The following is a 57671-nucleotide window of genomic DNA, read 5'->3' as shown; positions in this document are numbered from 1 at the left end:
GGCGTACCGGCACAGTTCGTCGGCGCGGCCGGCGACCGTGCCGAGCCGGTCCAGCCACTCGCGCTCCAACTGGGCCTGGGCGCGCTCCATCTCCTCGGCGGTGGGGCCCTCCTCGGCGAACCGGGCCAGCTCCTCGTCGATGGCGGTCTCGATGACCGGCACCTCCACGTCGCCGGAGGTCTTCACGTCCAGCCAGCCCAGGGAGGGTGCCCCGGCCAGCCGGAGCAGTCCGAAGCCGGCCGCGACGGCCGTACGGTCCCGGCGGACCAGCCGGTTGTACAGGCGGGAGGACTCGCCGCCGCCGAGGATGGTCAGCGCCAGGTCGGCCGCGTCGCACGCGCGCGTGCCGTCGTGCGGGAGCCGGTAGGCGGCCATCAGGGCGCGCGCGGGGACCTCCTCCTCGACGACCTCGCGCAGCTGCTCACCGATGATGTCGGGCAGCGTGCCGTCACGCGGGGCGGGCTTGCCGTCGTGGGAGGGGATGGAGCCGAAGTACTTCTCGATCCAGGCGAGGGTCTGCTCGGGGTCGATGTCGCCGACGACCGACAGGACCGCGTTGTTGGGCGCGTAGTAGGTGCGGAAGAACTCCCGCGCGTCCTCCAGGGTCGCCGCGTCCAGGTCGGCCATCGAGCCGATCGGCGTGTGGTGGTACGGGTGGCCCTCCGGGTACGCCAGGGCGGTCAGCTTCTCGAAGGCGGTGCCGTAGGGGACGTTGTCGTAGCGCTGGCGGCGCTCGTTCTTGACGACGTCCCGCTGGTTCTCCATGGACTCCTCGTCCAGGGCGGCCAGCAGGGAGCCCATACGGTCGGCCTCCAGCCAGAGGGCGAGCTCCAGCTGGTGGGCGGGCATGGTCTCGAAGTAGTTGGTGCGCTCGAAGCTGGTGGTGCCGTTCAGCGAGCCGCCGGCGCCCTGCACCAGCTCGAAGTGACCGTTGCCCTTCACCTGGGCGGAGCCCTGGAACATCAGGTGCTCGAAAAGGTGAGCCAGGCCGGTACGCCCCTTGACTTCGTGGCGGGAGCCGACGTCGTACCAGAGGCACACCGCCGCGACCGGGGTCAGGTGATCCTCGGAGAGCACCACGCGCAGGCCGTTGGCCAGGCGGTGCTCGGTCGCTTTCAGGCCGCCGGAGCCTGCCTCGGCTGTGGCCGTGTGACCCATGGGCATGTACGTCCCTTCGATCGCGGATGCGGTGGCTGAGACCGCTCTGTTCGTGCCGGTCCTGCCACTGTATGCAAGCGCGCGGACGGTCCGCGAAGTTCCCGGACGCCGTACGCCGAGAGCGAGAAACGGTCAGCCGGGGACAGAGCGTGACCTGCGGGCCGGGAGCCGGGCGGGTGAGGGCGGGCGCCGGGGGGCGGGCGGGACCCGGCGGAGGGCGGGATCCGGGCTCGGCGAGGGCGGGCCGAACCGAGGGGCGGGGCCCGCGCCCGGCAACGGCCGAATCGCAGAGCTGGGTCTACCGCGCGGCGAGGGCCGGAGCGAGGGCCGGGGCCTGTGTGCGGCGAGGGTCGAGCCGAGGGGCTTGAGTCTGCGCGCGGCGAGAGACGAGCCGAGGACCCTGAGTCTGCGCGCGGCGAGAGACGAGCCGAGGACCCTGAGTCTGCGCGCGGCGAGAGACGAGCCGAGAACCCTGAACCTGCGCGCGGCGAGAGACGAGCCGAGAACCCTGAACCTGCGCGCGGCGAGAGACGAGCCGAGAACCCTGAACCTGCGCGCGGCGAGAGACGGAACGAAGGACCGGGGCCTGCGCGCGGCAGGGACGGACCGGAGGGCGTAGCCTCCCCGGAGCGGGTGGCCGGACCGCGGGGCGTAACCTGCGCCCAGCGGGGGCCCGTCCGACGGCCGTGGCCTTCCGCGGCGCGAGGGGCCGGGCGGCCGACGGGCGTAGCCTGCCCGCAGCGGAGGGCCGGACGGCCGACGCCGGGTCCCGCTCCGCGTTGTCAGTGCCGCGGTCCACAATGGTCCGCGTCAGATCCCGTTCACCACGCTTCAGCAAGGAGCCAGGCAGCGATGGCCCGCCGCAGCACGAAGACCCCGCCGCCCGACGACTCGTACGAGGAGCGGATCCTCGACATCGACGTCGTCGACGAGATGCAGGGCTCCTTCCTCGAGTACGCGTACTCGGTCATCTACTCCCGAGCCCTGCCGGACGCGCGCGACGGCCTGAAGCCGGTGCACCGCCGCATCGTCTACCAGATGAACGAGATGGGCCTGCGCCCGGAGCGCGGCTATGTGAAGTGCGCCCGCGTGGTCGGCGAGGTCATGGGCAAGCTGCACCCGCACGGCGACGCGTCGATCTACGACGCCCTGGTCCGCATGGCGCAGCCGTTCTCGATGCGCGTGCCGCTGGTGGACGGCCACGGCAACTTCGGCTCGCTGGGCAACGACGACCCGCCGGCCGCCATGCGGTACACGGAGTGCCGGATGGCCGCGGCGACGGGTCTGATGACCGAGTCCATCGACGAGGACACGGTCGACTTCGCGCCGAACTACGACGGCCAGGAGCGCGAGCCGGTCGCGCTGCCCGCCGCGTTCCCGAACCTGCTGGTGAACGGCGCCTCCGGCATCGCGGTCGGCATGGCCACGAACATGCCGCCGCACAACCTGAGCGAGGTCATCGCGGCGGCCCGCCACCTGATCCGGCACCCGAACGCCGATCTCGACGCCCTGATGAAGCACGTCCCGGGCCCCGACCTGCCCACCGGCGGCCGGATCGTCGGCCTGTCCGGGATCCGCGACGCCTACGAGACGGGCCGCGGCACCTTCAAGATGCGCGCGACGGTCTCGGTGGAGAACGTCACGGCCCGCCGCAAGGGACTGGTCGTCACCGAGCTGCCCTTCACGGTCGGCCCCGAGAAGGTCATCGCCAAGATCAAGGACCTGGTCGGCGCGAAGAAGCTCCAGGGCATCGCCGACGTCAAGGACCTCACCGACCGCGAGCACGGGCTGCGCCTGGTCATCGAGATCAAGAACGGCTTCGTGCCGGAGGCGGTCCTGGAGCAGCTGTACAAGCTGACGCCGATGGAGGAGTCCTTCGGCATCAACAACGTCGCGCTGGTGGACGGCCAGCCGCTGACGCTGGGCCTGAAGGAGCTGCTGGAGGTCTACCTCGACCACCGCTTCGAGGTCGTGCGCCGCCGCTCGGAGTTCCGCCGCGGCAAGCGGCGCGACCGTCTGCACCTGGTCGAGGGCCTGCTGACGGCGCTGGTCGACATCGACGAGGTCATCCGGCTGATCCGCTCCAGCGAGAACTCGGCGCAGGCCAAGGAGCGCCTGATGGAGCGCTTCTCGCTGAGCGAGACGCAGACCCAGTACATCCTGGACACGCCGCTGCGCCGCCTCACCAAGTACGACCGGATCGAGCTGGAGGCGGAGAAGGAGCGGCTCAACGCGGAGATCGAGGAGCTGACCCGGATCCTGGAGTCGGACGCGGAGCTGCGCAAGCTGGTCTCCTCGGAACTCGCCGCGGTCGCCAAGAAGTTCGGCACCCCGCGCCGTACGGTCCTGCTGGAGTCCGCGGCGACCACGGCCGCCACCGTGCCGCTGCAGGTCGCGGACGACCCGTGCCGGGTGCTGCTGTCCTCGACCGGCCTGCTGGCCCGTACGGCGAACGCGGAGCCGTTCGCGCAGGACGCCGACGCCCGGCGCGCCAAGCACGACGTGATCGTCTCCGCGGTGCCGGCCACGGCACGCGGCGAGGTGGGCGCGGTGACGTCGTACGGCCGGCTGCTGCGGATCAACGTCGTCGACCTCCCCCAGCTGCCGGACACCGCGACGGCGCCGACGCTGTCGGGCGGCGCGCCGCTGGCGGAGTTCGTGTCGCTGGAGGACGACGAGACGGTGGTCTGCCTGACCACGCTCGACGAGTCCTCCCCCGGCCTGGCGCTCGGCACGGAACAGGGCGTCGTCAAGCGGGTCGTGCCGGACTACCCGGCCAACAAGGACGAGCTGGAGGTGATCACCCTCAAGGAGGGTGACCGGATCGTCGGCGCGGTGGAGCTGCGCACCGGTGAGGAGGACCTGGTCTTCATCACGGACGACGCCCAGCTGCTGCGCTACCAGGCGTCCCAGGTCCGCCCGCAGGGGCGGCCGGCGGGCGGCATGACCGGCATCAAGCTCGCCGAGGGCGCCAAGGTCATCTCGTTCACGGCGGTCGACCCGGCGTCGGACGCGCTCGTCTTCACGGTGGCCGGCTCGCGCGGCACGCTGGACGACTCGGTCCAGACGACCGCCAAGCTGACCCCGTTCGACCAGTTCCCGCGCAAGGGCCGCGCCACGGGCGGTGTGCGCTGCCAGCGGTTCCTGAAGGGCGAGGACTGCCTGTCCTTCGCCTGGGCCGGCCCGGCGCCCGCCCGTGCCGCGCAGAAGAACGGCACCCCGGCCGAACTCCCGGAGCTCGACCCGCGCCGCGACGGCTCGGGCGTGTCGCTGGCCAAGACGATCGCGGCGGTGGCGGGGCCGGTGTAGCGGCGGGGCTGCGTCGCGGCGGGCCGCCGGTCGCCTCGGGCTGCCGGCCCGCCCGGACCGCCGGTCCGGTGGCGACCGCCGCGGTCCGGTGGCGACCCCCGTCCGCCGGACCCCGGGGCCGGGGCCCAGCCGGGCAGGCTTGCGTCTGCCTAGGGCGCCTGGTCGTGGTCCGGGTCGAAGCCTGGGTGAGTCTCCGGGGCGAACCCAGGGTCGATCTCCGGAGCGAAGTCAGGGTCGATCTCCGGAGCGAAGTCAGGGCCGGTCTCCGGGTCGGAACCCGGCCCGGACTCCGGGTCGGGCCCCGGCTCCTCCGGGTCCTGGACGTAGCGCAGGACGCCCCACATGCCGTGCTCGTCGGCGGTGTGCGGGGCGTCGCTCCGGCACGCCTCCAGCTCCTTGCCGAGGAGTGGGGTGTCGATGCCGGAGCCGATCAGGACGAGCTGGGTCAGCCGCTCGGCGCCGGGTTCCCACGGCTCCGGGTAGAACCGCAGGAAGCGTCCGACGGCGTGGACGGAGTAGCGGTTGGCGGGGTCGTGGGCGCCGAAGTCGACGTAGCCCTTGATCCGGTACAGCCCCTCCGGCCGGCTGTCGAGGAACCGCATGAGCCGGCGCGGATCGACGGGGCGGTCGGAGACGAAGGACAGGCTGTCGTAGCCGCTGTGGAGGTGCCCGGCGTGGCCGTGGGCCTCGTCGTCAGGACCGGAGTGCTCTTCCTCGTGCAGGTCGTCGAAGGACAGCTGCCCGACGCGCTCCTCGCTCGGCCGGCAGTCGAACAGGAACTCGGGATCGATCCGTCCGTAGGTCGCGGGCACGACGGCCGCCCCGTCGGTGAGGCCGCGGACCAGGCCGAGGACGCGTTCGGCGTCGGGCGCGCGGTCGAGCTTGTTGACCACCACCAGGTCGGCGATGGCCAGGTGCCGGTCGATCTCCGGATGCCTGGCGCGGGTCGCGTCGAACTCCGCGGCGTCGACGACCTCGACGAGACCGCCGTAGACCACTCGCCGGTTCTCGCTCGCCAGCACCATGCGGACCAGTTCCTGCGGCTCGGCGAGTCCGCTGGCCTCGATCACGATGACGTCGATGCCGGTCTCCGGGCGGGCGAGCCGGTCGAGGTAGACGTCGAGTTCGCTCGCGTCGACCGCGCAGCACAGGCATCCGTTGCCGAGTGAGACCGTGGAGTCGCCGAGCGCGCCGGCCACGGCCATCGCGTCGATCTCGATGGCGCCGAAGTCGTTCACCACGGCGCCGATCCGGCTGCCTCCGCTGCGGTGCAGCAGGTGGTTGAGGAGTGTCGTCTTGCCGGAACCCAGGAATCCGGCGAGGACGACGACCGGGATCTGCGGCTGCGGCTTCGGGCTCTGCCCCAACGTGCGACCTCTCTGACACCGACGCGCGCCGCGGCTCCCGGCCGGCGCGCAGACGAGAACGGACTGCGGCCCTCAGAATACGAGCCCGCCCGCCCCACCGATCACCCGCGCGGTAGACCTTGCCGACAGGGACGAAACCACTCAGGAACGACTGACCGGCCGAAAATCACATGATCTCCGCATGTGCTGTCCAGGCAGCTCAGACCAGGCGTCGCACATCCTGATACACCAGGACAACACTGTGACGGGAGGCATGTGATGACCAAGTCAGGTTAGGCTCACCTCTGTGAGTACGTGCGCGACCGTCTCCCGGAGCCTCGACGAGCCGATTTCCGGTACCGCGGCCACCGCCAGGACCTGGCTGCTGGTGGAGCAGCCGGGCCCGTGGGGCGCCAGGGCGCTCACCTCGAGCCACCTGGACCCCGCGCTGGGCCGCGCCCTGGAAGCCGCCGCGAAACACACCGGCGTGCGCATCGCGCTCATCCGCCGCCCCGGCCGCCACGCGGACTCCCGTATGCCCGCCGTACGCCGGGTGTACGTGGCCCACACCGTGCCCGGCAACGCCTGGCTGCACACCGCCACGATCACCGACCCCCGCCGGCTCCTGGACCTGGACTTCGCCGCCCTCGGCCGGGGCGACCACCACTCCTTCGGCACCGTGCTCCAGGGGCGGCCCCACACCGGCGCCCCGCTCGCCCTCGTCTGCACCAACGGCAAGCGCGACCGCTGCTGCGCCCTGCTGGGCCGCCCCCTCGCCGCCGAGCTGGCCTCGTCCGGTGTGGAGGGCGTCTGGGAGGTCACCCATCTGGGCGGACACCGCTTCTCGCCGACGCTGCTCGTCCTGCCGTACGGCTACGCGTACGGCCGGGCCGAGGCCCACGGTGTCAAGGAGGTCCTGCACGCCGTCCAGGAGGGCCGGATCGTCGTCGACGGCTGCCGGGGCAGCTCCGCGTGGGAGCGGCCCGGCCAGGCGGCCGAGCTGGCCGTGCGCAGGGAGGCGGGCGAGTACGCGGTGGACGCCCTGAGCGTCGTACGCACCGAGAACGCCGTACGGACGCACGGCGCGGCCGCGCGCTGGGAGGTGACCGTCGCCCACGTGGACGGCCGCTGCTGGCGCGTCCTCGTCGCCCAGGGGGCGTCCGAGCCGCCCCGCCCCGAGAGCTGCGGCACCTCGGTCCTGGGCGCCCCCGCGCGGATGGACGTCCTGGCGGTGCGCGAACTGACCCCGGCGGCCCTGGCCGGCTGACGCCCCAGCGCGGTCGCGACGCCCACGGCCAGATCACACCCACGGCCAGGTACACGGTCACCATCACGGTCACGGCACCGTCACGGGCACCACCCGAGGCGCGACCACGGCCACGGCCACGGTCTCCGGGAGATCCCCGCCACTCCCCCTACGGCCAGGCCCAGCCGCCCACGTACCGTCGTGGGTATGAGCCCCACCTCCCCCGCCCGCCGCCTGCGTCTCGGTCTGCCGCGCCGGATGTTCTCGCAGGTGCTGCTGATGCAGGTGGCGATCGCCGCGGGAGTCGCGGTGCTCGCCACCGGGCTGTTCCTCGCGCCACTCAGCGATCAGCTGGACGACCAGGCGATGCGCCGCGCGCTGGCGATCGCGCAGACCACGGCGGCCCAGCCGCGGCTCGCCGAAAACGTCGTCGGCACCCCGCCGAGCCCGGACGGGCCCGTGCAGCGGGAGGCGGAGCGGATCCGGCAGGCCACCCGTGCAGAGTACGTCGTGATCATGGACACGCGCGGGGTGCGCTGGTCGCACACCGAGCCCGCGGAGATCGGCCGGCATGTCTCCACCGACCCCAGCCAGGCGCTGGCCGGCCGGGAGGTCATGGAGATCGACGAGGGCACCCTGGGCCGTTCCGCGCGGGGCAAGGTGCCGTTGCGCGACGGCGACGGGGACATCGTGGGGGCGGTGTCGGTCGGTATCGCCTACGACAGTGTCCGCGCGCGGCTCGTCCACGCGATCCCGGAGCTTCTCGCGTACGCGGGCGGCGCCCTCGCCGTGGGCGCGCTGGCCGCCTGGCTGATCTCCCGCCGGGTGCAGCGCCAGACGCGGGACCTCGCCTTCTCCGACATCGCGGCCCTGCTGGCGGAGCGGGAAGCCATGCTGCACGGCATCCGCGAGGGCGTCGTCGCCCTGGACCGCGCGGGGCGGCTCCGCCTGCTCAACGACGAGGCGCAGCGCCTGCTCGGCATCGGCGGTGAGGCCGTGGGACGCTTCCCCGACGAAGCGCTGGGCGAGGGCCGTACGGCCGATGTGCTGGCCGGCCGGGTGACCGGCACGGACCTGCTCACCGTGCGCGGGCAGCGGGTGCTGGTCGCCAACCGGATGCCCACCGACGACGGGGGCGCGGTCGCCACCCTGCGCGACCGCACCGAGCTGGAGCAGCTGGGGCGCGAACTGGACTCCACGCGCGGTCTGATCGACGCCCTGCGCGCCCAGGACCACGAGCACGCCAACCGGATGCACACCCTGCTCGGACTGCTCGAACTGGAGATGTACGACGACGCCGTCGAGTTCGTCGGCGAGGTGGTCGGCGATCACCGGGCCACGGCGGAGCAGATCACCGAGAAGATCGAGGATCCGCTGCTCGCCGCCCTGCTGGTCGGCAAGGCGACCGTCGCCGCCGAGCGCGGGGTCGCGCTGCGGCTCTCCGGCCGGACCCGGCTGCCGGACCGGCTGGTCGACGCCCGCGGGCTGGTCACGATCGTCGGGAACCTGGTAGACAACGCGCTCGACGCCGTGGCAGGCACCCCGCACGCGCGCGTGGAGGTCGAATTGCAGGCCGAGGGACGCACCGCCGTGCTCGCGGTACGGGACACGGGGCCCGGCATCCCCGAGGAGCGGCGGGAACTGGTCTTCACCGAGGGCTGGTCGACGAAGGAACCGCCCGCCCACCGCAAGCGCGGCATCGGGCTGTCCCTGGTGCGCCGGCTGGCCGAACGGCAGGGCGGCACCGTGACGGTGGGCGAGGCGCCGGGCGGGGGCGCGGAGTTCACCGTCGTCCTGCCGGAGGCACTGGCGGGGCCGGGGGCTGAGCCGAGGGCTGAGGCCGGGGCCGGGGCCGGGGCTGAGACCGGTGCCGGTGCCAGTGCCGGTGCCGGTGCTGGGGCCGAGGCTGGAGCCGGGGCCGAGACCGGGGGTGCCCTGGGCCGGCCGGACGCGCAGAGCGCACCCGGTTCCACCACCGCACCCGGTTCCACCACCGCACCGGGCGCCACCACCGCACCGAGCCCCACCGCCGTGCCGTCCGCCGCGCGGCCCGCCGAGGAGGAGACGCGATGATCGAGGTCCTGGTCGTGGACGACGACACCAGGGTCGCCCGGGTGAACGCCGCCTACGTCGAGAAGGTGCCGGGCTTCCACGTCGCCGGGCAGGCGCACCAGGCGGCGGAGGCGCTGCGGCTGCTGGAGACGCTGCCGCGCGTGGACCTCGTGCTGCTGGACCACTACCTGCCCGACGGCACGGGCCTCGCGGTGGTCCAGGAGATGCGCCGGCGCGGCCACCAGACCGACGTGATCATGGTGACTGCCGCGCGGGACGTGTCGACGGTGCAGGCGGCGATGCGGCACGGCGCGCTGCAGTACCTGGTCAAGCCGTTCGCCTTCGCGGGCCTGCGCGCCAAGCTGGAGGCGTACGCGCAGCTGCGCCGCACCCTCGACGGCGGCGGCGAGGCCGAACAGGCCGAGGTGGACCGGATCTTCGGCGCGCTGTCCGCGCCCTCGGAGCCGGATCTGCCGAAGGGGCACTCCCCCACCACGGCCGAGCTGGTACGGCAGTGCCTGATGAGCGCGGACGGGCCGCTGTCGGCCCAGGAGATCGCCGAGCGGACGGGGGTGAGCCGGCAGACCGCCCAGCGCTATCTGAAGCTCCTGGAGCGCACGGGACGGGCCACGCTGACCCTGAAGTACGGCGACGCGGGCCGCCCGGAACACCGTTACGTGTGGGCGACCCGCGCCTGAGGCACGACTCCCGGGGCGGGGGAAGAACCGTGCCCTGCCATGGGTACGGAAACGGTCCGCCGTCTTCTCGACGCCCGCCGGAGCTATGGCGCAGGCCTCTCGACGCCCGCCGGCGTGGCGCCGGCGGGCGTCCGAGGGGGCGCTACGCCGCTCCCGCCCCCGTCAGCGACCGCACCTCCGTCTCCGCGTGCCGGGCCCGGTCCGGCTCCTCGGCCGAGGTGACGGTGCCGAGCCAGCCCGCGAGGAAGCCCAGCGGGATGGAGACGAGGCCCGGGTTCTGCAACGGGAACACCTGGAAGTCGAGGTGCGGGAAGAGCGCGTCGGGGCCGCCCGACACGACGGGCGACAGCAGCACCAGCACCACGGCCGGGATCAGCCCGCCGTAGACGGCCCACACGGCGCCGCGGGTGGTGAAGTCCCGCCAGAACAGCGAGTAGAGCAGCACCGGAAGGTTCGCGGAGGCGGCGACGGCGAAGGCGAGGCCCACCAGGAAGGCGACGTTGAGGTCGCGGGCGAGCAGTCCGAGGGCGATCGCGACGGCGCCGACGCCGGCCGCAGCGACCCGCGCGACGGCCACCTCGCCACGCGGCGCGGACCGCTCGCGGCGCAGCGAGGCGTACAGGTCGTGGGCGACGGACGCCGAGGAGGCGAGCGTGATCCCGGCGACCACGGCGAGGATCGTGGCGAAGGCCACGGCGGCGACGATCGCGAAGAGAACCGTTCCGCCGGTGGAGTCGGCGCCGCCGCCCAGGTCGAGTGCCAGCAGCGGGACCGCCGTGTTCCCGGCCGCGTTCGAGCCGCGCACGGCGTCCGGGCCCACGAGGGCGGCGGCACCGAAGCCGAGCACGATCGTCATCAGGTAGAAACCGCCGATGAGCCCGATCGACCAGATCACCGAGCGGCGGGCCGCGCGGGCCGTGGGCACGGTGTAGAAGCGGGAGAGGATGTGCGGCAGTCCGGCCGTGCCCAGTACCAGCGCGAGTCCGAGGCTGATGAAGTCGAAGCGGGCGGTCCAGTCCCCGCCGTACTTCAGGCCGGGCGCCAGGAAGGCCGCGCCGTGGCCGCTGCGGTCGGCGGCGGTGCGCAGCAGCCGGTCGAAGTCGCCGTGGAACCGCGTCAGCACGAGCACGGTCAGGGCGAGCGCCCCGCCCATGAGCAGGACCGCCTTCACGATCTGGATCCAGGTGGTGGCGCGCATCCCTCCCCACGTCACATAGAGGACCATGAGCGCGCCGACCCCGATGACCGTCCACGCCCGCGCGGCCTCGCTCGTCCCGCCCAGCAGCAGCGCGACCAGGCTGCCGGCCCCCACCATCTGCGCCACCAGATACAGAACGGACACGGTGACCGAGGAAGTTCCCGCCGCGATCCGCACCGGCCGCTTCCGCATCCGCGCGGCGACGACGTCGGCGAGGGTGAACCGGCCGCAGTTGCGGACCAGTTCGGCGACGAGGAACAGCACCACCAGCCAGGCCACCAGGAAGCCGACGGAGTACAGCAGACCGTCGTAGCCGTAGAGCGCGATGAGGCCGGAGATGCCGAGGAAGGACGCGGCGGACATGTAGTCGCCGGCGATGGCAAAACCATTCTCCATCGGGGAGAACAGGCGCCCGCCGGCGTAGAACTCCTCGGCCGAGCCGTGCCGGCCGCGGCTCACCCAGGTGGTGATCGCGAGCGTCACGGCGACGAACCCGCTGAACAGCACCAGGGCCAGCGTCTGATGCTCACCGGTCACCGGCACCGCCCCCCGGGGACGCCGCGCGTCAGTTCCTGGGTGTCCCATCGCAGTTCGAGCGCCGCGCGGTCCCTGCGCAGCCGGGCGTGCCGGGCGTACGCCCAGGTGAGCAGGAAGGTGGAGAGGAACTGCCCGAGCCCGGCCAGCATCGCCACGTTGACCGCGCCGGCCACGGGCCGGGCCATGAACTCGGGTGCGGTGGTGGCGGCGACGACGTAGCCGACGTACCAGGCGAAGAAGGCGGCGCAGGCGGGGACGACGAAGCGGCGGTAGCGGCTGCGCACCTCCTGGAAGGCGGGGCTGCGCTGCACCTCGAGGTAGACGTCCGCGGCGCTCAGCGCGCCGTTCCGGGATTCCGTCGGCTCGGCCGGTCCGGACCACTCGGTGCCCGCGGCGGGCATGCGCGCGGGGACGTGGTCCGCTTCGCCCCAGCCGGAGGCGAGGGCGGCATACCAGGGATCGTCGCACCGCACGCTTCTGGCGTCACGGCGACGACCGTCACTTGAGTGCATGCCCAAGCATGGACAGAACGGAAGGGTCCCCGGTTCCTCTTCGCGAGAGCCTTCACCCCATCAGGTGACCGCGCGGGTAGTGCGCGCATCCGAGCAGAGGCGCGTGGCGTCGAGCCGCGTCGCACAACCGCGCCGGGCCCGAGCGGACAGCCGCCCGAGCCCGGCGCAGCGCTGCGCCTGCGCGTCCTGGCGTCCTACGCGTCGATGCGCGAGCGGTCCAGCGTCGCCGCCGAGCTGGAGATGAACTCCTTGCGGGGCGCCACGTCGTTGCCCATCAGCAGGTCGAAGACCTGCTCGGCGGCGTCCAGGTCGGAGAGGTTGATCCGGCGCAGGGTGCGGTGGCGCGGGTCCATGGTGGTCTCGGCCAGCTGGTCGGCGTCCATCTCGCCGAGGCCCTTGTAGCGCTGGATGGAGTCCTTGTAGCGGATGCCCTTGCTCTGGAACTCCATGAGCTTGTCGCGCAGTTCCCGGTCCGAGTACGTGTAGACGTACTTGTCCTGGCCCTTCTTGGGCTGGATCAGCTCGATGCGGTGCAGCGGCGGGACCGCGGCGAACACGCGGCCGGCCTCGACCATGGGCCGCATGTAGCGGTGGAACAGCGTGAGCAGCAACGTCCGGATGTGCGAGCCGTCGACGTCGGCGTCGGTCATCATGATGATCTTGCCGTAACGGGCCGCGTCGATGTCGAAGGTCCGGCCCGAGCCCGCTCCTATGACCTGGATGATCGCGCCGCACTCGGCGTTCTTGAGCATGTCGGTCACGGACGACTTCTGGACGTTGAGGATCTTGCCGCGGATCGGCAGCAGCGCCTGGAACTCGGAGTTCCGGGCGAGCTTGGCGGTGCCGAGCGCCGAGTCTCCCTCGACGATGAACAGCTCGCTGCGGTCCACGTCGTCGCTGCGGCAGTCGGCGAGCTTGGCGGGCAGCGAGGAGGACTCCAGGGCCGTCTTGCGGCGCTGCGCGTCCTTGTGCTGGCGGGCGGCGATGCGGGTCCGCGCGGCGGCGACGACCTTTTCCATGACCACGCGGGCCTGCTGCGCGGCGTCACGCTTCGTGGCCGTCAGGAACGCCTTCAGTTCCTTGGACACCACGTTGTTCACGATCCGGCGGGCCGCGGAGGTGCCGAGCACCTCCTTGGTCTGCCCCTCGAACTGCGGCTCGGCGAGCCGTACGGTGACGACCGCGGTCAGCCCTTCGAGGGCGTCGTCCTTGACGATGTCGTCCTCGGCGACGCGCAGCAGCTTCTTGGCGCGCAGCACCTCGTTCATCGTCTTGGCGACCGCCTGCTCGAAGCCGGCGACGTGGGTGCCGCCCTTGGGGGTGGCGATGATGTTGACGAACGACTTCACGGTCGTCTCGTAGCCGGTGCCCCAGCGCAGGGCGACGTCGACGCCGAGCTCGCGGGTGACCTCGGTGGGCGTCATCTGGCCGTGCTCGTCGAGGACCGGGACGGTTTCCTTGAAGGTGCCCTGGCCGGTGAAGCGGAGTACGTCGCAGATCGGCTTGTCGGACGCCAGGAACTCGCAGAACTCGCTGATGCCGCCGTCGAAGCGGAACGACTCCTCGCCCTTGCTGCCGCCCTCGCCGAGGCCGTACTCGTCGCGGACGACGATGGTCAGGCCGGGCACCAGGAAGGCGGTCTGACGGGCGCGCTGGTGCAGGTTCTCCAGGGAGAGCTTGGCGTCCTTGAGGAAGATCTGGCGGTCGGCCCAGTAGCGCACGCGGGTGCCGGTGCGGGTCTTGGGGATCCTCTTCGCCTTGCGCAGGCCGCTCTTGGCCTCGAACTTGGCGTCCGGCCCGTTTCCGGCGAAGGCGCCGGGGACGCCGCGCCGGAAGCTGATCGCGTGGGTGTGGCCCGCGCGGTCGACCTCGACGTCCAGCCGCGCGGACAGCGCGTTCACCACGGAGGCGCCGACGCCGTGCAGACCGCCGGAGGCCGCGTAGGAGCCGCCGCCGAACTTGCCGCCGGCGTGCAGCTTGGTCATCACGACCTCGACACCGGACAGACCGGTCTTGGGCTCGACGTCGACCGGGATGCCGCGGCCGTTGTCGCGCACCTCGACCGAGCCGTCGTCGTGGAGGATCACCTCGATGTGGTCGCAGTAGCCGCCCAGGGCCTCATCGACGGAGTTGTCGATGATCTCCCAGAGGCAGTGCATCAGGCCGCGGCTGTCGGTCGAGCCGATGTACATGCCCGGGCGCTTGCGGACGGCCTCCAGCCCCTCCAGGACGAGCAGGTGCCGCGCGGTGTAGTTGGAACCGTCCCGGTCTGCTCCTGCCAGCAGCGCTGTGGACGGCACGGACGTCTCGGCGGTCACGCGGTTCGCTCCTCGCTGAATTTCAGATGGGGCCCATCGGGGTAAGGCCACGGCTTCGGTTGCCGCTCAGAGGGTACCGAGGCCTGGTAGAGCCGTTGTAACGCCACCCTCGTCATGAACGCAGACTAGTCCACGATCGCATGGGTGTTCGATCCCTCGATGGGGTGAAGTACATATCACGTTCCCTTGGAGGCATGAACCATTTAGGCTCCGGGCACGTCCTCATGAACAACCGGCAACCCCGCCGGGAGGACAAGACCGATACGACAGCGCGAAACCGTACGACACACAGACACGCACTACGGCACATTCGCCGCCAACCGGCAGCAGCCAGCCGCCTCGAAAAAAATCTTTCGAGGAAAAGCCGCGAGCGGGAACGTTTTGGGGCTGGTTGGATGTTGACCCTGGTACGACAGCTCGTCGAGCTAGAGAAGAGGCGACGTGACTACTGTTCTGACCCCCGCGAGCCCGCTGACGGCCGCTGATCGCTGCGACCGCTGCGGCGCCCAGGCATACCTGCGCGTTGTGCTGCTCAGCGGCGGAGAACTGCTCTTCTGCGCCCACCACGGTCGCAAGTTCGAGCCGGAACTCAAGAAGATCGCCGCTGAGATACAGGACGAGACGGAGCGGCTGACGTCCGTTCCCAACAACGCCTCCGACGAAGATCGCTGACATCTCGCGTACACGACGAGCCAGCTCCGGCACAGGCCGGTGAACGGGCGGCCGATCCTGCACCCAGGATCGGCCGCCCGTCGTCCTGCTGCATGTCGTCCCGCCGGGCCGGGGCCTCAGAGTTCGTCGGTGGTTCTGCGCGCCCCCGTGACACGGCCCGCGCGGGAGGCCGTCACGCGGCGCCACCGCGCGGGCGCTCCCAGCCCAGCTTGCGGAGCATGTCGGAGATCCGGGTGTAGACGCCCGGATTGCTGGGCCGCGCGCAGCCGTTCCCCCAGGAGACCAGTCCGATGAGACGGCCCTGGGCCACCAGCGGCCCTCCACTGTCCCCCTGACAGGCGTCCCGGCCGCCCTGCCACTCCCCGGCGCACACCATGGCCGAGGCGATATAGGCGCCGTCACCGCCGCTCGGATACGCCCGCTCACACAGGGCGTCGGGCAGCACCTGTACCCGCGCGGCACGCAGCCCGTCCGCGTAGTCCCCGGCCCCCGAGACATCGCCCCAGCCGTAGACCAGGGCCCCCGTGCCCGCGGTGTACGCCGGGTCCCCGGTGCCGGCCATCGCGATGATCGCGTTCTGCGGCAGCGGCTCGGCGAGGGTGAGCACCGCGAAGTCCCCCGCGTTGGTCGCGTCGTCGTAGTGCGGGTTCACCCAGCTCTCGCGCACCGCGATCTCATGCCCCTGGTCGGTGCGCAGGTCCGTGCGGCCGGCGATGACCTTCAGGTCGCGCACCTGGTCCGGCGGCGCCCCGAGGACGTCCTTGTCGAGGCAGTGGGCGGCCGTGAGCACGGCGGTCGGGGCGATCGCCACTCCGCCGCAGAACTGCCCGGATCGCGTACGCCCGAACCGGTCACGGCTGGAGAGCGCCACCGTCCACGGGGCCTGGGAGACGTCGACCGGGAAGCCGCCCACGACTATGCCGTCCGCCGCGGCGGGCGCGGCGTAGGCGAGCGGTGCCAGCGGTATCGCGGCAGCGGCTGCCACCAAGGCCAACGGTCGGGCCAGCGCCAGGACAAGGAGGCGAGGCATGCGAACTCCTCACTCTGTGACGTTCGTGGAACACCCAGAGTGATCCAGAGCGGCGCGGCCCGCACCCGCTCGCATGAAGGCCCGGCCCCGCTGATGCGGTGACCGGGCCTTCGCTGTCGTACGACCGCGACCTAGTCGAGGTAGTCGCGCAGCACCTGCGAACGCGACGGGTGACGCAGCTTCGACATGGTCTTGGACTCGATCTGGCGGATACGCTCACGCGTCACGCCGTACACCTTGCCGATCTCGTCGAGGGTCTTCGGCTGACCGTCGGTGAGACCGAAACGCATGGAGACGACGCCCGCCTCGCGCTCGGAGAGGGTGTCGAGCACGGAGTGCAGCTGCTCCTGGAGGAGCGTGAAGCTGACGGCGTCGGCCGGGACGACGGCCTCGGAGTCCTCGATGAGGTCACCGAACTCGCTGTCGCCGTCCTCGCCGAGCGGGGTGTGCAGCGAGATGGGCTCGCGGCCGTACTTCTGGACCTCGATGACCTTCTCCGGGGTCATGTCGAGCTCCTTGGCCAGCTCCTCCGGGGTGGGCTCACGGCCCAGGTCCTGGAGCATCTGGCGCTGCACGCGCGCGAGCTTGTTGATGACCTCGACCATGTGCACCGGGATACGGATGGTGCGGGCCTGGTCGGCCATCGCGCGGGTGATCGCCTGACGGATCCACCAGGTGGCGTACGTGGAGAACTTGTAGCCCTTGGTGTAGTCGAACTTCTCGACCGCGCGGATCAGACCGAGGTTGCCCTCCTGGATGAGGTCCAGGAAGAGCATGCCGCGGCCGGTGTAGCGCTTGGCCAGGGAGACCACGAGGCGGAGGTTGGCCTCCAGCAGGTGGTTCTTGGCGCGGCGGCCGTCCTCGGCGATGATCTCCAGCTCACGCTTGAGCTTCGGGGCGAGCTTGTCGGCGTTGGCCAGCTTGTCCTCGGCGAACAGGCCCGCCTCGATGCGCTTGGCCAGCTCGACCTCCTGCTCGGCGTTGAGCAGGGGGACCTTGCCGATCTGCTTGAGGTAGTCCTTGACGGGGTCGGCGGTGGCGCCGGCCGCGGCGACCTGCTGCGCGGGGGCGTCGTCCTCGTCCTCGTCGGAGAGCACGAAACCGGCGCTCTCGGCGCCCTCGGGCTCGTCGGCGACCTTGGTGTCCTCGAGGACTTCCTCGTCGAGCAGCTCGACGTCGTCCTTCTTGGCGGTGGTCTTCTTGGCCACCGTCTTCTTGGCGGTGGTCTTCTTCGCGGCCGCCTTCTTGGCGGTCGTCTTCTTGGCAGCTGCCTTCTTGGCGGGCGCGGCTTCCTCGGCGGGATCGACGGCGGGGTCGGCGGGCGCGGCCGGTGCGGCGGTGGAGGCGGTGGCCTTCCGGGTGGTCACCGTCTTCGCCGCCACCGTCTTGGTGGCGGTGCGCTTGGCCGGGCTCTTCGCTGCGACGCTCTTTCGGGTGCGCTTGGGTTCTGCGGCACTGACCATCAGCGTCACACCCTCTTCCTCGAGGATCTGATTGAGGCTGCGCAGTACGTTCTTCCACTGAGTGGCCGGAATCTGGTCAGCTTCGAAGGCCCGACGCACGTCATCGCCGGCGATCTGCCCCTCAGCCTTTCCCCGCTCGATGAGCGCCATGACAGAGACGGACTCGGCGATCTCCGGCGGGAGCGTACGGGATGTGCTGGCCGACACGAACAACCTCTCGGAACGTTGGAAAACGACTTCCGGCCCCGTCCACTGCGGACAGGAGCCGACCGCCGGCTTGGGGATGGGCCGACGGCGCGGGCGGGGGCCGGGAAGATGCACAGCGCCTTGAACGGCGTCCGTATTCCCTCCGCGGCTGTCACCTCTTAGGTCATCGCGTTGTTTCCACGAGCGTTACGCCCAATCTGCGTGGCCCGAGTCACACCCCGTAAGCACTCAAAAGCGGTCAGAAGTGGGCAGACTAGGTCACTCGCGGTCCGATCGGCGCCCGTCGCGCCGTCGGACCCCGCAGATCCCCAAGGATCCTGCGGGGTCCGACGGCACGCGGCTCGCCCGGCCGGGCGACGCCGGAGAGAGGGAAGGGGAAAGCCCTCCGGCCGCGACGTCCGCGGTGTCGCTCAGTGCTCGCGCGGCGCGGGAACCACCCGCTCCACCTCCGGATGGACGGTGAGCAGTTGGCGCATGGCCGCCTCGGCCGCGGCGCCGTCCCCTGCGGCGAGGGCGGCGACGATCCGGCCGTGGTGGGCCAGGCTCGCCTCGTTCGGCCGGTCACAGCCCGTGACGGGGCCGCCGGACACCTGGAGGGCCGCCGAGACGATGCCGGACAGGTGCTCCAGCATGCGGTTGCCGGCGACCTGGATGAGCAGCGAGTGGAACTCGGTGTCCGCGCGGGAGAAGGTGAGCGCGTCGCCCTGCCCCATGGCGTGGCCCATGATCTCGACCATGTCGGACAGCCGCTGCTGGACGTCCTCGCGGCCGTGCCCGGCCGCCAGCCGCGCGGCGAGCGGCTCGATCGTCCAGCGCAGCTCGCTGAGCTCCCGGCGCTGGTCGTCCCGCTGCGGCCCGAAGGCCCGCCACTCGATGATGTCCGGGTCGAGGAGGTTCCAGTCGCTGACGGGCCGCACCCGCGTGCCGACGTTGGGGCGGGCGCTGACCAGGCCTTTGGCCTCCAGGACACGCAGTGACTCACGGACGACGGTGCGGGACACCTCGAACCGCTGGCCGATCTCCTCCGGCACCAGCGGGCGGTCGGCACCCAGGTCGCCGGAGACGATCATCTGGCCGAGCTGCTGGACGAGTTGGCCGTGCAGGCCGCGTCCGCGGCTGCCCGCGGCGCGCCGGCCCACCCGGCCCAGCTCGGGCTCCGTGCCCTCCCAGGCGGGGGCCCCGACGCGGTCCGCGGCGGCGGGCTCTGCGTAGGGGTAGCGGTCGAGGTCGCCCGGGCCGGCGAGGCCGGAGTCTGCGGAGCGGGCGGGGGTCATCATGGTGTGCGCAAGGGTACTCACGGATCCTTTGTCGGCGCCGTCCTCAACTCCCTTGAGGTCTTTGGTGAAAAGCACACGAAAGGGTGATCGCTCACCCCGCCGAAATTGACGCCTTATCGAAAAGAAACGGGCTTTCTGCGAGGGAGTTGTGCACGAGCGTGACCGGAAGCGCGCGGACAGTTGTCACCTGACCCTGCTCCGCAGGGTCGTCAGCAGGTACGCGCACACCAGGGCGGCCAGCGACAACGCCAGCGCACTGCCCACGGGTTGACCGATCACGCGGGCCAGTCCGGCCAGATACCGTTCGCCACCGAAAGGCCACTGCGCGAGCAGCAGCTCCCGCAACCGCAGCGGAAACCCCGCCGCACTCCGCACGGACGGCCCCGCCAGCACCTTCTCCACGGCCGGTACGACCACCACCGGCACCGCGAGCACCGCGGCGAGCCCGCCCGAGGTGGACCGGAACACCCCGGCCGCCAGCACCCCGGCCCACGCACAGCCGATCACCAGCCCCACCCAACTCACGCCGAGCGAAAGCCACTCCGCGGGAACCCTCGCGACCTCCCGTCCGTAGAACAGATACAGCACCTCCGCGTCACACCCCACGGTCAGCACCGCCAGCACCAGCCCGGTGACCGCCGAGACGAGCAGCTTCGCGGCCAGCAGCCCCAGCCGGCGGGGCACGGTCCCGCGATCCGCCGCCAGCGCGGGGTGGCGGAACTCGTCCCCGAACGCCAGCGCCCCCAGCAACCCCGCCCCCAGCGCCGCGGGCGGCAGCGGCAGCTCTCGCGGCCAGGCGGCGAGCAGCCGCGCCTGCGGGGTGTGCCCGACACGGGCCGCCACCACAGCGGTGAACGCCGAGATCACCAGCACGGCGGCCCCCGTGAGGAACCCGACACCGACCCCGGTGGCCCGCCGCAGCTCGTAGCGGAGCGGCCGCAGGGGGCTGGGGGCGGGGCGGACGGAGATGGGGGGTGGGAGGTCGGGAAGGGAGGTGGTGGAGGGGTGGGCGGGGCGGGGGGTGGGTGTGGAGGGTGGGGTGGGGAGGGGTGGGGGGAAGGGGGAGGGGGGAGGGGCGGGCATCTTCGTGAGGGGTTCGGTGTCTGCGGTGTGGTCGGCGGGTGTCGAAGGCTGTTCGGCGGGAGCGGTGCCGGCGGGCGCCGAGTCCGGGGGTGCCGTGTCGGCGGTCCTCGTCTCGGCTGTTGTCGAATGGTGGGGGGCGGGGTCCGGAGGCGTGGGTTCCGCCGTGTCACGGTTCCCTGAGGGCTCCGCATCGGCCGCTCTGTCCGCGTCCTCGGGGCCGGTCTGTGTGGGGAGGCGGCCTGAGGCCGCTTCGGGCGTGGACGGGACCGTATCGGGCGGGATCGTTTCGGGCTCGGGGACTGTCGGCTCGGGCACGTGCTTGAGCGGCTCCTGGGCAGCCGGGGCCGACGCGGGGGTGGGCGAGGCCGGCTCGGGGGCGGGCACGGGCGAGGCCGGCTCGGGGGTCAGCGGGGGCTCCACGGCGCCTGGCCCCATGTCGCCCACCTCGTCCGCGAGTTGGTGGACGAGGATGCCGTGCCGGAAGGCCGTGTCGCCCACGTCGGCGCATGTACTGCCGTAGACGAACAGCCGGTTGCCGCCCTCGCGTACGACTTCCACGGAGCGCCGTTCGGTGCGGGCCTCCTTGCTGAGGGCGGCGGCGAGGCGGGCGGCGTGCGGGGTGCGGACGGCGACGCGCGGGCGCAGCCGGGTGCGTGCGAAGTCGGCCGCGTCCTGGTCGGCGACGACTCTGCCGGCGTCGAGGGTGACGACCCGGTCGGCGACGCGGGCGGCCTCCTTGGGGTCGGCTGTGGTGATCAGGACGGTGCCGCCGTGCGCGGTGTGGGCGCGCAGCATGCCGTGGAGCCAGCGGCTCTCCCGTGCGGTGAGTCCGCCGGTGGGGTCGTCGAGGACGAGGGTGTGGGGGTCGGCGAGCAGGGCGCAGGCCAGTCCGAGGCGGCGGTCCATGCCTCGGGAGAGGGTGCCGAGACGTTCGTCGCGCAGGCCGACGAGACCGACCGCTTCGAGGACTTCGTCGGCCCGCATGACGGGAACTCCGGCGGCGGCGCACAGCATGCGCAGGTGTCCGCGGACGGTGCGCTTCGGGTGGCCGGGCACATCGCCCAGGAGTACGCCCACTTCGCGCGAGGGGTGGGCGATGCGGTGCAGTGGGCGCCCGCGGAAGTGCGTGAGGCCACGGCCCTGTTGGAGTTCGAGCATGAGCCTGAGCACCGTCGTCTTGCCCGTGCCGGCGGCGCCGAGCAGTGCGGTGACGTGTCCCGCGCGCGCGTCGAAGGAGACGTCGTCGACGACGGGCGGAAGGTCCTTGCGGGGGTTGCTGGTCAGTCCGAAGGCCTGGATCACCTGCAGCAATTTAGCGCGCCATATACGGTTTTCCGGACATCGAACGGCCCGTTCGCGGTCGAGAACCTCCGGACTCGGTTTCCGGTTCCGGTCCGTCCGCCGCCGGAGCTCGGCTCAGCAGTCGGTCGCGAGCCGCTCAGACTTCGGGGCGCAGCATCGGCGGGTTGAGGAGGGTGGCTCCGCCGGCGCGGAAGAGCTGGGCGGGGCGTCCGCCCTGGCGGGTGGTGGTGCCGCCGGTGGGGACGAGGAAGCCGGGTGTGCCCGTCACCTTGCGGTGGAAGTTGCGCGGGTCGAGCGCCACGCCCCACACCGCCTCGTAGACGCGGCGCAGTTCTCCGACGGTGAACTCGGGTGGGCAGAACGCGGTGGCCAGTGAGGAGTATTCGATCTTGGAGCGGGCGCGTTCGACCCCGTCGGCGAGGATCTGCGCGTGGTCGAAGGCGAGCGGTGCCAGGGGTTCGCCGTCGCGTCCGTACCCGCCCTGCTGGAGGAGTTCCTCGACCGGCGCCCAGCGGGCGTTGCTGGCGTCGCCGCCCGCGCGGGGTGCGGGCAGGTCGGGGGCGAGAGCGAGGTGGGCGACGCTGACCACCCGCATGCGCGGGTCGCGCTTGGGGTCGCCGTAGGTCGCCAGCTGTTCCAGGTGGGCGCCGTTGTCCTGGGCCGGGGCCGCGGGGTCGTGGACGCGCAGTCCGGTCTCCTCGGCCAGTTCGCGTGCCGCCGCCTGCGCCAGGTCCTCGTCGGCCCGTACGAAGCCGCCGGGCAGCGCCCAGCGCCCCTGGAACGGCGGCTCGCCCCGGCGGACCGCCAGCGCGCACAGGGCATGGCGGCGCACGGTCAGCACGACCAGGTCCACGGTGACGGCGAAGGGCGGAAAGGCTGACGGGTCGTAGGGCATGCCGCGATCATAGTCGTCTGCCTGACGATAAACACTCCCTTCGCCGGTCGCTTCGCCGGACCGTGGTGGCTCATGGCCGGGTCCTTACCTGCGCTCCGTCCGGCGCCGGCCCCTGCTCGGCGAGCGCGGCGGGACGTCGGTCGTCGTGTCACACCCCCAGTTGCAGTCCGTCGGCGGCCTCCTCGACCATGGCGAGGCCCAGGCGGCTCACCCGTACCGAGAAGGGCGCGTCGGCGACTCGTAGCCCGGTCAGGCAGAGCTCACCGAGGGGGGCGGTGCGTACGGGCCGCAGGGTGACCGTGCGGGCCGGGGCGTCGGGGCGGATGCCGGCGAGGGTGGTCAGCAGCAGAATCCCGGCGGCCGCTGCGGTGGCGGCGGGGCGGCAGGCGGCGGGGTGGGGCAGCGGCGCGCCGCCTTCGGTGCGCCGCTCCCCCGCGTACATCTCGGGCAGCCGGTGGCCGAAGGCGTCCGCGGCCGCCAGGACGCCGCGCAGCAGGGAGGTCGCCTCCTTCTCGTACCCGGCGGCGGCCAGTCCGGCGATCGCGACCGCCGTCTCGTGGACTCGTACGGCGCCGCTGCGGTGGCCGAACGGATTGTGGCCGGGTTCCTTGGTGCCGAGTGTGCGCAGTCCCCAGCCGGAGTCCATCGCGGGGCTGCCGAGCAGCCGGGCGAGTTGTTCGGTCTGGACGCGGTCGAGCAGGCCGGGGGCGTGCTCGCCGCCGCCGAGCAGTCCGGTGTCCAGGAGGTGTGCCGCGGTCGCCCCGAGGAACGGGACCGGGCGGCCCTCCGGTGTCCGGGCGGCCGCCGGTCGACCGCCGCCGGCGGCGTCGATCCAGAAGTCCTTCCGGAACGCCGATCGAAGGGCGCGTGCCCACTCCCGCAGTCCGGCGCCTCCGGGTCTGCCGCACGCGTCGAGCAGATCGGCGCCGAGCAGGGCGGCCCGGTGCGCGTGGGCCTGTGTCTCGCAGCGGTCAGGGCCGCCCGGCTGCGGGTCGCACAGGTACACGCCGTCGCCCACGGACGTCCGCAGCCAGGTCAGACAGCGCTCGGCGGCCGGCAGCAGCTCCTCCGTCTCATGGTCCGGCAGGCCCCAGCGGCGGGCTTCCGCGAGGAGCACGGGGAAGAGCAGGGTGGCCTCGGTGGCGGTGCAGCCCGGCGGCAGGTGGGTTCCGGCGTCCCGGCGCGGCCCGGGGATCAGGCCCGCCTGGGGGCCTGGGCCGCCGAGCTGGGTGCGGGCGAGGATGCGCAGCGTGCCGGCCGCGAGCCTGGTACCGAGGGGGAGCGCCATCCGGGCGGCGGCGAGCGCTTCGGCGGGCGCCGGGCCGCAGCGCCAGGGCGCACCGGCCGCGGCATGCGTGTCGGCGGGGTGCTCGGGGTCGCGCAGCAGCAGGGCCTGGAGGTCTTCGACGCTGCTTCGCAGGAGCGCCGTGACGCGGGGGTCGTCGCCCGTCGCGCCCGCGGGAGCGAGAGGGCTGGTGACCGCGCGGCCCACGGCCCGCAGCGGTGCCGCCCCGTCCAGGCGTACGCGCAGTACGAGGCTCGCGCTGCCTCCGGGGGGCAGCTCGAACTCCCAGCGCAGCAGCCCGGCGGAGGCCAGCGCGTCGGCGGTGGTGGCTCGGCGGAGACGGACGACGAGCCGGTGGGGCCGGCCCAGCGCAGACCGGAGTCGTGGACGCTGGCGGGCACTTCCGGGCCGGGGGTGCCGGAGGCGATCGCCCCGAGCGCGGCCAGGTCGGTGCCCAGCGCCACCTCCACGGGCAGGCGCAGGGGCCGGGGAGCGGCGCTGCGGAGAGTGATCCGCTCCGTGCCGTCCGCGTGCCGGACGCGCTCGACGACGACGTCCGGGTCCGGCCCGGCCTGCGGGGACACGCGCAGTGTGCCCACGAAGCGGGCCTGGTCCGCTCCGGTCATCCGGGCCTGCACGGCGAGCGGCTCCCGCCCGGCGACCCGGACCTGGCAGCGGGAGAGCAGACGCCGACCCGCGCGGTAGATCCCTTCCAGGCCTCGGCCGGTCAACTGGCCCGATTCCGTGGAGACGGCGAGGCCTGGCAGGGCGACGCAGATCAGGGCGGTGTGGGTGGGGGGAAGTTGTCCGGGGTGGCGTGAGGGCGGTGGCGGTGCGGAGGCGGCCGCCGGGGCGACGGTCGGGGCGGCGGCCGTGCCGGGGCGGGGCACCTGCCCGCCGGGGACGGCCCCCGCGTCCGCCCTGGCGCTGCCGCGCGCACCGGCCCTCGAGTCCCCTCTCTCCGTCTCGGAGCGCCCACGTGCTTGCAGGATTCCGTGCCGGGCCCGGCCCTCAGCCGTCGCCGGCACCAGCTGGTCTCTCCACCCACCAGGCGAAGTGATCCGTTCTGTGTCCCGGGTGGCCGCGCGGTCGCGGCGGGTGGCACCCCATGCCGAGGGCTCACGGAGAGCGTCGGGCCGGGGTGGAGTCGGCTGGTGCATCGCGAGCGACTTCCTCTGCGCGCTGTACGCCTCGGGTGAGGCCGGCGCCGGTTGAGGGTTTCCGGCAGGACAGGGGTGGTGCGGCGACACGGCCTGTACAGGCGTTCCGCCACTCAGGTGAACGGAACGGGACTCGTCGGGGTCACGGCCGGGATCAACCCGCGTCATCGAATGGTGGTGCGGGAGGCGGGCCGCTCCCCTGGTCGTCCGCGGATGGCGCGCCGACCGTCCCCGGACGGTGGTCGCCAGCCGGCGGCACCAGCGCCGCACCCGTGCGCTCACGTGTCCTCCTGCGTTCCGCCGCTGCCGGTCGCCCCCGTGCCGGGTCCGGGTCCGGTGCCGGGCTGCGGGCCTTCCGCACAGTTGACCCGCCGCCGTGCCGGGCCGTCCGCGGAGCGCGGCCGGGTGCCGCCGATCCGTCCCGCGCCCGGGTGCGTGCCGGCTGTCGTGCTGCGTGACCTCGACGCCCTCTTGGCCGCGTCGCGCGTCGTCCTCCTTCCCGACGGGAGCGCCCGCGTCAGTCCACGGCGGCGCACAGGTGTGGCCTGCGGCGGTGTGAGCGGGGACGCGCTGCCGTCCGGGGACTGGGAGTGGTCTCCGTGCCGGGCGTCGTCAGGCGCTTCCGTCACCGGCTGGTCCTCGCCCGTGCCGGTCACCCGGTCGTCCCGCTCCGCGCGCAGGCAGCGGCGGACCGACTCGGGGTCGAGTCCCTCGTTGATCGCTTGGTGGAGCAGGCGGGCGAAGAGGTAGTCGGAGTCCGCGCCCAGGGCCATGGCCAGGGCCTCGCGCGCTTCGAGTTCGTCGCCGGTCGACCAGGCGACCCAGCCGGCGAGGGTGAGAGGTGCGGCGGCGTGTTCGCCGTAGGGGCCGACGCAGCGGCGGGCCAGTGACCGCCAGAGCCGCAGGGCGGGTCCGGCCTCGTCGCCCTCCATCCACTCCGCCGCGCGGTCACGGGTGATGCGGTCCTGGAGGCCGAGGATCAGGGCGGCGGCTTCGTCGTGGCCGATCAGTTCGTCGTCGCGCAGGTCCTGCAGGAGGGCTCCGGTCACCGGAGGGGCCGCGGCCAGTCGTCCGATGAGCCGCTCCGCCAGCGCGATCGTCTCGTCCCTCACCTCGGCGCGGCCGGTGCCGTCGAGGATCCTGGGGACGAGCGCCATGCCCGCGGCGTCCAGCGCGACCTCCTGTGCCAGGGCGGCGGCGGTCTCCCAGGGCAGGAGCCGGGCACGCAGTTCGCGCAGGCTGCCGCGCACCTGGATCCCGGCGTAGGTGGCGGCTGCCGCCAGCACCGAGGTGCCGGGCAGGCCCATCGGCTCACCCTCGGCCGGGCAGCAGCCCTTGTCGCAGCAGTACGACCAGAAGCGTCCGCCCGAGATGCACAGGGCCTCGACGATCGGCGCGCCGGCCGAGCTGCACTGCTTCTCCAGTTCCGCGGCGAGCGGCCGGAGCCGTTCCATGACCTGCCGGCCGGTCTCGCCGGCGCCCGGCTCCTGGCAGAGGTAAGCCACCATCCGCTCCGGTCGGCCGCGGCGGCGGGCGCTGCCGGTCACCAGGCCGCGCGTCAGTTCCCTCGCGACCGCTTTCCAGTCGTCGGGGTTGGCCGGGATGCCCAGCCGGGCCCGGCCGCCGAACCTGCCGCGTCCGCCCCAGTCGTGCAGGGCGACGAGCACCACGCTGTCCTCGGGGCGGTATCCGAGCAGATACGGCAGCGCGTCCGCCAGTTCGGCCGGGGTGCGCAGGGTGACCTGGTGGGTGTCGAGCTGTCCGGTGAGGACGCCGGCGTCGGTGGACGCCGTGACCTGCGGGGCGGCGTCGGGGGTGTGGCCGGTGACGGGCATGCGGAGACTGTCCGGGGTCTGGCCGGTGACGGGGGTGTGGAGGCTGTCGGGGGTCTGGCCGGTGACGGGTGCGCGGAGGCTGTCGGGGGTCTGGCCGGTGACGGGTGCGCGGAGGCTGTCGGGGGTCTGGCCGGTGACGGGCGCGCGGAGGCTGTCAGGTGTGCGGCCGCACTCGGAGGTGCGGTCGGTGTCCGGGCCGAGCTGTCCCTCCCGTCCCGTGATGTCGTCGTTGTCGAAGGAACCGGTGTTTTCGCCGTGATGCGTCATGCGGAGACGATCTCGCGAATTGCGAGCTTCCGCTTCAGGCTGTGGATAACTCCGATCAGGGACACGTCACCCGGACCTTTACGACCGCTCCTCGCACTGGCCCCCGCACTGGCACCGAGGTCGCTTCCCCGCTCACCGGACCCCGTTTGTCAGTGCCGTCCTGTTGGATGGAGGACATGGAGCACACGAGCAACGCGGATCTGCGAGCCGAGGCCGACGCGGTCCTCGCCCGCCTCGTCGGGGACGCCACGGGCGCGGCACGGCTGCGCGAGGACCAGTGGCGGGCCATCGAGGCGCTGGTCGCCGAGCGACGCCGGGCCCTGGTCGTGCAGCGCACGGGATGGGGCAAGTCGGCCGTGTACTTCGTGGCGACCTCGCTGCTGCGCGCCCGCGGCAGCGGTCCCACCGTCATCGTCTCGCCGCTGCTCGCGCTCATGCGCAACCAGGTCGAGTCCGCGGCGCGGGCGGGCATCCACGCCCGCACGATCAACTCCTCGAACACGGAGGAGTGGGACGCCATCCAGGAGGAGATCGCAACCGGTGCGGTCGACGTCCTGCTGGTCAGCCCCGAGCGGCTGAACAACCCGGACTTCCGCGACCATGTGCTGCCCCGGCTGGCGGCGGCGACAGGGCTGCTCGTCGTGGACGAGGCGCACTGCATCTCCGACTGGGGTCACGACTTCCGCCCGGACTACCGCCGCCTGCGCACCATGCTCGCCGACCTTCCCGCGGGCGTGCCGGTCCTCGCCACCACCGCCACGGCCAACGCGCGAGTGACCGCGGATGTCGCCGACCAGCTCGGCACCGGCGGCTCCTCGGACGCACTGGTGCTGCGCGGCCCCCTCGACCGCGAGAGCCTGAGCCTGAACGTGCTGCGACTGCCGGACGCCGCACACCGGATGGCCTGGCTCGCCGACCACCTCGACGAACTGCCGGGCTCGGGGATCGTGTACACGCTGACTGTGGCCGCCGCCGAGGAAGTCACCGCCTTCCTCCGGCAGCGGGGGCACACGGTCGCCTCGTACACCGGCAAGACGGAGAACGCCGAGCGGCAGCAAGCGGAGGAGGACCTGCTCGCCAACAAGGTGAAGGCCCTGATCGCCACGTCCGCCCTGGGCATGGGCTTCGACAAGCCGGACCTCGGATTCGTGGTGCACCTCGGCTCTCCCTCCTCCCCCATCGCCTACTACCAGCAGGTCGGCCGCGCCGGACGCGGCGTCGCACACGCCGAGGTCCTGTTGCTTCCGGGCCAGGAGGACGAGGCGATCTGGGAGTACTTCGCCTCGCTCGCCTTCCCGTCGGAGGACCTGGTGCGCCGCACCCTCGATGTCCTCGCCCGCGCGGACGGCCCGGTGTCCCTGCCCGCCCTGGAGCCCTTGGTGGAGCTGCGCCGCTCCCGTCTGGAGACGATGCTCAAGGTCTTGGACGTGGACGGGGCGGTACGGCGGGTCAAGGGCGGCTGGCTCGCGACGGGGCGGCCCTGGACGTACGACACCGAGCGGTACGCCTGGGTGGCCCGGCAGCGGAAAGCCGAGCAGCAGGCGATGCGCGAGTACGCCTCGACCAGCGGCTGCCGCATGGAGTTCCTGCAGCGGCAGCTGGACGACGAGGGCGCCAAGCCCTGCGGCCGCTGCGACAACTGTGCGGGCCCTCGCTTCAGCGCGGACACGTCCGCGGCCGCCGTGGACGCCGCGCGCGTCGACCTCGGGCGGGCGGGTGTCGAGGTGGAGCCCCGCCGTATGTGGCCGACCGGCCTGCCGGCCATCGGCCTCGACCTCAAGGGCCGTATCCCGGCCGGTGAACAGGCCGCGCCCGGGCGGGCGTTGGGCCGGTTGTCGGACATCGGCTGGGGCAACCGGCTGCGGCCGATGTTCGCGCCGCAGGCGCCGGACGGTCCCGTGCCGGACGACGTGGCGAAGGCCGTCGTGGACGTGCTGGCGGACTGGGCGAAGGGCCCCGGCGGCTGGGCGCCGGGGGTACCGGATGCCCAGCCGCGCCCGGTCGGGGTCGTCACCGTCGCCTCCCGTACCCGGCCGCGGCTGATCGGCTCCCTGGGCGAGCACATCGCGCGGGTCGGCCGGCTGCCGCTGCTGGGCTCGGTGGAGTACACGGCGGACAGCGGCCCGGTCCCCCGGAGCAACAGCGCGCAGCGGCTGAAGGTCCTCGACGGAGCGCTGACCGTGCCGCCCCCGCTCGCCGTCGCGCTGACGGAGGCCCGCGGTCCCGTGCTGCTCGTGGACGACTTCACGGAGACGGGATGGACCCTCGCGGTCGTGGCCCGCATGCTCCGGCAGGCGGGTGCGCAAGGGGTGCTGCCGTTGGTCCTGGCAGTACAGGGCTGACGCCGGGCACGGCACCGTCGGCGCCTCGGACGCGGTGCCCACGGCCCGCCCCGGCGGCGCGCCAACCGTCCGTGTGACCTGGTCGGAGTGGCTGTGGGGACGCGGGTGAGCGTCGTATCGTCGGCCTGGGGCGTCGCCCGGCAGACCGATGGGTAGGGATATAAGCCACGGACCACCCGATAAGGGTTGGTGGCACCAATTGCTCGTTGCCGCTTCCAGGTTCGGCAGGAAGAATTGAAGTCCGCTCCCCGCACGGCTCGACCGTGATCAGGCAGGGCTCCGCTGCGGTGTGCGCTCCCCCGAATCCAACCCCCGCCCGCAGTGTGGGCGCGTAGCCGAAGGGAGGATCGTGACCTTCGGATTCGCTCCGTCCGCGGCATCCACGTCGACGTCCGCCGGCCTGTCCGCCGCATCCGCCACCCCTGTGGCCCGCATGCTCGAACCGGCGGAGTGGGCCGCCGCGGGCATCCCCCTTCTGCGCAACCCGCGTGAGGTGGTCAGCGGGCTGCACGCGCGGCACCGGCCGCAGCCGGCCACCGCGATCGTGGCCGTGCTCGACCCGGACGAACGGCTGCGCGCGAGCGCGTCGTTCGTCCGCCGCCCGGTCCCGGCCGATGGCTGGATGTTCCGCAACGCGCTCCTCGCCCAGCTGCGCCGGGTGATCCCGCACGACCTGCGCCGCCGCACCCCCGTGCGCACAGCCGTGTTGCTCTACTGCCGTGATGGCGACGCGCGTTGGACGGAGGAGGACGGAGCCTGGATGTGGGGGCTGCGCGACGCCTGCACGCTGCACGGACTGCGCTGCGGCGCATACATCACCCTGACCCGGGACGGCTGGCAGGTCCTCGGCGAGGGACGTGGCGGACGCCGCCCGAGCGCGCATTCCGCGCCCGAACCCTTCGCCATATCCGAGGCGCCACCCCCACCGCCGCGCACCGGTGGCGCCGCCTCGGAAGTGCTCCGCCGCGCGGCGGCACGCTGACAGCCGTCCCGATACCGGACCGCCGTCCGACCCGCCACGGTCCTCAGCGGGTTTCCACGCAACACTGGGGCGGCCCCAGACCAAACCGGCCACGTTGGCCCCGCCGGCCGTACGACCATCCGCACGCCCCGCCCGGAGTTCCCCGGTGGCCCGGACCCGTCATACGGCAGGCAACGGCGAGCACGCAGGCGTCAGCCCGCGCGACCGCCTCGGCGTCGTACCTCCCGGAGCCTCACCGCACCTCACGGAGCCTCACCACGACAGACGCGATTCACCGAGTCCTGAGTCCTCGTCGGCCGACACCGTCAACCCCGGCCGTCCGGGCACGCCGAAACCGCCGCGTCGCGCGGGTGCCGTCACGACGGCGCCCGTCACGAGGCCACGCGGCCTCGCCCGCCAGGGACCGGGGACTACTCGAGCCCGCTCAGACGCCGACGCCCAGCACCGCGTTGATCTGCTGCGGGTCACCGCAGACGATCAGCAGGGCACCGGCGCGGCTCAGGGCCAGCGGCAGGGCGGTGGCGACCACGGTGTCGGTGCCGCCGTTGACGGCGACGACGACCACCGGGCGGGAGGCGGCACGTCCGGCGACGGCGGCGTCGGCGTAGAAGACGTCGTCGCGCGCGTCGTGCTGGGCCCAGTAGGCGGCCTCACCGAACGACAGCTCGTGGGCGGCCCACGGGTGCGGCTCACCGGTGGTGATCACCAGCACGTCGCCGGGGGCGCGGCCGGATTCCAGCAGGAGGTCCACGGCCTCCTCGGCGGCGTCGAGGGCTCCCTCGACGGAAGCCGGGATCAGCTGGATCTGCGGCTTCGCCGGAGCCGGAGCCGAAGTCGGGGCGGAGGCGGCGGGAGCAGCCGGCCCAGGCTTGGGCGCGGCCACGTCACGCGGCGTCCGCTGCACCGGAGGGGTGGGCCGGAGAGGGCCGGGACGACCAGGACGCGGCGGGGCCGCGGGGCGGGGGCCGGGTACGGGGCGGGGGGTCGGCGCGGTACGGCCACTGGCCGGAGTGGCGCGGGGACCCTGGGCACTCTCGTGAATCTGAGGCTCCTCGGGGATGAGAGGCATGACCTGATGTTTATCAAACATTGGTGCGACACGCGTGGGTGGGTCGCACATACGTGCGCCGGAAGGCGTCAGAAATCGAAGCCGAGCTGACCCGCGATTTGCGGAACGCTTCCGTCCCCCCAGCTGCGGACCTTCTTGAAGTGCCGCCACTGGGGCAGCGCATCAAGATACGCCCACGACAAACGGTGGTGCGGAGTGGGGCCCCGCACCTCCAGTGCGGCCTTGTGCACGGGCGACGGATACCCGGCGTTGTCCGCGAAACCGAAGTCTGCATGTTCGACACCCAGTTCGGCCATCATTTTGTCGCGCTGAACCTTGGCGATCACCGACGCCGCCGCCACCGCCACGCACGACCGGTCGCCCTTGATGACGGTCCGGACCTTCCAGGGCGCACCGAGATAGTCGTGCTTGCCGTCGAGGATCACGGCGTCGGGACGGACCGGCAGGCCGTCCAGAGCGCGCACCGCGGCGAGCCGCAGCGCCGCCGTCATTCCGAGGTCGTCGATCTCCTCCGGGGACGCGTGCCCGAGGGCGTACGACGTCACCCACTTCTGGAGTTCCTCGGCGAGCGCGGTGCGCCGCTTGACGGTCAGCAGCTTGGAGTCGGTCAGACCCTCGGGAGGCCGGCGCAGTCCGGTGATCGCCGCGCAGACGGTGACGGGGCCGGCCCAGGCGCCGCGCCCCACCTCGTCGACACCGGCAATGATCTTCGCTCCGGTCGTGGCGCGGAGTGAGCGCTCGACGGTGTGAGTAGGTGGTTCGTACGGCATGGCGCCCTTAGCGTACGCCGCCACGAACCCGCCGCGACACCCCGGTTTGCCCCAGCCGCACCGGGGCGGCCGGGCGCCTCGCTCACATCCCCGCCGGCCGGAGCAGCGGCATCATCAGCTGGTCGACCATCTCCTCGATCTCCCGGTCGGTCCATTCGCAGCCGCACATCTTCGACCGGTACATCATCATCGCCGGGACAGCGTCGAGGACATACCCGTTGGCGGCGTCCGCGCGGACCTCACCACGGCGAATCCCACGGTCGATGACCTCACGCAGCAGCCTTATCGTCGGCTCCACGACCCCCTCGACGATCACGGAATGGAAGCGCTCCGCCTGCGTGGTGTCGCATTCGTGAATGACAGAACGCAGGGCGAAACCCGGCCGCGAGTACATCGCGTCCCGAGCCCGCCGGACCAGCGCCAGCAGATCCTCGCGCACGCTCCCGAGATCGGCCGCCGCGTCCAGCCGCGGCAGACCCGCCTTGAGCGCGTCGACGACCAGATCCTCCTTCGAGGGCCAGCGGCGGTAGACCGCGGCCTTGCCGGTCTGGGCGCCGGCGGCAACACCTTCCATGGTGAGGCCGCTCCAGCCGACCGTACTGAGCTGCTCCAGCGCGGCATCGAGAATCGCGCGTTCGAGCACGGCGCCGCGCCGACGGGGAGAGGCCGCCTGAGCGGGGGCGGCCGACCAGCGCGAAGTAACCATCCGAATGTCTCCAGCGAACAACAGAAAACGGGAATCGAGGACAGAGGGGGCGAAGGGGACGATCGCCCCGGCAGCAGCCGAGCACGCAACGAGCGACACGCGGCACGCGGCACGCGGCACGCGGCACGCGGCACGCGGCACGCGGCACACGACGCCAGGCGCACAGCGCGCGGCGACGAGTTAAGTGAACGCTTGCGTTCACTAGCGGGGACTCACTACCGTGGACGGGACAGTGAACGCGAGCGTTCACTAACGTTCTCGTGGGGGACCCATAGTGACGACCTCTCAGTTGACGAAAAATCAGAACCCCGGTGCGGCCCGTCGGCAGGGCCGCCCCGGCATCGCGCTCACCGTCATCGCGGCCTGCCAGCTCATGGTGGTCCTCGACGCGACGATTGTGAATATCGCGCTCCCGCATATTCAAGACGCCCTCGAGTTCAGCACCACCGACCTCACCTGGGTGGTCAGCGCCTACACCCTGACCTTCGGCGGTCTGCTGCTCCTCGGTGCCCGCGCCGGTGACATCCTCGGCCGCCGCCGGGTCTTCACGGCCGGCATCCTGCTCTTCACCTTCGCCTCGCTGCTGGGCGGTCTCGCCCAGGAGCCCTGCCAGCTGCTCGCGGCACGCGCCCTGCAGGGCGTGGGCGGCGCGATCGCGTCGCCGACCTCGCTGGCCCTCATCACCACCACCTTCGCCGAAGGACCGGAACGCAACCGCGCCTTCGGCGTCTTCGCCGCGGTCTCCGCGGGTGGTGGCGCGATCGGCCTGCTGGCGGGCGGCATGCTCACCGAGTGGCTGGACTGGCGCTGGGTGCTCTTCGTCAACGTCCCGATCGGTGTGCTGATCGCCGTCCTCACACCGCTCTACATCAACGAGTCCGAACGGCACCCCGGCCGCTTCGACATCGCGGGCGCGCTCACCTCGACCGTAGGCATGGCCTCCCTGGTCTACGGCTTCATCCGCGCGGCCGAGGAGGGCTGGCGGGACAGCGTGACGCTCACGTCCTTCGGTGTCGCCGTGGTCCTGCTGATCGCCTTCGTGCTCACCGAGATGCGGGCCAAGGAGCCGATCACCCCACTGAGGATGTTCACCGACCGCAACCGCGCGGGCACTTACGTGATCATGCTGAGTCTGGCCGCGGCGATGTTCGGCATGTTCTTCTACATCGTGCTGTTCGTGCAGAACGTGCTGGGCTACAGCCCGATCAAGGCGGGTCTGGCCTTCCTGCCCGTCACGGTCGCGATCGTGATCGGCGTGGGTCTGTCGCAGCGATTCCTGCCAGTGCTCGGTCCGAAGCCGTTCATGCTGGCCGGCTCCGCGCTCGTGGTCGTCGGACTCGTCTGGCAGACCTTCATCAGTCCCGACAGCTCCTACGCCGGCGGCGTGCTCGGCCCGATGCTGGTGTTCGGCTTCGGCATGGGCCTGAACTTCGTGACGGCGACGGTGACCGCGGTCGCCGGTGTCGCCTCGCACGAGGCGGGCGCGGCGTCGGGGCTTCTCAACGCCACTCAGCAGGTCGGCGGTTCGCTGGGGCTGTCCATCCTCACCACCGTGTTCGGCACGGCCAGCAAGGACGAGGCGGAGAAGCAGCTGCCGGGCTTCATGGCCGAGAGCTCGCCGGAGCAGAAGGCCGAGTTCGCGCAGACCCATCAGCTGCCCACGCCGTGGGGGCACGAGGTGCTCACCCAGGGCATCTCGACGGCGTTCGTCCCGGCCGCGGCGATGGCGGTGCTGGCGCTGGTCACGGCCTGGCTGGTGATACGCGTCCGCAAGAGCGATCTGGACGCTCTGTCCGGCGGCGCGGGGCCCATGGTCGGCTGACCCGAGAACATCGCGGACCGGAGGCGCCGGCCGGCCGAAGGGCGTCACGGGGGTACGCCCGCGGCCGGCCGTCCGGTCCGCGAACCGCTGCGGATGGCGGGACCGCGTCCGGGACACCGGCGACGAGGACACGGACCCGGCCATCCGCACTCCCCGGCCCGCTGCCGCCAACACCGCTGCGCCGCACAGGACCGCCATGGCGAGCAACGCCGCCGGCGCCCACGACACTCCCATGTCCCACCCCCTGCGCCACCCCGAAGCGATGTCATTCCACGGTCCCGCGAAGCAGGTCCCGCGCTCTGCGAACACCACGACAACGCATGGCCGGTCACGGAGAGTTCCCGGCATACACAGAGAGTTTCCAGCGCCTGATCTACCGCCTGGTCCCGTACGCCCCGCGAACAACGGGACCGCCACCGCACCCGAGTCGCCGAGCGAGCCTCAGCCCCTCAGGCAGCCGACGGAGTCCAGTCCGGCAGCGCCTCCGTCCGCGCCACCCACTCGGCGGGCGGCGCCCCCGCCGTACCGGAGGCGATCACCCCGCCCACGATGGCGCAGGTGGTGTCGACGTCACCGCCGGCCTGCGCGGTCGTCCAGAACGCCTGCTCGTAGTCGCCGAGCGAGCGCGCGGCGGACCAGAGGGCGAACGGCACGGTGTCATGGGCCGTCGTCCGCCGCCCGCAGCCCAGTACCGCCGCGACCGTGGCCGCGTCGCCGTAGTCGAGCATGTCGCGGGCGCGGCGCAGCCCCGCCCCGACCGCGCTCTTGGGGACGAGGGCGATGACGCCGTCGAGCAGCGCCTCCCCGGACGGTGGGCCGGCGGGGTCGGCGGCGAGCGAGGCAGCCGCGGCGACGGCCATGGCGCCGACGACGGCCTCGCGGTGCTGGTGCGTGGGGTAGGCGGAGATCTCCGCCTGGTGGCTCGCCTGCTCGGGGTCGTCCGCGTACCAGGCGCCCAGGGGCGCGATGCGCATCGCGGCGCCGTTGCCCCAGGACCCCTGTCCGTTGAAGAGCCCGGCGGCCAGCTCGCGCCAGTCGCCGCCGTCGCGGACGAGGCGGAGCAACCGGTTCACGGCGGGGCCGTAGCCGCGGTCGAAGTCGTGGTGGTGGGCGAAGGAGTGGGCCAGGGCGTCCTGGTCGATGCGTTGGTGGGCGGCGAGGACGGCGACGATGGAACATGCCATCTCGGTGTCGTCGGTCCACTGCCAGGGGCCGGGCGGCAGTTCCCGTCGTTTCAGCAGGGGGTAGTTCACCGGAACGAAGAACTGGGAGCCCAGCGCGTCCCCCACCGCCAGTCCGCGCAGGCTGGCCAGGGCGCGCTCCAGGCGCCCGTTAGAAGAGGAGTCAGCGGTCATCGCCCTGCCACTCTATCCGGTGATCCCGTAGGGCTCCGGATCTCGCCATCGTTCGAACGGCCGGTCCAGCGTGTACTTGCCGTTGTCCCCCAGAACGAGCATGCGCATATCGCCGTTCCCCGGATTCGCCAGCGATTCGAACTCGGCGACCGTCCAGTGGAACCAGCGCATGCAGAACAGGCGCATGGCCAGGCCATGGGTCACCAGCAGCACGTTCGGCGGGTGATCGGGGTCCTCGAAGCTGCGGAAGAGGCTCTCCAGGAAGTTGCCCACCCGGTCGTACACGTCGGCGCCGCTCTCCCCCTGGGCGAAGCGGTAGAAGAAGTGGCCGTAGGCGTCCCGGTAGGCCTTCTGGAGCCGTACGTCGTCGCGGTCCTGCCAGTTTCCCCAGTCCTGCTCGCGCAGCCGGGGCTCCTCGCGCACCCGTATCAGCTCGGGGTCGAGGTGGAAGGCGCGCAGGGTCTCGTGCGTACGGCGGTAAGGGGAGACGTAGACACTGACCCGTTCCCGCCCGAACAGTTCCCGCAGCCGTTTGCCGGTCTCCTCGGCCTGGCGCCAGCCCCGCTCCGTCAGGGCCAGGGCATGATCGGGTTCGCGTTCGTACACGGAGTCATCAACATTGCCCGTTGACTCGCCGTGCCGGACAAGGACGATGCGCCGTGGTCGTGCCATGCCAAAACCCTAGATCGGGTGACGGCCGATCGAGCACTCGTACCGGTCCTGTACGGCGTACGTCACACAGATCCGGAACGAGCCACCACACAGGAGCCCCGTCAGGGAGCCATGCGGCCACGCGGTCAGACCGTCCAGGCCGGCTCCAGGTCGACGATGTCGCCGGTGAGCGCGGCGACGTCCGCCTCGGTCTGGGCGCGCAGGGCCAGCCGCTCCACGCGCTCGGTGCGGTACTTTCCGTGCTCGGCGGCCGACCGCCACATGGACAGAATCATGAACTCGTTGCCGGGCGCCTCGGCGAACAGGCCGCGGATCATGCCCGGCGAACCGGCCATCGCCGGATTCCATACTTTCTCCTGCTGCAGGGTGAAGTTCTCGACGCGGTCCTCGTGGACCCGGCACAGGGCGACCCTGAGGAGATCGGCGTCCGTGAACCGCGGCTCGAAGCCGGTCTTCACGTCGAACCGATGATCGAACAGCCTGACCTGCGCGTCCTTGAAGGTGCCCGACTGGGACGCCGCCAGCCGGTCGTGGGAGCGTGCCATGAAGGAGTCGTAGAAGGCCCGGCTCTCCCAGAAGGCGAAGACATGGGCGACCGAGGGCCGGCTACGGCTCCAGCCCCCGCCCTGTCCCCGGAAACCCGGCTCACCCAGCAGCCCCGCCCACTTTCGCTGTCCCCGTTCGAACCCCCGGCGGTCCACCACGGTGCAGCGAATCCACTTGACCAGCACCGCGCCATGGTAAGGCCACGGGGTGTGGCGGAGGTCGCCCTCCGGCGGACCCAACCCGCGCGGGCGCCCCGGCGTGCGTGGCAGGATGGGCAACCTGCTGTCACCGCCCGGCAGTTCGCGCTGCGGGCAATCGGGGAAGGGGGACGTTCGTGAACGGCATCAGCAAAGGCATCCGCAAGGCCGAGATCGCGCTGAAGTGGGACCCGAGCCCAGCGGGGCAGCCGCCCACCGATCTCGACATCGTGGCGGCGACCTACCTGGCGAGCGAACCGTACGGCGATCCGGCGTACGTGGTGCACTTCGACAGCCGCTCCCCCGACGGCACCGTCTATCTCAACCGGGACAGCAAGGACGGCAAGGGCTTCGGCTGGGACGAGGTGCTGACCGTGGAGCTCTACCGGCTCGATCCCCGCTACGCGCGCGTGGTGGTCGGTGTCGTCGTCCAGCAGCGTCCCGCGCGGCGCACCTTCGTGAGCGTGGTCAACCCGGCGCTGCGTGTCCGCGAGGAGTACACCGATCTCGCGCAGGACGACTTCGGCGGCGTCCTCGGGGCCACGGCGGCGACGGTCGCGGAGTTCCGGCGGGACGAGACGGGCGTGTGGGACTTCCATCCCGGGGTGACCGGCTTCGAGGACGATCCCACGGACTTCGCGAGGATCATGGGCACGCTCCGCCGACCCTGATCTCCCTGGGGCGGATCTCCGCAGCCCATCCCGTAGCCGATCTCTGCAACTGATGTCCGTAGCTGCTTCGCGAACGTGAAGAGGGGCGCCGGCTGGTCGCCGGCGCCCCTCACTCACCTCTCAGCGGTCAGCTGCAGCCGCTGGTCGATCCGCAGCCCTCGCAGATGTAGCAGGATCCGGCCCGCTGCATCTTGGTGCCGCAGGAGAAGCACAGCGGGGCGTCGGCCTGGATGCCCAGCTGCATCTCCACCAGCTCGGCGCTGGTGTGGGCCTGCTTCGGGGCGGGCTTGGCCGCCTCGGCCTCCGCCTTCGGCGCGGCGACGGCCTTGAGCTCCTGGGCGCGCGGCGCCGACTGGGCCAGGCCCTCGACGTCGACGTCCTCGTCGTCCAGCGGCTCGTAGGAACCGGTCTCCAGGTGGCGCTGACGCTCCTCGGCGGAGTGGATGCCGAGCGCGGAGCGGGTCTCGAACGGCAGGAAGTCCAGCGCCAGGCGGCGGAAGATGTAGTCGACGATCGACTGGGCCATCCGCACGTCCGGGTCGTCGGTCATACCGGCCGGCTCGAAGCGCATGTTCGTGAACTTCGAGACGTACGTCTCCAGCGGCACGCCGTACTGGAGGCCGACGGAGACCGCGATGGAGAAGGCGTCCATCATGCCCGCGAGGGTCGAGCCCTGCTTGGACATCTTCAGGAAGACCTCGCCGAGACCGTCGTCCGGGTAGGAGTTGGCGGTCATGTAGCCCTCGGCGCCGCCGACGGTGAAGGACGTGGTGATGCCGGGACGTCCCTTCGGGAGGCGCTTGCGGACCGGGCGGTACTCGACGACCTTCTCGACCTTGGCGGGGGCCTCCTCGACCTTGGCCTCGGGCTTCTTGCCGTCGTCCTTCTTCTTGGCCGACAGCGGCTGGCCGACCTTGCAGTTGTCGCGGTAGATGGCGAGGGCCTTGATGCCCATCTTCCAGGCCTCGAAGTAGATCTCCTCGACCTCCTCGACGGTCGCCGTCTCCGGCATGTTGACCGTCTTGGACAGGGCGCCGGAGATCCACGGCTGGATCGCGGCCATCATGCGGACGTGGCCCATCGGGGAGATGGCGCGCTCGCCCATCGCGCAGTCGAACACCTCGTAGTGCTCCTGCTTGAGGCCGGGGGCGTCGATCACATTGCCGTGCTCGGCGATGTGGGCGACGATCGCCTCGATCTGCTCCTCCTGGTAGCCCAGGCGGCGCAGGGCCTGCGGGACGGTGCCGTTCACGATCTGCATCGACCCGCCGCCGACCAGCTTCTTGAACTTGACCAGCGCGAGGTCGGGCTCGAGGCCGGTGGTGTCGCAGGACATCGCCAGACCGATGGTGCCGGTCGGGGCGATGACGGACGCCTGCGAGTTACGGAAACCGTTCTTCTCGCCCAGGCGCAGCACGTCCTGCCAGGCCTCCGTGGCGGCGGCCCAGACCGGCGTGTCCAGGTCGTCCATGCGGACGGCCTTGTCGTTGGCGTCGGCGTGCTGCTTCATGACGCGCTTGTGGGCGTCGGCGTTGCGGGCGTAGCCGTCGTACGGGCCGACGACCGCGGCCAGCTCCGCGGAGCGGCGGTAGGCGGTACCGGTCATGAGGGAGGTGACGGCACCGGCGAGGGCGCGGCCGCCGTCGGAGTCGTACGCGTGACCGGTGGCCATCAGCAGGGCGCCGAGGTTGGCGTAGCCGATGCCGAGCTGGCGGAACGCACGGGTGTTCTCGCCGATCTTCTCGGTCGGGAAGTCCGCGAAGCAGATCGAGATGTCCATCGCGGTGATGACCAGCTCGACGACCTTCTGGAACCGCTCGGCCTCGAAGGACTGGTTGCCCTTGCCGTCGTCCTTCAGGAACTTCATCAGGTTCAGCGAGGCCAGGTTGCAGGACGTGTTGTCCAGGTGCATGTACTCGCTGCAGGGGTTCGAGCCGTTGATCCGGCCGGACTCCGGGCAGGTGTGCCAGTGGTTGATCGTGTCGTCGTACTGGATGCCCGGGTCGGCGCACGCCCAGGCGGCCTCGGCCATCTTGCGGAACAGGGCCTTGGCGTCGACCTCCTCGATGACCTCGCCGGTCAGGCGGGCCCGCAGGCCGAACTTCTCGCCGTTCTCGACGGCCTTCATGAACTCGTCGTTCACGCGGACCGAGTTGTTGGCGTTCTGGTACTGGACGGACGTGATGTCGTCGCCGCCCAGGTCCATGTCGAAGCCCGCGTCGCGCAGGGCGCGGATCTTCTCCTCTTCCTTGACCTTGGTCTCGATGAAGTCCTCGATGTCGGGGTGGTCGACGTCGAGGATGACCATCTTGGCCGCGCGGCGGGTGGCACCACCGGACTTGATCGTTCCGGCGGAGGCGTCGGCGCCGCGCATGAAGGAGACCGGGCCGGAGGCGTTGCCGCCCGAGGACAGCAGTTCCTTGGAGGAGCGGATGCGGGAGAGGTTCAGGCCGGCGCCGGAGCCGCCCTTGAAGATCATGCCCTCTTCCTTGTACCAGTCGAGGATCGACTCCATGGAGTCGTCGACGGACAGGATGAAGCAGGCGGAGACCTGCTGGGGCTGCGGGGTGCCGACGTTGAACCACACGGGGCTGTTGAAGCTGAAGATCTGGTGCAGGAGGGCGTACGCCAGCTCGTGCTCGAAGATCTCGGCGTCGGCGGGCGAGGCGAAGTACTTGTAGTCCTCACCGGCCTTCCGGTACGTCTTCACGATGCGGTCGATCAGCTGCTTGAGGCTGGTCTCGCGCTGCGGGGTGCCGACGGCACCGCGGAAGTACTTGCTGGTGACGATGTTGACCGCGTTCACCGACCAGAAGTCGGGGAACTCGACGCCACGCTGCTCGAAGTTGACCGAGCCGTCGCGCCAGTTGGTCATGACGACGTCACGGCGCTCCCAGGTCACCTCGTCGTACGGGTGCACGCCTGGGGTGGTGTGGATGCGCTCGATGCGCAGGCCCTTGCCGGTCTTGGCACCCTTTACCCGGGAACCTCGTGCCGGACCGCTCGCCGTCTCTGTCATGCCGCCTCCCTGTACGGGCGAAAACGCCCTGAAGTGCCCCATTGTTCCCGGAGCACGATGTTCTGTCTGATGTTGCGGGCACCTCTCACTGCCGCCCGCAACAGGTCTTCGATCGCCGCCGACCTGCCGGATCCGGAACGCGCGTCCGGACCCGGCCCCTCGGTCAGTCGGCGGCACCCGCGGGCTCGGGGACCTGTACGGCCTCTCCCGACCCGCAGTCGTCTTCCCGGCTCCCCGCGCCGGCATCCTCGTCGCCCGCCGCGCGGTGTCCCGTCTGCTCCCTGAGTTCGGCGATCGCCGCCTCGAAGTCCTCCAGCGATTCGAACGCCCGGTAGACGGACGCGAAGCGCAGATAGGCGACGAGGTCGAGCTCCTGCAGCGGGCCGAGTATGGCCAGACCCACGTCATGGGTGGTCAGCTCGGCACTTCCGGTGGCCCGCACCGCCTCCTCGACCCGCTGGCCGAGCTGGGCGAGCGCGTCCTCGGTGACAGGCCGCCCCTGGCATGCCTTGCGCACGCCGTTGATGACCTTGGTACGGCTGAATGGCTCGGTGACTCCGGACCGCTTCACCACCATGAGCGAGCACGTCTCCACCGTCGTGAAACGACGGGAGCAGTCAGGACACTGGCGGCGCCTGCGGATCGACGTGCCGTCGTCGGTCGTACGACTGTCGACGACGCGGCTGTCGGGGTGCCTGCAGAAGGGGCAGTGCATGGACTCCAACCCTCCTCACAGCAGACTCAATGGCCTCGCAGGCCTCACGGGCCCCTCGAAGCAGCCACCAGCATAGGCGATCGTGGCGGGCTCCATGACCCGGGGGACCACAACTTCTGGGCCACTGTCGCAATCCAACCACTAGATGTGGGGATTGGCACGGAGACGCAGGACAGGCCGCGTGTCGCCCGCGCGGAGCGCACGCGCGCGACCGGGCCGTGCGGACGCCTTGGGGAGATAGCGTGGCCGCCGCGCGGAGATGACGGAGGACTCGTGCGCGTACGGGGGCCGGTGCCCGGTTGACGGGACCCCGGATGGCAGACTGTGGGCTCACCCCACAAGGGCACTTCCCCGGCGGTGAAGAGTACAACAATGGGCGCATTTGTCCGCGCGGCACCGCGTTAGCCATACACCGAGAACCGTGATCACGACAGATGAAACGCGGTTTTTCACTCGAACGTGTGTTTGGCGCAACCTTTCGAAAGCAACTACCGTTGTGCAGCAGGGAGACCATCGAGAGGGGCCGACGTGACCACCACCGCAGACAGTGCCACCATCACTGCCCAGGACCGCTCCCAGGGCCGACTCGAGCCGGTGCATGCGATGAACGAAGCCACGAATCCCGAGGGGCACAAGCGCTCCCTGCCGGGCCGACCTCCAGGCATCCGGGCCGACAGCTCGGGACTCACGGACCGGCAACGCCGCGTGATCGAGGTCATCAGGGACTCCGTCCAGCGACGCGGCTACCCGCCGTCGATGCGGGAGATCGGCCAGGCGGTCGGCCTGTCCAGCACGTCCTCCGTGGCGCACCAGCTGATGGCACTGGAGCGCAAGGGCTTCCTGCGCCGTGACCCGCACCGCCCGCGCGCCTACGAGGTCCGCGGCTCCGACCAGGCCGCGTCCGTGACGCCCACCGACACCGCCGGCAAGCCCGCCGCGTCGTACGTGCCGCTGGTCGGCCGGATCGCCGCCGGTGGCCCGATCCTCGCCGAGGAGTCGGTCGAGGACGTCTTCCCGCTGCCCCGGCAGCTCGTCGGCGACGGAGAGCTGTTCGTCCTGAAGGTCGTCGGCGACTCCATGATCGAGGCCGCGATCTGTGACGGCGACTGGGTCACGGTCCGGCGCCAGCCGGTCGCCGAGAACGGCGACATCGTCGCCGCGATGCTCGACGGCGAGGCCACCGTCAAGCGCTTCAAGCGCGAGGACGGCCACGTCTGGCTCCTCCCGCACAACTCGGCGTACGAGCCCATTCCGGGTGACGACGCGACCATCCTGGGCAAGGTGGTGGCCGTACTGCGGCGCGTATGACGGCCGCGACGGGCGGGCTGCTCGCAGCCGCCCCTCAGACCGGGCCCCGGGACCCCTGCGCCGGTTCCGGGGCCCTGTGCTGTGCGGGGCCCCGGCGGTCCCTCCGCGGATGAGACATCGTGCCCTCGGCAGGTGAGCGCGTCGTACGCTCGGTGGGTGAGCACGTCGTGGGGCCTGTCCGCTGTCGGACAGGCCCCACGATCATTTCGCTTCCGTCTGCTTCGCGGCCGCGTCGATCGCCGCGAGCGACTTGCGGACCTGGTTACGGTCCGTGGTGTACCAGAAGTCGGGCAGTGACGCCTTGAGGAAGCTGCCGTAGCGGGCCGTCGCCAGCCGCTGGTCGAGTACGGCGACCACGCCGCGGTCGCCGGTCGCGCGGACCAGGCGGCCGGCGCCCTGGGCCATGAGCAACGCCGCGTGAGTGGCGGCGACGGCCATGAAGCCGTTGCCACCGGCCTCCTCCACCGCCTTCTGGCGCGCGCTCATCAGGGGGTCGTCGGGACGCGGGAAGGGGATCTTGTCCATGACGACCAGCTGACAGCTGGGGCCGGGCACGTCGACGCCCTGCCAGAGCGACAGCGTGCCGAACAGGCAGGTCTTGGGATCGGCTGCGAAGTTCTTGATCAGCTCGCCCAGGGTTTCCTCGCCCTGGAGCAGGATCGGGAACTCGGGGATGCGCGAGCGCAGCTCCTCGGCGGCCAGCTGGGCGGCCCGCATGGACGAGAACAGGCCGAGCGTGCGGCCGCCGGCCGCCTGGATCAGCTCGGTCAGCTCGTCCAGCATGTCCGCGCGGTCACCGTCCCGCGCGGGACGGGACAGGTGCTTGGCGACATAGAGGATGCCCTGCTTGCGGTAATCGAACGGGGAGCCGACGTCCACGCCCTTCCACTGCGGGAGGTCGTCGCCCTCCATGCCCTCAGGGGCGAGTCCCAGGGACGCGCCGACGCCATTGAAGTCGCCGCCGAGCTTCAGCGTCGCGGAGGTGAGGATCACGGAACGGTCCGCGAACAGCTTCTCCCGCAGCAGGCCCGAGACCGACATGGGGGCCACGCGCAGGGATGCGCCGAACCGGTCGTGGCGCTCGTACCAGACGACGTCCCACTCGGAGCCGTTCGTGATCCGCTCCGCCACGTCGTGGATCGTCTCCACGGAGGCCAGTGCCTGCTTGCGCACCGCGTCCTCGTCCTGGACGGACTTGTCACGGGTCGCACCGATCGCCGAGATCACCGTGCGGCAGGCGTCCCGCAGCGCCATCAGGGCGTAGTCGAGGTCTTCCGGAATCTCCTCGAGGCGGCCGGGCAACGCCAGCTCCATCAGCCGCTCGAAGCCCTCCGCGGCGGTCTGCAGCTGGTCGGCGGCCTTCTCGTTGACGAGTTTCGCGGCACGGCGCACCGCGCGGTTGACCTGGCCGGGGGTCAGCTCGCCGGTGGCCACGCCGGTGACCCGGGAGACCAGCTCATGGGCCTCGTCGACGATCAGCACCTCGTGCTGCGGCAGGACCGGAGCGCCCTCGATGGCGTCGATCGCGAGCAGGGCGTGGTTGGTGACGATGACCTCCGCGAGCTTGGCCCGCTCACGGGCCATCTCGGCGAAGCACTCCGCGCCGTAGGCGCACTTCGTGGCGCCCAGGCACTCCCGCGACGACACCGACACCTGAGCCCAGGCGCGGTCGGAGACACCGGGCGTGAGGTCGTCACGGTCGCCGGTCTCCGTCTCGTCCGCCCAGTCGCGCACGCGCAGCAGGTCCTGGCCAAGCTTGCTGGTGGGTGCGGCCGCCTCGAACTGGTCGAACAGCCCCTCTTCCTCGTCCTGCGGGACGCCTTCGTGGAGACGGTGCAGGCACAGGTAGTTCGACCGGCCCTTCAGCATCGCGAACTCCGGGCGACGGCGCAGCAGCGGGTGCAGCGCGTCCACCGTGCGCGGCAGGTCGCGCTCCACCAGCTGGCGCTGGAGCGCGAGCGTCGCGGTCGCCACGACCACTCGCTCCCCGTGGGCGAGCGCGGGCACGAGGTAGCCGAGTGACTTTCCGGTGCCGGTGCCGGCCTGGACGAGCAGATGGGAGCCGTCGTCGATCGCCTCGGCGACGGCTTCGGCCATGGCCACCTGGCCAGGACGCTCCGTGCCGCCGACAGCGGCGACGGCGGCATGCAGGAGTTCGGGGAGTGAGGGCTTTGTCATAGCGCGACAACCCTACGGCCCAGCACTGACAAACGGGGGGTCGCGGCCGGGGAGACGGGATGGATCAAGACGGTGATGTCCTCGGGTTGGTGGGGGTGGCGGGGCGGGGAATGCGGGCGTGAGATTCGTTGGGGCGGGATTCGGTTGGAGTGAAGTTCGTTCTCGGTGTGGTTCGGTCTCGGCGAGCTTCGGTCTCGGCGGGATTTCGGTTTCGGTGGGAACCGGAGTGCTGTGAGCGGTGTACCAGAAGTGTCGTCGCAGGGCGCTACGGAAGTTCGTGCGGGCCCCGCTCCCGGACCATGAGGGCGGCCCGTTTGTCGGGCAGGTCGATCTCGGCGGAGAGGCGGAAGCCGGCGCGCAGGAAGGCGGACAGGGAGGGTGTGTTGCGAAGGTCGGGTTCCGCGATGACGCGGGTGCAGGCGGGTCGCTTGTCGAGGACGAGGCGGGCGAGGGCTCCGAGCAGGGTGCTGCCGAGACCGTGCCCGCGGTCGGCGGCTTCGCCGATGAGGAGGTGGATGCCGGTGTCGTGAGGGCGGGCGGGATAGTGGCGGGCCAGTGGGTCGAGGTCGGCCCGGTAGATCTCCCAGTATCCGATGGGCCTGCCGTCGAGGACGCCGAGGCACGGAGCGCTGCGGCCGTCGCCGGTCAGCTGGGCACGCAGGTGCCGCTCGGTGACCTCCGGAGGGCCCGCGAGGTGCCAGTACGTGGCTACGGCCGCGTCGTTCATCCAGCGGCTGAGGAGGGCGAGGTCCCGGTCGACCTGTACGGGGACGAGCTGAAAGGTGCCGACGGGGGTGTCCATGGGGCCCCAGTCGGCCACACCGTCGAGCGGGTCGGCGGCGGGGAAGGGCGGGATCAGTGCGGACGGTGAGCGGAAATGCGGCGTGGTCTCGGCGTCGACGCTGGGACCGGGGCCAGAGCCGGGGATGGGCTCGGGGCCGGAGCTGAGGCTGTCGCGGGAGTGCGGAGACATCACACATGGAGGGGGTTGGCGATGGTGACGTAGACGGACTGGGTGTCCACGGGTCCGACGAGTTCGTCGAGACCGTGCAGCCGGGTGAGGAGGTTGGCCTTGCACCGCAGGACGGGTGAGTCGAGCAGCCGGGCCGGCAGGGTGCTGCGCAGCCGGCGGGGACCGCAGGCGGCGCCGCTGAGGAAGCGGCGGAAAGCGGCGAGCAACAGCGTCTCGTCGGCAAGGCGTTGGGATCCGAAGGCACCGATGAGACCGAACACGTTGTTGATCGCCAGGTAGTAGGCGAAGCGCTCGTCCGTGACCTCGTCGGAGACGAAGGTGTCGCTGTGCTCGCCGATACCGGGCAGCCGGGCGTCGAGCTCCGCTCTACGGGACTCGCGGAAGTAGTAGCCCTGGTTGTCACGGTAGCGGCCGCCTGCGGGCCACCCGTGGGAGTCCAGCAGGAGCAGGGTGTTCTGCTGGTGGGCCTCCAGGGCGATGCCCGCCTCGCCGTCCAGCCACAGCACGGGCCGGACGACATGTTCGAGGTAGCGCAGGAACCACTCGGCGGCGACGGCTGCGCGTGGTCGGCCGGTCCGTTCGGTCAGACCGGTGATCACCTCGTGGAGCCGCGACGCTGCCGGCCGGGACGCTGTGGGCCGGGACGACGCCGGCCGGTCGGGCCGCATCGGTGCGCGGGGTGCCACCACTGAGGCAACGCAGGCGACGTCGTCGGACGGAGTGAACGGATTGTGCCGGATCATCACGTCCAATCCGGCGACCGGGCTGCCGTCGGGCCCGTCGACGGCGAGCCAGGCGGGGTCACGGACGATGTCGAACGTCGGATGGGCGGCGCGCCACTGCCGGATCAGTCCGGTGCGGAGCAGACGGTGGACCTCCACGCCCCGGTGGAGTTCCTTGCGGAGGTTTTCCCGACGGGAGTTGGTGATGCACAGGCCCAGGGAGAGTTTGAGCATGGCCGGGGCGCCGGACCGGTACACCGTGCGCACGGAGGACGTGGGGTGCCAAGGGAGGCCATGGGCGCCGAGGTCTCGCAGCAGCCCCGTGTCCATGAGAGCCGCGACCTCGGGGTTGTGCCGGATCTCGCGGAGCTGCCACGGGTGGAGAGGCAGTGCGGCATGGCCCTCCGGGAGCGGGAGTGCGGGTCCGGCAAGGCGGTGAATGAGGTGCGGCGCGGGGACAAGTCGGCCACGTTCGGTCCAGGCGGAGTCGGTGGCGAGGAGGGAGGGAGCGACGGCCAGCCAGTGGAGCGGGAAGGAGCCGCGCAGTTCGGGTGAGTAGTGCCGTGACTCGACGGCGGTGATGCCCTCGCGGCTCTTGGGGGTGGGGTGGAGAGGGTGGCCGAAGAGCAGCGATTGTTCGGCGGTGAGGAAGAGGTCGGTGGCGTGGCCGGGGGTGTCGCGGCGGTCGCGGAGGAAGGTGGCGATCCGGCGGACGGAGTCGGCGACGCGGGCGACGAGGTCGGGGCCGTGGGCGGTGGGGTCCGGGTGGGGGGCGACCAGGAGCGGATCGTGGGCCACCAGGGCTGGACCGGGGCTGGTGGCGGTGCCGGTATGTGGGTCGTTCGGCTCGGCGGTCCTGGCCCTGGGGACGGCGGCGGGCGGTGCGGCGGCAGGGGGTGCGGCGGCGGTCGGTGCGGCAGCAGAGGGTGCGGTGGCAGGCGGTGCGGCAGCAGGGGGTGCGGTGGCGGTCGGTGCGGCGGTGGTGGTGCGGGCTTTACCCGATGCCTCTCGGGCGAGCAGGGCGGCGACGGTGACCGCGTCGGCCGGTGCGGAGGGATGCGGGGCGCCGGCCAGATGTGGGAGTCCGAAGCGGTGCCAGCCGGTGGCGGACCTGTAGTGGACCGGGGCGAGGAGAGCGGTGCCGCTGGCGGGGAGGGGGATGCGGAGTGTGCCGTGGGTGGGGACGGGGATGCCGGCCTCGCGGATCCAGCAGCGCAGCAGGTTCTCGACTGCGGCGGACTCGGCCGCGACGCAGGGGTCGGGGTGCTGGAGGAGGTCGTGGGCGGCGTCCGGTTCGGATGGGAGCTGAGGTTCGGGCAGGGCCTGCTCTGGTGGGCGGGCGTGGTTGTTGGCGGTGGGGCTGTTGGTCAAGGCGGTTCCTTGGAAGGTCATGCGGCTCTTGCGGGGTGAGCCGGGCAGCGCTGTCGCAGGGGCAGGTGCGGAGGGGCCGGGTCGGGGCCATGAGCGGATCGGTGGGAGGTAATCGGTGTGAGGTCAGGGACATGGGTGGGCTCCAGGTGGGTTGAGAGTTCGGGCGGCCGGGTGGGCCGGGGAGCGGCACGTCCGCCGGGTGGGAAGGGCGCGCACGCAAGGGTGGTCTCGTTACTGCGCCGGATCCGTGAGGTGGCCGGAGTGGTGGTGGCGGGCCACCGCCGTGAGCGCGTCGGCGAGTCGGTCCAGTACGGCGTCGGCCTGTTCGTCGGTGATCGTCAGCGGTGGCAGCAGCCGTACGACACTGGGGTGGCCACCGCCGACGCCGACGATCAGCCCTCGCCGCAGGCACTCACGCTGCACGGCCGTGGCGAGTCGGGGTGCGGGCGGGTGAGGTGGCCGGGTGGTGTACCCGTGGCCTGCCCCGTCCGGGATCTGGTCGGAGTGTGCCTCGGGGTCCACGAGTTCCACGCCGATCATGAGGCCGCGGCCGCGCACCTCTCCGACGCAGGTGAAGTCGTCGGCCAGCGAGCGCAGTTGGCGGAGGAGTCTGGAGCCGAGGGTGGCCGATCGTTCGGCGAGGCGGTGACGCCGTACGTGGGCGAGGGTCGCGGCGCCGGCGGCCATGGCCAGTTGGTTGCCTCGGTACGGGCCGGTGGGAGAGGTGGGTTCCCCCGCACCGAGCAGATCGTCACGGTGGACGACGACGGCCAGGGGGAGGCTGCCGCCGATGGCCCTGGACAGAATCATGACGTCGGGCGTCACCCCACTGTGTTCGACGGCCCAGAAGGCGCCGGTTCTGCCCACGCCGGTCTGCGACTCGTCGACGATCAGCGGGATGGACCGGGCGGCCGTGATCTGCCGCATTCGGCGCACCCACGCGTCCGGTGCGGGGATCACCCCTCCCTCGTCCTGGACGGGTTCGAGGATCACTCCGGCCGGTGGGGTGGGGATGCCGGCGTCCGCGCTCGGCTCCGGCGAGGGCGGCTGCCCGGGCTCCGTCACTGTGATCGGTACCGACGACTGCGCGTCCGTACCGCCGTCGTCCAGTGTGGCCTGGTCCCACCGGGCCGCGAGTTCGGCGCCGTACGGGCGGGCCACGCCGAAAGGGCATGGGAAGTCCTGGGGGTAGGGCAGTGGACTGCCCGACGGGGCGGTCAGGCCGGTGAACTGCGTCGAGTCGGAGGCTTTCACGGCATCCGCGCTGACGCTGTGGCCGCTCCCGGTGAAGCCGAGGATCGCGGTGCGGCCGGTAGCCGCTCGCACCAGGGCGCGGGCGGCGGTCACCGCGTCGGTGGCGGCGGGTCCGCAGAACCGTACGCGGGCACGGTCTCGCAGCCCGGGCGGAAGGGTGCGCAGCAGTTCCGTGACGAAGGTTTCCTCGACGGGGGTGGTGAGGTCGGGCACGTTCAGTGGCGCGCCGGAGTCGAGGACCTTGCGGATCGCGTCGAGCACGACGGGGTGGTTGTGGCCGAGGGCGAGGGTGCCCGCGCCGGAGAGGCAGTCCAGGTAGCGGCGGCCGTCGGCGCCTTCGACGGTCAGCCCGCGTGCCCGCACCGGGACGACGGGCAGGGCCTGCGGATAGGTGCGTGCCGCCGGCTCGCGCGCCGGCGGGCGTCGCAGGATCTCCTCTGTCACGGCCACGGCCCCACGTCCTTCCGCTGTCCGCCGAGGAGTTGGCCGCTCGCATCGCCCCGCCCGCCCTTTGCCCGCCGCGCCGCTTCCTCAACACCGACTCACGTCCACCGGGTCAGCGGTCCGGGCTGTCTCGCCCCGGGCCCGACCGGGCGGATCCCACCGCTACCAACCCCGCACCCGGCACCGGGTTACGGGTTGCGGCGAGATCGGTGCTGCTTGATCGGCTGGGTGCGGGAGGTCGCAGGATCGATGGGTGAGCGAGTCCCGTCCCGGGTCGCGGCGTGGTGGCGCTGGCGGTCAGCCGAGAGCCGCTTCTCGTTCCCGTTCGGTCAGGGGCGGACCCTGGAGGAAGGGTTTCCTGGGGCCGAGGAGCATGGGGAGGAGCATGTCGGGCGAGAACAGGCGGGTGGCGGGCTTCTCCAGGCTCATCACGTCCAGCAGGGCGGCCATGGCGCGGGGGTTGTTCGCCCCGGTTTCCACGCAGCGGTCGACGTAACGGGCGAGGATCCGTTCGACGGGGGTGGGGGCGGTATCGGTGGCGCCGGGGTAGAAGGCGTCCTGGCCCACCGCGAGGTCCCAGGCCGCGGCCACGGGGCGGGCGACGGCGCGCTGGAGCCGGCGGGCTGTTCCCGGAGCCGTGAGGTCGGTGGTGCGCAGGAGGCCGCGCACGGCGAGGGCGCACTGCGCGGCGACCGTGAGGCCGTGACCGTAGACCGGGTTGTAGCCGGCGATGGCGTCGCCGAGGACGGTGAAGCCATCGGGCCAGCGGGCCATCTTCTCGTAGTAGCGGCGGTGGTTGGCGGTGCTGCGGGTGGTGGCGACGCCGCCTATCGGTTCGGCGTTCTTGAGGAGTTCACCGATGACGGGGTCGCCCAGGCCGAGGGCGAAGTCGACGAAGGCGTCCGGGTCACCGGTGGGTTCGCCGCCGCGGCTGCCGGAGAGGGTGACGATCCACCGGCCGTCCTCGATGGGGAGGATGATGCCGCCCCGGCCGGGTGCCTTCGCCGGGTTGGCCTGCACGTTGACGAGCGGGAAGGAGGCGTCGGCGGTGGATCCGGGTGCGCGGTACAGGCGGGTGGCGTAGGCCACGCCGGCGTTGACCTCGCGTTCGGCGACCGGCGGGAGTCCGAGCCCGGTGAGCCAGCGGGGCGTTCGGGAGCCCCGGCCGGTGGCGTCCACGACGAGATCCGCGGAGAGGGAGCGCTCCTCGCCGTCGACCCGGACGCGGACGCCGGTCACGCGGGAGGCGTCGCCGAGCAGTCCAAGGGCGGTGGCCTCGGGAAGGAGGCTGATCCGGTCGTCACTCAGGACGCGGGTGGTGAGCCGCGCGTCGAGAAGCGGTCGGGAACAGACGAGGTTGCGGTGACGGGTGGCGGTGAACCGCCGGAACCAGACCTCGTTGGGGGCCCGGGACACCATGTCGCCCATGATGTGCACAAGTCGGGCTCCGTCGGCCACGACCTCGTCGACGACGCCGGGAAGCAGGTCCTCGAAGGCGCGGACGCCTCCGCTCCAGATCAGGTGGGCGTGGCGGGACTGAGGGACGCCACGGCGGGGCTCGGGCGAGGCCGGGAGGGTGTCGCGTTCGACGACGGTGACGTCGGCGGACTCGGCGAGGGCCGCCGCGGCGAAGAGTCCGGCGGCGCCGGCCCCGAGGACGACCGCGGTGGGCCGGCGGGTGGCGGATCTTTCAGTCATCTGCGTTCATGCTTTCTGTACGGCCACCCGCAGGCGGATGGTGACTACTGTGCGGGCCTGGAGCGCGGCAGCCGCCGGCCGTCAGAGGCTGGGTCCCCGGAGAACTGCTTCCCAGAGGCTCGGTTCCGAGTGGCGCGGTCCCAAGTGGCTCGGTCCCCGCAGTCCCAGGGGCGGTCGAAGCCCCAGAAGCCGCAGTCCCAGCAGCCGAAGTCCCAGGCGCCGCAGTCCCAGCAGCCGAAGTCCCAGGCGCCGCGGACCCGGGCGCCGAAGATCCAGGCGCCGCAGACTCGTGCACCGACGGCTCGGCCGTCAACGCTCGTCTGCGGAGGTCCGCCAGGACGCGGGGGCGGGTGAGGCCGCGGGAAATGGCCTCCAGGTGGTCGGTGACGTCGCTGCCGATGTGGGAGGGCTGTCCGCTCGTCTCGCACCGGATGCCGCTGCTGTAGGAGTCGAGCGCCGCCTGGAGCACGACGGCGCCGGCGAGGCCGCGGGCCTTCGCGTCGTCGTGCGCGGCGGACGCGGCCCGGTAGGCCAGCCGGTGGAGGGCGTGGTCGAAGTGGGGAGCCAGGCGCAGCAGGCCGTCGTGGATGTGCTGCTGCCGCTGGAGCAGACGCAGGTCGAGCGGGGCGAATCTGCTGACGCGGGCCCGGGCGGTCGCCGGGACCACGGCGTCGATGACCCGGGCGAGGGGCCGCAGCCGCCAGTGGGCGAGTTGTTCCCGCGGCCATGTCTGGAGGAAGGGCCCGATGACGGGGAGGAGGAAGCCGATGGCCATGAGCGTGGCGCCGAAGATGGCGCAGGGCGGGGCGGCGTAGGTGCTCAGACCGTCCCAGTCGGTTCCCGCCCAGCGCGCTCCCATCGCGGTCAGCTTCGTCACGGCGTAGAGGACACCGAAGGCGTATCCGGTCTGGAGGAAGCGCAGGCCCGCCCGCAGCCAGCGGGCGCTGACCTGCGGGATCCAGGATCTGATCATGGAGGCGGCGACGAGGGTGGAGATGAGGAAGGCGAGGAGGTAGAGCAGGATGTGCTCGCGCATCCACGGGGTGGTGGCGTAGTAGGTGTCCAGGTCGTAGATGCGTTCCTCGGGCACGTCGGCCAGGAGGAAGGTGACCCACAGGGCGGTGATGGTGCCGGCGTGGATCACCCAGACGGCGCGGACGCGGCGGCGGCGCCGGGGCGACGGCTCGTCCCGCCACGTGATGATCATGGCGAGGCAGGCCCCGGAGAAGCCGGTGAGCAGCGAGTAGCTCCACGGCGCGGCGATGTTCGGTACGCCCGTCACCGTATTGATCTTGTGGATGGTCGCGGGCGTCACGGAGACGAAGACGCACAGGGCCCACAGCAGCACCACCCACGTCCCCCGTGCGTCGGGGTCGCGCCAGGACCGCAGGAAGGTGGGGAACTTGGCGGCCAGCCCGGCCAGCAGCAAGGCGGTGGGGAGGGCGTAGGGCAGGTGCAGATCGGCGAGGTTCATCCGAGTATCTGCCCGCCCCAGGGGCTGAGGGAGAGATTGATACGGCCTTCCACCGTCGCGGGGCTGACGGGGCCCCGGGCGTGCGGACCGGTCATCCAGGCTCGGACCTCGCGGCCGAAGAGCAGGCCGAACGTCTCGGCGTCCGCCTCGTGGTCGTCGTCGGACACGGCGCGGCCGGCGATGGTGAGCAGTGCCTGCCGCGGCACTTCCTGGGCGGCGAGGATCTCCTCGGCCGCTCGCCGCAGGACGTCGGGCGGCTGGTGGGTGGAGAGGGCGCGGGCGGCGGGCAGGCCGGGCACGTGGTTGCCGCACTCCCCCTGCTCCTCGTGCCATAACTCGTGGCCGAGGATGACGAGCTGTGCTTCGGGGACGGCGCGTTCCTCGACGACGATGATGGAGCGGTCGCCGCAGTCCAGGCGCATGCCCGAGACCGGGATGTCGTCGGGGAAGGCACGGAACGCCAGTTGGATGGGCCGGTCGCGGCGGACGCTCATCGCCTGGCAGAAGCCGTGCATGACCGTGGAGGGGTCGGCGGGACGCTGGATGATCCCGGACGCTTGCCTGCCGAGGTCGGCAAGGAGCGCCTTCATCGCTCTCGTGCTCACTGGTCGGTGTCCTCCTTCCTGGGCAGCACCGAACGGATCACTCCCTCGAGGAGCCGGTCCAGCGCCTCGGGCGTCATGGAGCCGTGCCGGCGCAGGTCCGCCGCGCGGACTCCGTACTTTCTGAGCAGAGCCTCGACGGGGTCCGTCTCCGGGTTCTCCAGCTGGGCCAGGATCGGTGTGAGAGCGCGGTCGAGCGCCTTGTCGGCGGGGGCGGTGAAGAACGCCTCGCCGGCCTCCAGGCCGAAGAACTCCGCGAGTTTGTGCAGGTGCTCGATGTTGGGCGTCTTCCTGCCTTCGAGGATCAGGCGGGCCCAGACGTCGGAGACGTGCAGGGCGGCGCCCACCTCGGCCGCGAGTGCCGCCATCTTCCTGCCGGTGCGCCGCAGATCGGCTTCGGCCAGCACGCGGATGCGCGCCGAGAAGCGCTCGGTGACGGTGTCGTCGGGCGGCGGCTTCCCTTCGAGCAGCGCGCGGACGACGGGCTCGGGCAGTGCGGTGCCGGTGGCGAGTTCCCGCGGGTCGAGGAGTACGGACCGGTCGAGGCCCTTCTCCCGGATGAGTGCGTCCAACCGCCTCAACGTCTGAACCAGTTGACGAGGCGCCGCCACCGATGCGCTCCCTGGGCTTCCGTAGATTGACGGTCTCTTGCGCAGTCCGCACTCTACGTGCCGCCACAACTTCGCTCAACGATCGTTTATCAGCCGCGAATGACCGTTTACAGCCCTCCCGTCGACCCGGTCGCCACCCTGCCGCCGACTCGCCACGAGCGGCCCGTCCCTCGGCAACCAGTCCCGCCCCGGGACGAATGGCCAGGTTGCCCGGGCGGTCAGCCTGTAGCGGAACCGTTGCCGTTCCGTCGGAAGTCCCTCGCCGCGAGCCCTTAGTGTGGGGTGCCGTTCCCGGCAGGCCGTGAGAGCGGCCCGAGTTCCGTAAGAGTCCGTCCCAGGGGGAGTAACACCATGCGATCCATACGTCCGTCGTTCGCCGCTCGCCGGGAGAGGAGCGGGCGCCGCAGAACCTCCCCCGTACTGATCGCTGTGGCCCTGGCCTCGGTGCTCGCGCTCACCGCGACCGCCTGTGAGTCGGGCGACACCGGGGCGGGCGGCGAGGCGACGGCCTCCGCCGCCGCGGGCGACGGCAAGATCACGATCCCGGACGACATCAAGGACCGGCTCAAGGAGCACGGGATCGACATCGACAAGTGGCGGGACGGCGCCTGGAAGAACTGGGACAAGGACGACTGGCTGCGCGAGGCCGAGGACTTCGTCAACCCGATCATCGAGGACCTGTGGAACCCGGACCGGATGCGCGAGGCCGAGGAGCCGGACCAGGAGGTCGACGACAGCGACATCTCCGGTGATCAGGGCGTGACCGACCCGGAGCCCGCTCCGGTGCAGGCGGAGGCCGTGCCGGCCTCGTACCACGCCAACGCCCCGGAGGCGGGCAAGGTGTTCTTCGACGCCCCCGAGGGCACGATGGTCTGCTCGGCGACGGTCGTGAAGGACCCGGCCCACCCCGGCAAGTCGAACCTGGTGTGGACGGCGGGCCACTGCGTGCACGCCGGCAAGAGCGGAGGCTGGTACCGCAACATCGCCTTCGTGCCGTCGTACAACGACGCCGGCAAGTCGGCCGCGGAGCTGCAGGACGCCACGCAGGAGGAGGTCGCTCCGTACGGCGTCTGGTGGGGCGACTGGGTGCAGACCTCGGACCAGTGGATCGAGCAGGGCGGCGCCACCGGCGGTGACGGCGCCCCGTACGACTTCGCCGTCATCCATGTGACGCCGGAGGAGGGCAGCGGCGGCAAGTCGCTGGAGGAGATGGTCGGTTCGGCGCTGCCGGTGGACTTCAACGCCCCGGCCGTACCGAAGATCGACACCATGACGGCGACCGGGTACCCGGCGGCGCCGCCGTACGACGGCCAGACGATGTACCAGTGCCAGGACAAGCCGGGCCGGCTGTCGCTGAACACCACGGACCCGACGATGTACCGCATCGGCTGCACCATGACCGGCGGCTCGTCCGGCGGCGGCTGGGTGGCGACGGGCTCGGACGGCAAGCCCGCGCTGGTGTCCAACACCTCGATCGGCCCGGTCACGGCGGGCTGGCTGGCGGGCCCGCGGCTCGGCAAGGAGGCCAAGGCCGTCTTCGACGAGGTGAGCGGCAAGTTCGCCGGCCAGTGACGGCCGGGTGGTTCACCGGCCGGTGACGGCCGGGTGGCCCGGCCGGGTGACCGGGCATGGCGGCGGGGTTCGTGGGGAAACCTCCACCGTCCCGCCGCCGTTCGCCCTCAACCCCATGGGCATAGTGGGTGTCGTACCCGAGATCGTTCCCGTCCCGGACCTCTCACCGCGTCATGACAGGCTCATGACACGACCCGACGGCCACACAGCGCCACACCAGCCGCGCCGCACCCCACCACACACCGAGACACCACAAGCATCAGACATTCACGCGTTCCTACGGGGGTCATCGCACCATGCGTCCCATACGCACGCCCGCAACCACCCAGCGACACCGGCGCCGGCGCACCGCGCTCGCCGGCACCGGCCTCGTCGCCGCCCTCGCGCTCACCGCGACCGCCTGCAGCGGCTCCGGTGAGGACGAGGCGGCCGACCGGCCGGGCGCCACCACCTCTCAGGCCGCCGACAGCGCCGCGGACGGCGCCAACGGCGGCGGTGACGGCGGTGACGGCAAGGTCACCATCCCGACCGACATCGCCGACCGGCTCAAGAAGCACGGCATCGACGTCGACGACTGGAAGGACGGCGGCTGGAAGAACTGGGACAGGGACAAGTGGCTCAGTGAGGCCAAGGAGTTCGTCAACCCCGTGATCGAAGGGCTCTGGAAGCCGGAGCGGATGCGCACGGCGAAGGAGGCCGACAAGACGATCACGACGAAGGACACGTCCGCCGGCCAGGGCGTCAGCGACCCGGCGCCCGCGCCGGTCCAGGCCTCGCCGGAGAAGACGCCGTACCACAAGAACGCCGCCCCGGTCGGCAAGATCTTCTTCGACTCCCCCGAGGGCTCGATGGTCTGCTCCGGCACGGTGATCAAGGACGTCAACCACCCGGGCAAGTCCAACCTGGTCTGGACGGCCGGCCACTGCGTGCACGCCGGCCAGAACGGCGGCTGGTACCGGAACATCGTCTTCGTCCCGGCCTTCAACGACCTCGGCAAGTCCGAGGCGCAGCTGAACAACGCCGACCCCGTCGAGATCGCGCCGTACGGCAACTGGTGGGCGGACTGGGCGTCCACCTCGAACGGCTGGATCGAGGGCGGCTCGGAGACCGGCGGCGCGGGCGCGGCGTACGACTACGCCGTGCTGCACGTGAAGCCGGAGCACGGCTCGAAGTCGCTGGAGGAGACGGTCGGCGCCGCCCTGGACGTCGACTTCTCCGCGCCGGCCGCGGCCGATGCCGGGAAAATGGGTGCCTGGGGCTACCCGGCGGCGCCGCCGTACAACGGGCTGAAGATGTTCACGTGCGTCGACCAGCCGGGCCGGCTCTCGCTGAGCCCCTCCCTGCCGACGATGTACCGCATCGGCTGCACCATGACCGGTGGCTCGTCCGGCGGCGGCTGGTTCCGGGTGGTGGACGGCGAGACCCAGCTGGTCTCCAACACCTCGATCGGCCCGGCCGACCACACCTGGCTGGCGGGCCCGCAGCTCGGCGCGGACGCCCGGGCGCTGTACGAGAACATGAGCGAGGCCTACGGCGGCCGGTGACGCCGCCGAGCGTCCTCGCACACCGAAGGCCCGCTCCCCGCGTATCGCGGGAGCGGGCCTTCGGGCCGTCACGGTGCGCCGCAGAAGCGGCGCCGGTGGTGGGTCAGAGCGCCGGAGCCGGAGCGTACGGCGACAGCTCCGCCGCCAGTTCCTCGTGCACCCGGACCTTGAGCAGGGTGCCCTCCGCGGTGTGCTCCTCGGAGA

At 71.8% G+C, this 57671-nt stretch carries 40 protein-coding genes and 1 pseudogene (2 of these 41 cut by a window edge); 12 read left to right on the top strand and 29 right to left on the bottom strand.

Annotated elements, in window-relative coordinates; translation table 11 throughout:
* Window positions 1-1164: the 5' portion of a pitrilysin family protein gene (locus AB0K92_RS13105; protein WP_365922218.1), read on the bottom strand. Its footprint begins 231 nt before the window's first position; 1164 of the gene's 1395 nt are visible here — the first part of the coding sequence; its start codon is at window positions 1162-1164; its stop codon lies off the left edge, out of view.
* Window positions 1165-2010: 846 nt separating this feature from the next.
* On the opposite strand from AB0K92_RS13105, the gene AB0K92_RS13100 reads away from it, so the two are divergent.
* Complete coding sequence (locus AB0K92_RS13100) at window positions 2011-4467, top strand: DNA topoisomerase IV subunit A (protein WP_365922216.1); 2457 nt, start codon at window positions 2011-2013, stop codon at window positions 4465-4467.
* A 149-nt stretch (window positions 4468-4616) separates the two neighbouring features.
* Here the strand turns inward: AB0K92_RS13100 and AB0K92_RS13095 are convergent, their stop codons facing one another.
* The gene (locus AB0K92_RS13095) at window positions 4617-5834 is read right to left on the bottom strand and encodes a GTP-binding protein (RefSeq protein WP_365922214.1); all 1218 of its coding nucleotides are present in this window, start codon (window positions 5832-5834) and stop codon (window positions 4617-4619) included.
* Window positions 5835-6120: 286 nt separating this feature from the next.
* On the opposite strand from AB0K92_RS13095, the gene AB0K92_RS13090 reads away from it, so the two are divergent.
* The 3 genes from AB0K92_RS13090 to AB0K92_RS13080 all read left to right on the top strand — a co-directional run bounded on the left by AB0K92_RS13090 (window position 6121) and on the right by AB0K92_RS13080 (window position 9809).
* On the top strand, window positions 6121-7080 hold the full coding sequence (locus AB0K92_RS13090) for a sucrase ferredoxin (protein WP_365922212.1): 960 nt from the start codon (window positions 6121-6123) through the stop codon (window positions 7078-7080).
* A gap of 186 nt (window positions 7081-7266) precedes the next feature.
* A complete protein-coding gene (locus tag AB0K92_RS13085; RefSeq protein ID WP_365922210.1) occupies window positions 7267-9132 on the top strand; it encodes an ATP-binding protein in 1866 nt (621 codons plus the stop codon).
* On the top strand, window positions 9129-9809 hold the full coding sequence (locus AB0K92_RS13080) for a response regulator (RefSeq protein WP_365922208.1): 681 nt from the start codon (window positions 9129-9131) through the stop codon (window positions 9807-9809). Before AB0K92_RS13085 ends, AB0K92_RS13080 begins: the two co-directional genes overlap by 4 nt.
* A gap of 142 nt (window positions 9810-9951) precedes the next feature.
* Here AB0K92_RS13080 and AB0K92_RS13075 read toward each other — a convergent pair whose 3' ends face one another.
* The 3 genes from AB0K92_RS13075 to AB0K92_RS13065 all read right to left on the bottom strand — a co-directional run bounded on the left by AB0K92_RS13075 (window position 9952) and on the right by AB0K92_RS13065 (window position 14374).
* Window positions 9952-11544: a cation acetate symporter gene (locus AB0K92_RS13075; RefSeq protein WP_365922206.1), complete on the bottom strand. Its 1593-nt coding sequence runs from the start codon at window positions 11542-11544 to the stop codon at window positions 9952-9954.
* The gene (locus tag AB0K92_RS13070) at window positions 11541-12056 is read right to left on the bottom strand and encodes a DUF485 domain-containing protein (RefSeq protein ID WP_365922204.1); all 516 of its coding nucleotides are present in this window, start codon (window positions 12054-12056) and stop codon (window positions 11541-11543) included. Before AB0K92_RS13070 ends, AB0K92_RS13075 begins: the two co-directional genes overlap by 4 nt.
* 194 nt (window positions 12057-12250) lie before the next feature.
* Entirely contained in the window at window positions 12251-14374 is a 2124-nt protein-coding gene (locus AB0K92_RS13065; protein ID WP_365922202.1) for a DNA topoisomerase IV subunit B, read from the bottom strand.
* A gap of 441 nt (window positions 14375-14815) precedes the next feature.
* On the opposite strand from AB0K92_RS13065, the gene AB0K92_RS13060 reads away from it, so the two are divergent.
* Complete coding sequence (locus AB0K92_RS13060) at window positions 14816-15046, top strand: hypothetical protein (RefSeq protein ID WP_166002697.1); 231 nt, start codon at window positions 14816-14818, stop codon at window positions 15044-15046.
* Between the two features lie 172 nt (window positions 15047-15218).
* Here the strand turns inward: AB0K92_RS13060 and AB0K92_RS13055 are convergent, their stop codons facing one another.
* The 7 genes and pseudogenes from AB0K92_RS13055 to AB0K92_RS13025 form a co-directional block, all read right to left on the bottom strand.
* Window positions 15219-16076 (bottom strand): serine protease, encoded by an 858-nt coding sequence (locus AB0K92_RS13055; RefSeq protein WP_365922200.1) that lies wholly within the window; start codon window positions 16074-16076, stop codon window positions 15219-15221.
* A 131-nt stretch (window positions 16077-16207) separates the two neighbouring features.
* Complete coding sequence (locus tag AB0K92_RS13050) at window positions 16208-17746, bottom strand: RNA polymerase sigma factor (protein WP_365922198.1); 1539 nt, start codon at window positions 17744-17746, stop codon at window positions 16208-16210.
* A 410-nt stretch (window positions 17747-18156) separates the two neighbouring features.
* On the bottom strand, window positions 18157-19044 hold the full coding sequence (locus AB0K92_RS13045; protein WP_365922196.1) for an FCD domain-containing protein: 888 nt from the start codon (window positions 19042-19044) through the stop codon (window positions 18157-18159).
* Between the two features lie 162 nt (window positions 19045-19206).
* The gene (locus tag AB0K92_RS13040) at window positions 19207-21408 is read right to left on the bottom strand and encodes an ATP-binding cassette domain-containing protein (RefSeq protein WP_365922194.1); all 2202 of its coding nucleotides are present in this window, start codon (window positions 21406-21408) and stop codon (window positions 19207-19209) included.
* A gap of 136 nt (window positions 21409-21544) precedes the next feature.
* Window positions 21545-22303: an NUDIX domain-containing protein gene (locus AB0K92_RS13035; protein WP_166002692.1), complete on the bottom strand. Its 759-nt coding sequence runs from the start codon at window positions 22301-22303 to the stop codon at window positions 21545-21547.
* 148 nt (window positions 22304-22451) lie between these two features.
* Window positions 22452-24367: pseudogene (locus AB0K92_RS13030) on the bottom strand (glycogen debranching N-terminal domain-containing protein).
* Between the two features lie 659 nt (window positions 24368-25026).
* Entirely contained in the window at window positions 25027-26850 is a 1824-nt protein-coding gene (locus tag AB0K92_RS13025; protein ID WP_365922192.1) for a DUF4192 domain-containing protein, read from the bottom strand.
* Window positions 26851-27026: 176 nt separating this feature from the next.
* Between AB0K92_RS13025 and AB0K92_RS13020 the strand changes: the two genes are divergently transcribed.
* Both AB0K92_RS13020 and AB0K92_RS13015 read left to right on the top strand, forming a co-directional pair.
* Window positions 27027-29192, top strand: coding sequence for a RecQ family ATP-dependent DNA helicase (locus AB0K92_RS13020; RefSeq protein ID WP_365922190.1), 2166 nt, complete (start codon window positions 27027-27029; stop codon window positions 29190-29192).
* 349 nt (window positions 29193-29541) lie between these two features.
* Window positions 29542-30174: a hypothetical protein gene (locus AB0K92_RS13015; RefSeq protein WP_365922188.1), complete on the top strand. Its 633-nt coding sequence runs from the start codon at window positions 29542-29544 to the stop codon at window positions 30172-30174.
* A 424-nt stretch (window positions 30175-30598) separates the two neighbouring features.
* On the opposite strand, the gene AB0K92_RS13010 is transcribed toward AB0K92_RS13015, so the two are convergent.
* From AB0K92_RS13010 to AB0K92_RS13000, 3 genes are all read right to left on the bottom strand, one after another.
* A complete protein-coding gene (locus AB0K92_RS13010; RefSeq protein WP_365922186.1) occupies window positions 30599-31243 on the bottom strand; it encodes a hypothetical protein in 645 nt (214 codons plus the stop codon).
* 68 nt (window positions 31244-31311) lie between these two features.
* Window positions 31312-32013 (bottom strand): ribonuclease HII, encoded by a 702-nt coding sequence (locus AB0K92_RS13005; protein WP_365922184.1) that lies wholly within the window; start codon window positions 32011-32013, stop codon window positions 31312-31314.
* Window positions 32014-32095: 82 nt separating this feature from the next.
* Window positions 32096-32719, bottom strand: a complete 624-nt coding sequence (locus AB0K92_RS13000; protein ID WP_365922264.1) for a TetR/AcrR family transcriptional regulator — start codon at window positions 32717-32719, stop codon at window positions 32096-32098.
* Between the two features lie 274 nt (window positions 32720-32993).
* On the opposite strand from AB0K92_RS13000, the gene AB0K92_RS12995 reads away from it, so the two are divergent.
* On the top strand, window positions 32994-34541 hold the full coding sequence (locus AB0K92_RS12995) for an MFS transporter (RefSeq protein ID WP_365922182.1): 1548 nt from the start codon (window positions 32994-32996) through the stop codon (window positions 34539-34541).
* Between the two features lie 449 nt (window positions 34542-34990).
* On the opposite strand, the gene AB0K92_RS12990 is transcribed toward AB0K92_RS12995, so the two are convergent.
* The 3 genes from AB0K92_RS12990 to AB0K92_RS12980 form a co-directional block, all read right to left on the bottom strand.
* The gene (locus AB0K92_RS12990; protein ID WP_365922180.1) at window positions 34991-35896 is read right to left on the bottom strand and encodes an ADP-ribosylglycohydrolase family protein; all 906 of its coding nucleotides are present in this window, start codon (window positions 35894-35896) and stop codon (window positions 34991-34993) included.
* 12 nt (window positions 35897-35908) lie between these two features.
* On the bottom strand, window positions 35909-36568 hold the full coding sequence (locus AB0K92_RS12985; RefSeq protein ID WP_365922178.1) for a histidine phosphatase family protein: 660 nt from the start codon (window positions 36566-36568) through the stop codon (window positions 35909-35911).
* 125 nt (window positions 36569-36693) lie between these two features.
* Window positions 36694-37299 carry a YdbC family protein gene (locus AB0K92_RS12980; protein WP_166002683.1) on the bottom strand — a complete coding sequence of 202 codons (606 nt, stop codon included), beginning with the start codon at window positions 37297-37299 and terminating at the stop codon, window positions 36694-36696.
* A 149-nt stretch (window positions 37300-37448) separates the two neighbouring features.
* On the opposite strand from AB0K92_RS12980, the gene AB0K92_RS12975 reads away from it, so the two are divergent.
* A complete protein-coding gene (locus tag AB0K92_RS12975) occupies window positions 37449-37982 on the top strand; it encodes a TerD family protein (protein WP_365922175.1) in 534 nt (177 codons plus the stop codon).
* A gap of 127 nt (window positions 37983-38109) precedes the next feature.
* Here AB0K92_RS12975 and AB0K92_RS12970 read toward each other — a convergent pair whose 3' ends face one another.
* Together AB0K92_RS12970 and nrdR are read right to left on the bottom strand one after the other, a co-directional pair.
* Complete coding sequence (locus AB0K92_RS12970) at window positions 38110-41001, bottom strand: vitamin B12-dependent ribonucleotide reductase (protein ID WP_365922173.1); 2892 nt, start codon at window positions 40999-41001, stop codon at window positions 38110-38112.
* A gap of 163 nt (window positions 41002-41164) precedes the next feature.
* Window positions 41165-41716 carry a transcriptional regulator NrdR gene (nrdR, locus tag AB0K92_RS12965; protein WP_365922171.1) on the bottom strand — a complete coding sequence of 184 codons (552 nt, stop codon included), beginning with the start codon at window positions 41714-41716 and terminating at the stop codon, window positions 41165-41167.
* Window positions 41717-42244: 528 nt separating this feature from the next.
* On the opposite strand from nrdR, the gene lexA reads away from it, so the two are divergent.
* Complete coding sequence (lexA, locus tag AB0K92_RS12960) at window positions 42245-43024, top strand: transcriptional repressor LexA (RefSeq protein ID WP_365763011.1); 780 nt, start codon at window positions 42245-42247, stop codon at window positions 43022-43024.
* Between the two features lie 201 nt (window positions 43025-43225).
* On the opposite strand, the gene AB0K92_RS12955 is transcribed toward lexA, so the two are convergent.
* The 8 genes from AB0K92_RS12955 to AB0K92_RS12920 all read right to left on the bottom strand — a co-directional run bounded on the left by AB0K92_RS12955 (window position 43226) and on the right by AB0K92_RS12920 (window position 54312).
* Complete coding sequence (locus AB0K92_RS12955; protein ID WP_365922169.1) at window positions 43226-45202, bottom strand: ATP-dependent DNA helicase; 1977 nt, start codon at window positions 45200-45202, stop codon at window positions 43226-43228.
* A gap of 265 nt (window positions 45203-45467) precedes the next feature.
* Window positions 45468-46175: a GNAT family N-acetyltransferase gene (locus tag AB0K92_RS12950; protein ID WP_365922167.1), complete on the bottom strand. Its 708-nt coding sequence runs from the start codon at window positions 46173-46175 to the stop codon at window positions 45468-45470.
* Window positions 46175-48217, bottom strand: coding sequence for an IucA/IucC family protein (locus AB0K92_RS12945; protein WP_365922262.1), 2043 nt, complete (start codon window positions 48215-48217; stop codon window positions 46175-46177). Before AB0K92_RS12945 ends, AB0K92_RS12950 begins: the two co-directional genes overlap by 1 nt.
* A 282-nt stretch (window positions 48218-48499) precedes the next feature.
* Window positions 48500-49972 carry an aminotransferase class III-fold pyridoxal phosphate-dependent enzyme gene (locus tag AB0K92_RS12940; RefSeq protein ID WP_365922165.1) on the bottom strand — a complete coding sequence of 491 codons (1473 nt, stop codon included), beginning with the start codon at window positions 49970-49972 and terminating at the stop codon, window positions 48500-48502.
* 291 nt (window positions 49973-50263) lie between these two features.
* Entirely contained in the window at window positions 50264-51664 is a 1401-nt protein-coding gene (locus AB0K92_RS12935) for an FAD-dependent monooxygenase (RefSeq protein ID WP_365922163.1), read from the bottom strand.
* Complete coding sequence (locus tag AB0K92_RS12930) at window positions 51657-53138, bottom strand: MAB_1171c family putative transporter (RefSeq protein ID WP_365922161.1); 1482 nt, start codon at window positions 53136-53138, stop codon at window positions 51657-51659. The genes AB0K92_RS12935 and AB0K92_RS12930 overlap by 8 nt, the downstream gene beginning before the upstream one ends.
* Complete coding sequence (locus AB0K92_RS12925; RefSeq protein WP_365922159.1) at window positions 53135-53743, bottom strand: toxin; 609 nt, start codon at window positions 53741-53743, stop codon at window positions 53135-53137. Before AB0K92_RS12925 ends, AB0K92_RS12930 begins: the two co-directional genes overlap by 4 nt.
* The gene (locus AB0K92_RS12920; protein ID WP_365922157.1) at window positions 53740-54312 is read right to left on the bottom strand and encodes a hypothetical protein; all 573 of its coding nucleotides are present in this window, start codon (window positions 54310-54312) and stop codon (window positions 53740-53742) included. Before AB0K92_RS12920 ends, AB0K92_RS12925 begins: the two co-directional genes overlap by 4 nt.
* 390 nt (window positions 54313-54702) lie before the next feature.
* On the opposite strand from AB0K92_RS12920, the gene AB0K92_RS12915 reads away from it, so the two are divergent.
* Window positions 54703-55923, top strand: coding sequence for a hypothetical protein (locus AB0K92_RS12915; protein WP_365922155.1), 1221 nt, complete (start codon window positions 54703-54705; stop codon window positions 55921-55923).
* 296 nt (window positions 55924-56219) lie between these two features.
* Window positions 56220-57467: a hypothetical protein gene (locus tag AB0K92_RS12910; protein WP_365922153.1), complete on the top strand. Its 1248-nt coding sequence runs from the start codon at window positions 56220-56222 to the stop codon at window positions 57465-57467.
* A 103-nt stretch (window positions 57468-57570) separates the two neighbouring features.
* On the opposite strand, the gene hflX is transcribed toward AB0K92_RS12910, so the two are convergent.
* On the bottom strand, window positions 57571-57671 hold the end of the coding sequence (gene hflX, locus AB0K92_RS12905) for a GTPase HflX (RefSeq protein WP_365922151.1). The gene runs 1399 nt beyond the window's last position; 101 of the gene's 1500 nt are visible here — the last part of the coding sequence; the start codon falls outside the window, past its right edge; the stop codon is at window positions 57571-57573.

This window comes from Streptomyces sp. NPDC052687 (genome assembly GCF_040678395.1).
In the GTDB taxonomy this organism is placed as follows: domain Bacteria; phylum Actinomycetota; class Actinomycetes; order Streptomycetales; family Streptomycetaceae; genus Streptomyces.
Note: the sequence above shows the minus strand (reverse complement) of the source record. Positions and strands in the feature narration are given on the sequence as shown.

Excerpts from the sequence above, each read along its gene's own strand:
- AB0K92_RS13100 (WP_365922216.1), top strand. The coding sequence starts at position 2,011 with ATGGCCCGCCGCAGCACGAAGACCCCGCCGCCCGACGACTCGTACGAG.
- AB0K92_RS13085 (WP_365922210.1), top strand. The coding sequence starts at position 7,267 with ATGAGCCCCACCTCCCCCGCCCGCCGCCTGCGTCTCGGTCTGCCGCGC.
- AB0K92_RS13080 (WP_365922208.1), top strand. The coding sequence starts at position 9,129 with ATGATCGAGGTCCTGGTCGTGGACGACGACACCAGGGTCGCCCGGGTG.
- AB0K92_RS13070 (WP_365922204.1), bottom strand. The coding sequence starts at position 12,056 with ATGCACTCAAGTGACGGTCGTCGCCGTGACGCCAGAAGCGTGCGGTGC.
- AB0K92_RS13055 (WP_365922200.1), bottom strand. The coding sequence starts at position 16,076 with ATGCCTCGCCTCCTTGTCCTGGCGCTGGCCCGACCGTTGGCCTTGGTG.
- AB0K92_RS13035 (WP_166002692.1), bottom strand. The coding sequence starts at position 22,303 with ATGCCCTACGACCCGTCAGCCTTTCCGCCCTTCGCCGTCACCGTGGAC.
- AB0K92_RS13025 (WP_365922192.1), bottom strand. The coding sequence starts at position 26,850 with ATGACGCATCACGGCGAAAACACCGGTTCCTTCGACAACGACGACATC.
- AB0K92_RS13020 (WP_365922190.1), top strand. The coding sequence starts at position 27,027 with ATGGAGCACACGAGCAACGCGGATCTGCGAGCCGAGGCCGACGCGGTC.
- AB0K92_RS13010 (WP_365922186.1), bottom strand. The coding sequence starts at position 31,243 with ATGCCTCTCATCCCCGAGGAGCCTCAGATTCACGAGAGTGCCCAGGGT.
- AB0K92_RS13005 (WP_365922184.1), bottom strand. The coding sequence starts at position 32,013 with ATGCCGTACGAACCACCTACTCACACCGTCGAGCGCTCACTCCGCGCC.
- AB0K92_RS13000 (WP_365922264.1), bottom strand. The coding sequence starts at position 32,719 with ATGGTTACTTCGCGCTGGTCGGCCGCCCCCGCTCAGGCGGCCTCTCCC.
- AB0K92_RS12990 (WP_365922180.1), bottom strand. The coding sequence starts at position 35,896 with ATGACCGCTGACTCCTCTTCTAACGGGCGCCTGGAGCGCGCCCTGGCC.
- AB0K92_RS12985 (WP_365922178.1), bottom strand. The coding sequence starts at position 36,568 with ATGGCACGACCACGGCGCATCGTCCTTGTCCGGCACGGCGAGTCAACG.
- AB0K92_RS12970 (WP_365922173.1), bottom strand. The coding sequence starts at position 41,001 with ATGACAGAGACGGCGAGCGGTCCGGCACGAGGTTCCCGGGTAAAGGGT.
- nrdR (WP_365922171.1), bottom strand. The coding sequence starts at position 41,716 with ATGCACTGCCCCTTCTGCAGGCACCCCGACAGCCGCGTCGTCGACAGT.
- AB0K92_RS12955 (WP_365922169.1), bottom strand. The coding sequence starts at position 45,202 with ATGACAAAGCCCTCACTCCCCGAACTCCTGCATGCCGCCGTCGCCGCT.
- AB0K92_RS12950 (WP_365922167.1), bottom strand. The coding sequence starts at position 46,175 with ATGTCTCCGCACTCCCGCGACAGCCTCAGCTCCGGCCCCGAGCCCATC.
- AB0K92_RS12935 (WP_365922163.1), bottom strand. The coding sequence starts at position 51,664 with ATGACTGAAAGATCCGCCACCCGCCGGCCCACCGCGGTCGTCCTCGGG.
- AB0K92_RS12930 (WP_365922161.1), bottom strand. The coding sequence starts at position 53,138 with ATGAACCTCGCCGATCTGCACCTGCCCTACGCCCTCCCCACCGCCTTG.
- AB0K92_RS12915 (WP_365922155.1), top strand. The coding sequence starts at position 54,703 with ATGCGATCCATACGTCCGTCGTTCGCCGCTCGCCGGGAGAGGAGCGGG.
- AB0K92_RS12910 (WP_365922153.1), top strand. The coding sequence starts at position 56,220 with ATGCGTCCCATACGCACGCCCGCAACCACCCAGCGACACCGGCGCCGG.